Origin of the sequence: Amycolatopsis sp. MtRt-6 (genome assembly GCF_017308975.1) — a bacterium.
GTDB lineage: Bacteria > Actinomycetota > Actinomycetes > Mycobacteriales > Pseudonocardiaceae > Amycolatopsis.
Genome location: NZ_JADWPD010000016.1, coordinates 174,687 through 224,383, shown reverse-complemented (window position 1 = coordinate 224,383; position 49,697 = coordinate 174,687). Strand labels below are relative to the sequence as shown.

Here is a 49,697-nt window from a genome sequence, read left to right as displayed (position 1 = left end):
TCCTGGTCACCGGGATCCACGGCGCGCAACGGCGTCCGGGCGGTTAGCGGCCGAACGGGTGCGCGTCGCTGATCACGACGTCTTCGAGCTGTGTCTGTGTGGGGGACGCAACGGCGGTGCCGTGGCCGAGCCGCAGCATGACTTGCGGCCAGAGCCCGCCGCCGAGCAGCTGCCGCAGTTCACGCCGGGCCGCCGGTACGGCCATCACCTGCGAGGAGAGCGCCGCCGAAAGCCCTGCGGCGGCGGCCGTGAGCAGAACCCGCTGCAGGGCTTGACCGGCCTGGAGCCGGCCGAGAGCGGTGTCGTGCAGCGAGCCGATCACCACGACCAGCCGACCGGGCTCGATGTCGAGGTCGCTCCCACCACCGGGGCCGGGCGTGGCCGGCGGGAGTTCCGTGCGGTGCATGATGTCGCGCAGCTGGGGCACCTGGTCGTCGGTGATGGTGGCCAGCCAGGCGCGTTCCACCTCGGCCGCCCGCCGGAGCTGGCGCTGCACGGCGTCGGGGATGACGGCGGCGGTGAACGGGCGGCGGTTGCTCTGCCGGTCGGCGATGGCCGCCACGAGCTCCCGGTCCACCGGGGCGATCGTCTCGTAGCCGTTCGGCCGCACGACGGCGAGCAGGTCGGGCCGGTCCGCGGTGGGGAACAGGCGCGTATCGGCGTGGCTGCTCTGCGCCTTGATCGCCAGCCGGAGGTTCAGCAGAGCGGCCCCGCAGTCCAGCATGCGTTCCCGCTGGTCGCTGTCGGTACCGGTGGAGAGCGAATCCGCGTACAGCTCGACGGCGTCCGGCGTGCACTGGAACCGCCACGGCCGCCCGCGGCGCAGCGGCGGCGGAGCCGTGGCCGCGAGAAGCACGGATCGCATCTGGCTCTCGCTGAGGTGCCCGACGGGCATGACACCGGTCTTCATGGACGGCTCCGAACTCCTGGAATCATGGCTGTCCCTCACCGTCCGCCGGGCTCCGGCGCGGGCCAAGGGCCGAACGGCACCCGTGGCCGGGCGAAGGTCGCCGGTTGCGAACGTGGTTCGGTTCCCCCGGAACCCGCCACGGGCCGCACCGCCGTGCCACTGTGGTGGCATGCCCGCGGAAACGACGTCGGGCCGGGACCGGATGGACGCGCTGCCCGCGGCCGTCCTCGCCTTCTCCGCCGGTCTGGAGCTCGAGACCACGCTGCACCGGATCGTCACCGCCGCCACCGGCCTGATCGGCGCCCGCTGCGGCGCGCTGACCCTGCTCGACGAGAACGGCCGGACCACCGGGTTCGCCGCCACGGGCGTCGACGACGCGACCGGCGCCGACGACGTCACCCCGGTGCCGGCCGTTCTCGACGTCCCGCTCCTGGTCCGGGGCGCGGTCCTCGGCCGGCTGTGCCTCGGCGGCGAGCGGCCGTTCACCGCCGACGACGAACGGGCGATCGACGCGCTGGCGGCGGCGGCCGGGATCGCCGTGGACAACGCACGGCTCTACGAGGAGAGCCGGAGCAGGCAGCGGTGGCTGGAAGCCACCGGGGAGATCTCCGCCGAACTCCTCGGCGGCACCGACGTCCACGAGGTGTTGCGCCTGGTGGCGACCCGGGCGGCCGAGCTGACCGGCGCCGACGACGCCCTCATCGCGCTGCCCGTGTCGCCGGGTGGGGCGCTGGCCGTCACGGTGTGCGCCGGCCCCGACGCCGAGGCGCTGACCGGCCGCCGGATCCCGCTCGACGGATCGACCTCCGGCGCGGTGCTGCGCGACCACGTCCCGCGCAGCGTGCCGAACCTGGCCTACGGCCTGGGCATGGACCTCGGGCCGGCGCTGGTGGTGCGGTTGCGCTCCGGCGAGTCCACCGCGGGCGTGCTCGTGGCGGTCCGCGCTCCCGGCGCGGCGCTGTTCGACGAGCACGAACTGCAGCTCGTATCCGCCTTCGCCGACCAGGCCGCGCTGGCGCTGCGGGACGCCGAAAGCCAGGCCGCCCGCCGCGAGCTGGACGTGGCGGTGGACCGGGACCGGATCGCCCGCGACCTGCACGACCACGTCATCCAGCGGCTGTTCGCGGTCGGCATGGGCATCGAGGGCACCCGCCGCCGGACGGACTCACCCGCGGTCACCGCCCGGCTCACCCAGCACATCGACCAGCTCCAGGACGTCATCGAAGAGATCCGCAGCGCGATCTTCGCCCTGCACAGCCGGCCGGGAGCCGGTCGTGGCCTGCGGGCGCGCCTGCAGAACGCGATCACCGACGGATGCGCCGACTCCGCCATCCACACGACGGTCCGGCTGTCGGGAGCGTTCGACCGGGTGCCCGCCGGGCTGGCCGAACACGCCGAGGCGGTGGTGCGCGAAGCGGTCAGCAACGTCCTGCGGCACGCGCGTGCGGCGGAGCTGGCGGTCACCGTATCCCTGGACGAAGACCTGGTCGTCGAGGTTTCCGACACCGGGATCGGGATGCCGGAAGCCGTGGCCCGCAGCGGGCTGCGCAACCTCGAGCAGCGTGCCGCGGAAGCGGGCGGGTCGTTGCGGCTCGAACGCCCCGCCGACGGTGGCACCTGTCTCAGGTGGACGGTTCCGGTGCCTTGAGCCGCAGCGTGTGCGGGTATTCCGTGGCGCGCTTCTGGAAAGAGAGGATCGCGGGGTTGCGGATCGTACCGTCCCGGATCTCGACGGCCCGTCCCACCGTTTCGGTCTCCTCCCAAGTGGACTGTCCGGAAAGGACTGTCCGCAGGTGCGGCAGCAGCGCTTCGCTGATCTCCCAGGTCGCCGAGTTCCACAGGTAGGAGGGACTGTGGTCGACGGCGTAGTAGGTGACGCCGTGGCCGACCGGAAAGGCCGGCCGGGCGAACGTGGTGGGCCGCGCCCAGCTGAAGCCCATGCCTTCGTCACAGGAGACGTCGACGATCAGGCTGCCCGGGGCGAACGCGGCGAGGTCGTCCTCGATGAGGAAGGTCAGCGGCGCGTCGGTGTCCTGGAGCACGCAGTTGACGACGATGTCGTGCTCGGCGAGGAAGCCGGCCAGCGGCACCCGGCCGCGGTCGGTGTGCGCGTGGCTGCGCCGGGGGTCGCCGGGGTGGTTCTTGTCGTGGTCGAAGTGGACCATCGTCGCGGAGTGGATCGGCGAGGCGACCGCGCTGAGACCGCGGGCCGTGAGGACTTCGACGTCGTGGATGCCGTGGGCGTTCAGCGCGGTCACCGCGCCGCGGGCGGTCGCGCCGAAGCCGATCACCACCGCCCGCAGCCGGCGGCCGTAGTCCCCGGTCGAACCGATCAGCTGCAGCGCGTGCAGGACCGAGCAGTAGCCGGCCAGTTCGTTGTTCTTGTGGAAGACGTGCAGCCCGAACGAGCCGTCGCGCCGCCAGTGGTTCATGGCTTCGAACGCGATCACGGTCAGCCGCCGGTCGATGGCCAGCTGGGTCAGCTCGGCGTCCTGCACGCAGTGCGGCCAGCCCCACAGCACCTGGCCGGGCCGCAGTTCAGCGACGTCGTCCGTCAGCGGTTTGGCCAGCAGGACCACGTCGGACTCGGCGATGAGCTGCTCGCGCGTGCGCAGCCCCGCGACCGCGCGCGCGAGCTGCTCGTCGGGCACGCCGAAAGGTTCGCCGTAGCCGTGTTCGAGGTAGATGCGGTCCCGGAGATCGGCGTCGATCCGGTCGAGGTGGTGCGGGTGGATCGGCAACCGCCGTTCGTTCTCTTTCCGAGAGTGCGCGACGACGCCGAGACTGAGCTGGTCCACGAGGGCCCCTTTGCTAGAACCCAGTCTTAACACACCCGGCGCAGCCGTCGTGTACGCTGGGTGTTGACCGAGAGCATTTCGCGCGCAAGTGGTCGAACCTGCGCCGTCCTCGGCCCCAATCCGGCGCTGCCAGCGGCCGGGGACGGGAGCACCGACGTGCCGTCGGACCCGAAAGCCACCCTCGCCGAACTACGGCCGCGCTGAAGCCCGGGCACGTCGCTCGGTGACCTGTTCCGCGGCCCGGCCCGCCGCTTGCACTTCCGACGCCGCCCTCCGGCGGCGTACCCGAAAGGATTTCCTGATCAGTACTCCCACCATGGACAGCTCGTTGTTCAGCCATCCCATCGCGGAACAACCCCGCCCCGGAACGCTCACCACACCCCAGGACAGCCGCTACGGGAGCTTGTTCCGCCAGCCCGTGTACACCCCGGCCCCCGCTTCCGGAGACGAGGCCGAACGCTTCCCGCATCGCCGGTCTGCTGCGCCCGGCAAGCGGGCGTACGACCCGTCCGGCCGCACCCGGCGGTGACATCGGTCCTTCGGGACAAAGTGCTCTCCCCGATCCGATGGAGCCGGACATCCCCACCACCGGATGTCATCAAGAGAAAAGAAGGTCAGACATGGACTCCGTGACCCGTTACGAGCAGCGAGTGAACCTCGTCGAGAACACGGTGAAGGAGAATTCGCCGCTGTCCGCCGAAGAAGCCCGCACACTGGCGATCCGGTTGCTGCGGACGCTCGAAGAGATCCCCGAGAAGATCCGGTGAACGCACCCGTTCGTGGTGGCGACTGATGACCACCGCGAATCCAGGGGTACCGGCGCCCCAGCGTCTGTTGCCAGACCGATGAGGCGCGTCGCGATGCCACCCGAAGAGACCGGCGCCATGGCGCTCACGCCCGAACAGCGGTATCGCAGTGCCCGGCTGGTCGCCTCAGCCGCAAGCGACGCCGAAGATTGCGCTTCGCTGCTCGCCGCGCTCGGCCTGGAAGCCGCCGACGGCGTGTCGGCGAGACCATCGGTCCCGGCCGATGACCGCGGCCGGTGTCGCGGGAGTGAGGCAAGTACATGACCGGTGAAACCGGGTTGCACCTGGTGCCGCACTACCGGGCGGAGTCGACCGTGGCGACCTTGACCGGCGCCTTGACCGAGGCCGGCTATCGGGAGCTGCGCGACGGTGTGCTCAAGCTGGCCACGGACGCGCCGGAGAGCGTCATCGCCGACATCCACGGTCTCGACGTCGACGACGACAACCTCATGAGTGTGTTCACCGTCATCGCGCTGCGAATCGGCGACTGGCCCGGGCTTCCGTTCGCGGTGGTCACCGACCGCGCGGATCACGTGGCCCAGCTGGCGACGCGCGGAGCGAATCTGCCGGTCCACGCCGACGTCCTCGCGGCCGAACAGGCACGCGAGCGCCCGTCCCGCCTGCGGGCGGCGCAGCTGCTGGCCGCGTCGCCGCACGCCTCCGCGACCGCCCGGGCGTTCGTCGGCCGGACCTGCGCGCAGTGGAACGTGCGCGAGCACGTCGACGATGCCCTTATGGTCGCGACCGAGCTGGTGGAGAACGCGATCCTGCACACGACATCGCACCCCCGGCTGCGGCTCGAACTGCGCCCGGACACTTTCACGATCTCGGTCGCCGACGACGACCCGCGACAGGCCGTCCTGCGCGAGCGCCCCAAAGAGAACGGTCTCGGACTCCGGCTGGTCGCCCAGACCGCACACCGCTGGGGATGCAGCCCGTCTTGGGGCAGCGGCAAGGTCGTCTGGGCCGTCCTGCTGCCGAACCGGCGGGGACACCCGATCGCCGAAGTGCCCGATCCCCGAGCGTCCGGGCCGGTACGGCGGCGCCACCGTGACAGGTGATCGGAAGCGGTGGGGGCGCGCCGCCGAACCGGTGCCGTGATCGCCGGCGGCATCACCCTGGCGCCTGCTGCCCGGCTCGCCAGCACCCTGGTCACCGTCACCGGGGAGCTCGACCTCTCCGGTTACCGGTTTCTGCGTGACGGCCTGCTGAAGGTGGCCGCCGACGGTCCGCCCGGGCTGATCGCCGACGTCGACGGGCTGGTCATCGACGCACTGTCCCCCGCCACCGTCTTCCCCCTGGTCGCCCGCCGGATCGGGCACTGGCCCGGCATCCCGTTCACCCTGGTCACCCGTCAGCGGGTGCATCTGCACGCCTTCCACGGCCACGGCACCGACCGCCTTGTTGCGGTCTGTGACGACGTCGAGACCGCCGAAAACAGCCAGGAGATTCCCGCGCGCCGATGGGCCCAGCGGAAGTTCCCCCGCACCGAGGACGCGCCGGAGCTCGCTCGCACGTTCCTCCGGGAGCGCACCGCGGATTGGGGCGTGCCCGAGCTGGCCTACGACGGGCTCCTGGTCGTGGGCGAGCTCGTCGACAACACGCTCCAGCACACCAGGTCCGCACCTGACGTCCGCCTCGATCTGCGCCGGGGCCTGTTCACCATCGCCGTCGCCGACGAGCACTCCGGTCCGGCACGCCTTCTGGAGCGATCCGGCCTGCGCGACCCGGGCATCGGCCTGCGGATCGTCACCCAAACCGCGACGTCGTGGGGAAGCAGCCGGCGCTGGTCGGGTGGAAAGGTGGTGTGGGCGACGCTCGCCTCCGCAAGCGGCAGCTGACCCTCGCGCCGGGCGCCGAATCGCGTGCCCGTGACGGGCCTGCACGTCCTGCTCGATACCCGGCGAACGCGTCACCGGATCAGTGTGCGGCAAGGTGCCGGCGCAACGTGGTGAGGGCGCGGTGCTGGCTCACGCGGACCGCGCCCGAACTGGCGACGCCGAGCGCGGCAGCTGTTTCCCGGGCGGACAGGCCGAGCATGACCCGCAGCACCACGACATCGCGCTGTTCCGGCCCCAACAGGGCCAGCAGGAAGCCGACCCGCTGACACAGCTCGAGCCGTTCGACTTGGCGCAACGGCCCCGGCCGGTCGGAAGTCAGCGGGGCGAACTGCGAAACCGGGCGGCTCGCATCGCTTTCCCGGCGGCGGTGAGCGTCGACGACCTTGTGCGACGCGACGCCGTAGACGAAGCTCATGAACTGGGCAGCACCGTAGCGATAACCCGGCAGCGCACCGAGCACGCCGAGCAGCACCTCCTGCGCGCAGTCGTCCGCGTCGCTGTCGCGGTAGCACCGGTTTCCCAGGCGCGCCTGGCAGTACCGCAGCACGCCCGGGCGCAACCAGCCCAGCAGCGCCTCGGTCGCGGCGCGATCCCCTGACATCGCCGAAGCGAGAAGCGCGCCGTCGACCATCGCCATGATGAGCCTTTCGGTCGGTCAGGTCCGGGTGGTCAGGTACGGAGCGGGATCACCGCCGGCCCGGGCGCCATCGGCCAGCCAGCGGAGGAACCCGCTGCGGTCCCGTCGTTCGATTTCGTCGAGGAAGTCCTGCCGGCGCTCGACGACGAGCCGACGCGCCTGCAGATCGGCGGCGAGGAGCAGGAGGAAGTAGCTGCGCCGCCACGCCAGGCACAGCTCCTCGGTCGCCATGCCGGCCACCGGGACGGGCGGTGGTACCGAAGACCCGGGCGGCTCGGCCGCGGCGGGTGCCGGGCCCACCGGTGGCTCGGGCCCGGCCGTCCCGGCGTCGCCGCGCGCCAGCAACGGGACAAGGAAAGCCACGAGCAGCCCGGCGCTGCCGCCGAGCAGCAGCCAGCCGACCCGCGGCAGGGCCGGCGCACCGATCGTGGTCAAGACGCAAGCGGGACCGAGCAGACCGGCCAGCACCACGCGCCCCACCATCGTGTCCTCACGTCCGGTTCGGTTGCCGGCTGACGCGGCCGGCAACGGGAAACAGGATCGCCGGGGTCTGGGGCGTTACGGGCAGTCTAGTCCTCGGAAGAGGAAACGGGGTTGGTCTCTTCGGTTGCCGCCGGGCCCGGATTGCCGACGTCTTCCGCTCGCCCCCAGACCCAGCGTGAGCCCACCCGGTGGTCTGCTCACCGAGCTGACCGGTCGTGGCCGATGACGAGGACACAGTCACCAGTTGTCGCTGCGTGGGGCGGCTGGACGGGGCAGATGGCCGCCGGTCGGCCTCGTTGTCGGAAAGGGACGCCCGGGGCGCGTACATCGGTCCGCAGAACAAGCTCCACTGTGGACGTCTGCAATGGACCAAAGGACCGCAAGCCTGCGCAAGGATCGTCGGCCTCGAGGGAAGTGCACGCCGCTAGGGTGGCCCGCCGGTGCTGCCGGAGGATGCCGCCGGACAGGCGATGCCGGACTTCGCGCAGCCGAGCACGCCCCACACGACCTTGCCGTCGTCGTGGTGACTGACTCCCCAGGCCGAGCAGATCCGGTCGACCAGCAGCAGCCCGCGGCCGCCTTCGCTGTCCGGATCACGCAACCGTGCGATGCCGCCCCCCTCATCCGCTACGGCCACCGTGGTTTCGCACGGGTCCGCGTCCAGCCGCAGCCGTAACCGGACCCGGCCGCCGACGTGCAGGAAAGCGTTGTCCAGCAGTTCGGCGACCACCAGCATGGTGTCGATCCGGTGCTCTTCACCGAGGTCGGCGAGCTGATCCTCGGCCCAGCGCCGGGCAGGCGCCAAGTCGTCCAGGCCGATGCTGTCGAAGTCCAGCACAAGCCAGCCGTCCTGGTCGTCTCCGGCCCAGGTCACTGGCACGGCAGATCCCTCCCGACGATCAACGGCGACAGATCCGGCCGCGTCCGATCGTCTCCGGCGGAGGGTACCCGGGGCGACGCTCCTTACACGGGCCTGCCGTCACCTCCCGCCGGCGGGTCCTGAAGCGACCATCGACCAGCTCGATGATCTCGACCTCGACTTCGGCGAGCACCGGCTGCCGGCCGGGGCGAGCAGCAGTGCGAGGTTGAGGACGTTGCCGAAGCCGAAGAGGAAGGTGAGTCCAACGACGACGCCCATGATCACGGTGACGGCCTGCACGACGGAGGCCCCGTCCGAAGCAGATCGCGTCGACACAGCTGCACGCCTGGTCATCGAGCAACACCTGCTTCGACGCGCGGGTGGCCGTGGGTGTCGCGCGTGGGGATGCCGCGTTCGCGCAGTTTGTTCAGCACGGTGGTGTGGTTTACGCCGAGGTGTTCGCCGACGCGGGCCAGGGACCAGCCGAGGTTGTAGAGGTGGATTGCCTCGTCGACCTGGTCGGGCGATAGGCCGCGGCGACGCATCGGCACGCCGTGCCGGTGGAGGATGGTGCTGACCGTTCGCCGTTCGATGCCGAACCGGTCACCGAGCTCGTACACCGTCGCGCCGGACCGGTAGCCGGCGATCAGCTGCTCGACTTGCCCGGGACCGAGTTGCCGGACGCGGCGAGGTCGGTCGCGCTTGATCGAGGTCGGCTCGGGTGCATCGAGGCTGGGAAGCTTCTCGCGGAGCTCTTCCAGGGCTCTGACCTGGGCTTTTATGTTCGAGTAAGGTCCCCTAACCTCCACAGTGACGAAACACCGCCCACCGGATCCGAAGATCCAGGTAGGGCGGTTTTTCGTTAGAGCAAATCTTGAGTTTTGGCATTCCAGGCCGGACACCTACTCCCGCGCCCGACTCCACGGTTCCGGCCGCGCGGACCGGCCCGCGATCCACTCATGCACCCTGGCCAGCTGATCCATCACGACATCGACCGCCACAACGGAGATCTTCCACAACACCACCAACTGCCGTTGCCGTACCAGGCGCCAGAGCGTTCGCCCCCGAGCCGCAACTACCTTATGAGCCGGCGGCGCTGCCCGGCCACGGCAAAAAGGCGGTCCGGGCGCGTCAGTCCGCTTTCATGACTTCGAACACGCTGCCGTGCCCTCCGGCGATCGCGGCGTCGTAGAGTTCCTTGACCGCGGCGGGCAGACCTGGGTGGACGCCTGCCGCGGCGGTGGCGATCGCGACGTGGTCGGCGGTCGCGCCCATCATGATCACGCTGCGCGGGTCACCGAAGGTGCCGTTGTCCAGCTGAGCCGCGAAATCGGTCGCCGAACCGAGGATGGCCGGGATGGTGCCGATGTGCTCGACCAGATCCGGGACCACCGCCTCGGCCGGGACCCCGAAGGCGCGGGCCAGTGCCGCGGCGTGCAGGAGGCTCGCGGTGGTGGCGAGGAAGACGTCCAGGTTGGCCAGGTAGAGCAGTTGTGCCAGGCGCGGATCTTCGCCCAGGTAGCGGGGTGCGCCGATCAACCGCAGAACGTGTTCCCACCGGGTGAAGGCGGTTCGGTCGCCGCTGTAGTAGGCGTAGGCCGCTCCGGTGCCGAGCATCGGTGGCGGCACCATGATGCCGCCCGCGACGAACCGGGCGCCGTGCCGGGTGGCCCACTCGGCGGCCTCGGCGGTGCGGTCCGGGGTGTCGGAACTGATGTTGACCAGCGTCCGGCCGGCGAGCGCCGAGGTGGCGTCGCCGAGGATGTCGTACATGGCCTGGTACTCGGTCAGGCTGAGCAGGACCAGTTCCGCCGCGGCGAGTGCCGAGGCCGGGTCTGGCGCCCGGGTCGCCCCGGCCTCGACCAGGGCGTCCGCGCGGGCCGCGGTCCGGTTCCAGACCGTGACCGGGTGCCCGGCGTCGTGCAGGATCCTGCTGATCGCCTGCCCCATCGGACCGAGGCCGATCACGGTGACCGGGTCGCCGGGTTCGGTCGTGGACATGTGCTTCCTGCTCTCTTCGATCACGGGTGGCGGATGCTTTCGTAGATGCGGGCGAAGCTGTGCCCGCCGTAGCCGGCGTCGCGCTGCTGGTCGATCAGCTTCTGCACCATCGCGATGGGCTGCCCACCGACCCCGGCTTCGGCGGCGGCGTCCAGCAGCTTGGTGAGGTCGGAGAAGTCGAGGCTCTGCTGGCCGGCAACGGTGTAGTCACCGCCGTCGACGACCTCGCCCAAAGCGGTGAAGGTCTCGGTCATCGCGGCCAGCCAGGCCTTCGCCCGGATGGCGAACGCGCTCGCCGGGACACCGGCGGTGCGCACCATCGCGGCACCCTGCAGGTAGCCCGCGAACATCACGTACATGCCCGCCAGCAACGCCAGGTCGTACAGCGAGGCGAGGCCGGCGTCGGCACCGAAGTAGGTGCTGGTGCCCCAGACGTCGAGGATCTCCCGGTGGCGCCGGAAAACCTGCTCGTCGCCGCTGTAGAGGATTTCGGCCGCCGGAGTGGCGATCATGCCCGGTACGGCCATGATCCCGCCGTCCAGGTAACCGATGCCGGCCTCGGCGGCCCAGCCGTGCAGGTCCCTGGCCTGTTCCGGCGAGGTGGTGGTCAGGTTGACCACCACCCGGCCCCGGAGCCGGTCGACCAGCGGGTCGAGGGTCTCGTGCACGGAGGCGTGGTCGAACAGGCAGACGACGACCACGTCGGCGGCGGCGACCGCCGCGTCGGCCGACTCGGCCTCGGTGGCGCCCGCGGCGGTCACCCCGTCGGCCTTGCCGGGGGTGCGGTTCCAGACCGTGGCCGGGATGCCGGCCTTCAGCAGGGCGGTGACCAGTGCCTGGCCCATCTCGCCGAGGCCCAGAACGCTGATCGGTGGTGCAGCGGACAATTGAATCCCCTTCTCGGTTTTGCTCGATCGCGGCTCGCACCATGCTTCCCACGTACTGTGGAACCGACAAGTACGTACTTCAGAGTTCAATACTCACTTTTCGGTAAGTGTGGAAAGGGTTGCCATGAGCGGAGCACCTCGGACCGGCCCCTACGTCTGCGGGCTCGACGCGGCGATGGACGTGGTGACCGGCAAGTGGAAGTCGCTGATCCTGTGGGAACTCGCGCAGGCGACCCGCAGGTTCGGCCAGCTGCGCCGAGGACTGCCCGGGGTCAGCGAGAAGATGCTGATCCAGCAGCTGCGGGAGATGGAAGAAGACGGACTCGTGCACCGTGAGGTCTACCGCGAGGTGCCACCACGCGTCGAGTACTCACTCACCGAGCAGGGGTGGTCGTTGCACGAGGCCCTCGCGCCCCTCGGCGCCTGGGGCGTCGCGCGGATCGCCCGGACCGGGGCAGCGCGCGTCGAAGTTCCGGGAGCGGAGGTCCATTCAGGACAGTGAGGTCCGGCACCGGTGCCGGCGCGGACTCCTCCGCCGCTGTCCGAGCGCATCCGTGATGACCGGCGCCTCGGCGGAAGTCGTACGGCCCGCACCCCGGATCACGCAATGGCAGGCCACCGGGAAACGACCACCAGTTGCGGTCTGGACCGTCGGCCAGACCCGCGCATTCCCGGCAAGCAGCAGATATGGCCTATTCCGGCCGGTGGATCGTCACGAAACGCCCGATATGACAGCCTGTAACGGACGTAACGGTTCGGCCAGGGGGTGCGTGGTGGTTCAGGTGCTGGTTGTCGAAGACGACGACGATCTCCGTCTTGCCATCAGCACGTTCCTGCGCGGGGAGGGGATCTCGGTCGATGTCGCACCCGACCTTCCGGACGCCGACCGGCTGCTCGCCGCGACGATCTACGAGTGCGTCGTGTTCGAACGATTCCTGCCCAGTGGCGACGCCTTGACCTACGTGCGGTCCCGGCGGCGGGCGGGATGGTCAGCGCCGGTGCTGTTCCTGACCAGCCTCGGCCGCGCCGAAAATCGGCTTGCAGACCTGTCGCAGCAAGGCGATTACCTGGTCAAACCGTTCGGCATGACGAAGCTGGTCGCGTGGGTGCGCAGTGTTGTCCGCCGCGCGATGACCGACGCGCCGCCGGTGTTGCGTGTCGGGGAACTCGAAATCGACCGGGAACGTCACGAGGTGCGCCGCAGTGGTGTGCTGCTGACGTTGACCAGCCGGGAGTTCGCAGTGCTCGAACTGTTGGCAGAGGCGCAAGGTCGGGTGGTCACGACCGCGGAGTTGTACACCCACGCCTGGGGTGAGCAGGCCGTCACCGCGTCGAACGCTCTGGGCGCGGTGATCATGAGTCTACGCCGGAAACTGGGTCCGCTCGCGATGATGCGGCCGGTACAGGGTGTCGGCTACCGGCTGGTCGTCGAAACCTTGGAATTCCCGGTAACGATCTACCTGGGAGACGAATCGGCCCACAGGCAGGTCCAGTCCGCCGTGGAGGACCTGGTCCAGGCAGCCGGATTGCAGATCGTCGACCAGGACGACCCTGTGCTGGGTTCGTGGTTCCGGCGGATGCGGGCACGGGCACACCATGCCGCCACATCCGGCTTGGCGAGGGAGGCCGCCACCGCAGCGGCGCACGCAGTGGACAGCCGCTTCGTCTTGGCGCAGGACGCCACTGTCACCGCGACGATGATGCAGAACCTCGGGCCGGTCCTCGGAGCACTGCAACCCACCAAGGACGCGGTGATCCGCGCGGGCGCGTTGCTGATCGTGAAGGTGGAGTGGACCGTCGCCGTGCACCAGCTCACCGCAACCCAGCAGCTCCTGCTTGACCACCATCCGCAGCTGCTCACCTCACCTCACGAAATCCTGACCGCCCTGAACCTGACCGCGACCAAGACGGCCTCCGGATCCGCGTCAACCGCGCCTTCCGGGCCATCAGCGACACCGCCGGGCACAGCGCAGAACACGCAACCGCCGATGCTGACACACAACGCCGAACGCCCCGACAAGGCAGACCACCCCAACGGTCCGGGGACTTAGCAACGTCGATCAGCGGTCTTCCCGCCGTCGTCTACCACCAATTCGGGTCGACCGACGAGTGGGCTGCTGGTCAGGGCTGGATGTTCTCCAGGTCCTCCAGCAGGCTCGGGTGCTTCGGCTCCCAGCCGAGCGCCTGCCGGGTATGGGTGCTGGACGACGGCTGGTCGGCCGCGAAGATGACGCCGAGGGGGCCGTAGGTTTCCACCGGCACGGACTCGACAGGCAGGCCCAGTCGCCGGCCGATGACCGCGGCGATGTCACGCACCTGGTCGCCCTCGTCTCCCACGGCATGCCAGGAGGTGCCGGCTTCCGCCTGCTCCAGGGCGAGCCGGAAGAGGGCCGCGGCGTCGAGCGCGTGCACGGCCGGCCAGCGCTGGGTTCCGTTGCCCGGATAGCCGGACACTCCGCTCCGGCGCGCGATCCCGGTCAACACGCCGGCGAACCCGCCCGTACCCTCATTGTGGACGGTCCGCGGCAGGCGGACGGCTGAGCTCCGGACTCTGCGCGAAGCCAGGCCCAGCACTCCCATGACCGCACGACCGCGACCACCGACCGGCCCTTCGGTCGGAATCGGGTCGGCCTCGGTGGCGGCGCGGCCCGGCACGGCGGGCGTGCCCGAGCAGGTGACGAAGGGGCGGTCGCTGCCGACGAGTGCCTCGCCGAGGGCGGCGAGGGCGGCGCTTTCCTCAGCGACCGCGTTCGCCAGGGCTTCGGGGCTGCTGAAGTCGTTGGCGAAGGCCAGGTGGATCACCCCGTCAGCCTGGGCGGCGCCGGCACGCAGGACGTCCAGATCGGACAGACCTCCCCGGATCGGCTCGGCGCCGGCCGCCTCGGCGGCCCGCGCCGAGGCGTCGGAGCGGGCGAGGGCGAGGACGGTGTGGCCGTTGCCGAGGAGCTCGGCGACGACGGCGGACCCGATCAGACCGGTGCCGCCGGTGATGAATACGTGCATGGAACTCTCCCGCGAGCGATGGGACTCTTGTCCCATCAAAGTACCAGAGTCATGGGACAAGAGTCCCATCACATATGATGGGCCCCATGGGTCGGTGGGAACCGGGAGCGCGCGAACGCCTCGTCATGGCGGCCGTCGACCTGTTTACCGAGCAGGGCTACGACGCCACGACGGTCGCGCAGATCTCCGAGCGCGCCGGGGTCACCAAGAGCACCTTCTTCCGGCACTTCCCCGACAAACGCGAGCTGCTGGTCGCCGGGCAGGAGACGCTGAGTCAGCTGCTGACCGAGGGCATCGCCGAGGCGCCCGCCGAGGCCAGCCCGCTCGAGGCGGTCGCCGCCGGTCTCGTCCGCGCATCGACCGCGATGGGCCCGATGAGCCGGGAGATCGCCCCGCGCCTGAAGGCCGCCGTCGCCGCCAGCGCCGAACTTCAGGAGCGCGACGCCCTCAAGAGCGTCAGCCTCGCGGCCGCTATGACCGCTGCCCTGGTCGTCCGCGGCGTGCCCGATCCGACCGCCGCCCTCGCCAGTGAGTTCGGTGTCCTCGCCTTCAAACGGGGGTACGCCGAATGGTCCGACGGCGACCGCGCCCCCGAGGACGGGTTCGCCGCCTACCTCCTGAAGGCCCTCGACGAACTGCGCGCCGCAAGTGCATCGCTGAGCTGACCGGACGACTTCACCCGCTCGTCCGGCTACCTGCAGAGTCAGTGAGCGCCGGGCACAGCTGCCTGTGACGACTCCCCGAACAGGGTCGACGAAAAGCGGATCTGGCTCAAGAGGAACTCGCTGCTGGATGATCGGTCGAGCGGCGACGACTGGTGATGGCACCCTCGGTCGCCATGATGAGGGTGCCGTTACCGCTCAGCGCACCGACTGGGGGAACCGCAGCACAAGATCCGGGTCGTAGCGGCGCGCCACGGCACGCAGCCGGCGCAGGTTGTGCCGGTAGGACGTCTGCGCCCAGTCTTGCTGGAGAGGGTCCAGGTAGTTGATGTACGTGCCGGTGCCGACCAGGCGCGCCAACGCCTTCTGCGCCTGGTCCACCTCACGGGTGACCTGGTCGGGCGGCAGGGTGCCGACGGAGCCGAAGGGCTCGATGGACGTCGGTGCGCCGCGGTGCGGATAGGCCGTGTCCGTCGGCGTCCGCCGGTCGATCGCTCCACCGAGCGCGCTCAGGATCAAGAGCGCGCTGTCCATGCCGCGCACCGTGTCCGCCACCGCCTGTGGGTCGTGCCACCTGTCCACGATCCGTGACGACGCGCGGAACGCGTTGCGGGTCGGCTGACCACCGGTCATGATCGCCGTCGCGGTCGGGTAGCCGACCTCGGCGTGTTCGACCGGTGCGTCCACGCCGGTCGCGTCGAGCAAGCGAGCGAGTTCCGCGAGCACCACGCCCTCGCGTCCGACGCCGCAGCCGAACACGTCCACCGCGCCGTCCGGCGTGGCCACGCAGGAGGTGGACACCTCGTCGGGCAGCGCCACGCTCCACGGCTGCCAGCCGCCGAGGACGTCCGCCGCCGACCCGGCCGGGAACCGGACGCGGAACACGGTCAGCACCTCGGGCATCGGCGCGGTGGCGAACTCGAACGAGGTGACGACTCCGAAGTTGCCACCGCCACCGCCGCGCAACGCCCAGAACAGTTCGGGCTCGCAGTCTTCCGACGCGGTGACCACCCGGCTGTCCACCGTGACCATCCTGGCGGCACGCAGCCTGTCGCAGACGAGGCCGTACGTGCGCTGCGTCCAGCCGAGTCCGCCGCCGAGGGTGAACCCGGCGATGCCGACGGACTGGCAGTTGCCCAGCGGCAGGCACCTGCCGGCGGCGGTGAGCGCCGAGTAGACCTGGCCGAGGCGTGCACCCGCGCCGACCACGGCAGTGCCGTCGGACCGCACCTCTACCGCGGACATCCGCGTGAGGTCGACCACCAGGCCGTTGTGCGGGGTGGAGTAGGCGGCGTAGCTGTGCCCGCCGCCACGCGCAGCCACGCGGACGCGAGACAGGCGCGCTTCCTCCAGGCAGCGCTGCACGTCAGATGGCCGCACGCACCGGGCGATCGCGGCAGGCCGATGATGGTCGAACAGCGAGTTGAACGGCAGCCGTGCGGTGCCATAGCCGTCATCACCGGGCAGCAGCAGCTCACCGTCCAGGCGAGCGCGCAACCGCTCCCACCGCGAGGGGAGCGCATCCGCGACCCCCTCCCCGCCCACACCCACCGCACCCGAGGCCACCGCCGCGCCCGCCCACCGCAACACGCCTCGCCGCGAAATCGTCACATCGTCTCCGTCCCTCGGTTCTGCGTGCAATCCCAACAAGGGATCCGGTCAAGGCCAATCCGCTGTTCGGTGCCGCAACCCCGGCATCCGGCGCCGGAACCTCGCTAACCAGTTGATACCGGCCGCCCAGGGCCGTCTGGATGATGGCGTCGACCGGCGACCGCGGCAGGGCCGCTGGTCATGGCAGTCCGTCGGCTTCGGGTGGTGCGAAGAAGTCGTGCGGTGAGGGTGGGGGCAGCGTGGTCGGCGACGGGCGCAGTCCGTCGATGAGCAGGGCGAGGTAGCGCCTGCGGTCTTCGCCGTGCGGGTCGCCGGGGTGTACCACTGCCAGGTTCATGAACGTGATCGCGTTCAGATCGCGAGGCAGCAGTTCCGGTCGCACCACGCCCGCGTCGATGGCGCGGCGGAGCACGGGTTCGACGGCGTTCAGGAAGCGATGCGTGCTGTCGTTCGCGAACGCCTCGAACTCGTGGGCGAGCGAGATGATGGCCCGCCGCCGGGCGAGTACCTCAGTGATGGCCTCGAGCACTGCGACCAGGTCCTGCCACGGGTCGTCGGTCTGCACCGCGGTGACCGGTTCGAGTTCGGTGGTGAGGACATGCTCGAAGACCGCCCGGACGAGCTGGCCGCGTGCGCGGAACCGGCGGTAGACCGTCATCACGCTCACGTCCGCACGCGCGGCGATCTCCTCGAGCGTCACCTCCGGCCCGGCCTCCTCGAACGCCAGGACCGCGGCGCTGACGATCCGCTCATGGTTGCGGGCTGCGTCGGCTCTCACCAGGTCACCCGCAGCGAGTTCACCCCGTAGACGGCGCTGAAGGCTCGGAAGTCGGCCTCCTCGTCCGCGAGTGCGAGGTTCGGAAAGCGTCGCAGCAGGGCCGGGAACGCGATGCGCATCTCCATGCGTGCCAGTGGCGCCCCCAGACAGTGGTGCACGCCGTGGCCGAAGGCGATGTGTTTGGCGGCTCCCCGGGTGATGTCGAGCGCGTCGGGATTCTCGATGAATTCACCGTCGCGGTTGGCGGCGGGAATCGAAAGGACCACCAGAGATCCCGCGGGAATGGCGTGGCCGGCGATTTCCACGTCGGTCGTGGTCGTGCGTGGTGGCAGTGAGTGCACAACGGACAGCCAGCGCAGCAGTTCCTCGATGGCGGGCTCGACCCGCGCCGGATCCTCGCGGATCATGGCGAGCTGGTCCGGGTGCCGCAGCAGGGCCAGGGTGCCCAGACCGAGCATGTTCGAGGTCGTCTCGTGCCCGGCGAGCAGCAACAGGCCCGCGATACCGATGAGCTCGTCGGTGCCGAGATCGTCGCCGTGCTCGCGCACCAGCATGCCCAGCATGTCCTCGCCCGCGTCTGCCTGCGCCCGAGCGACCAGGTCGGCCATGTAGACGCGGTTCTCCCGCATCGCTGCGGCCTGTTCCGCCATCGGCAGCGAGATGTCCAGCAGGCGAACGGACCGTTGGTGGAACTCGGCGCGGTCGGCGTACGGCACGCCCAGCAACTCGCAGATCACCAGCGACGGCACCGGCAACGCGAAGTTCGACACCAGATCGGCCGGCCGGCCGGCGCGCTCCACGTCGTCCAGCGCCGCCTCGACGATCTCCGCGATCCGTGGCTCGAGCCGGCGCATCCGGCGGATCGTGAACTCCGCGGTGAGCATACGCCGTAACCTTGTGTGTTCCGGCGGGTCGAACGTGAGCAGGAACCCGGCCCGCATCTTCTCCTGCTCGTCCTCGCTCATGTCACCGGCTGCGGCGAATGGTGTGAGGGCATTGCTGAACCGGGCCGAATCCGCCAGCACCTCGCGAACATCCTCGTGGCGGAGGATCAGGTACGCGGGCTGGCCGAACGGCGTCACCACCCGCACGACGCCCTGGCCATCCCGGGCCCTGGCCAGCTCCTCGACCGGGTCGAACCCGTCCCGCCGCATCTCCAGCGGCAACTCCGGCGCCTCTGTCATCGCCCGCCCCTCCCGTGATCGTGTCGTCTTCCGCAACGTACCAGATAAGTGAAAGGCGACTAACAGTTCCGGCCGGAAGGCACTGGTCGACGCCGGTGGCCCGGCCGAGCAGTTCGGCGAGCAGTGCGTGCGACGGGAGCCCGGCGGCCGGATCCCTCTGGCGAGGGAAGAAGACTGTTCTGGCGGGGGAAGTACGGCAGCACCGGGGCCGCCAGGGTTGCCGGTATGGCTACCACTGATCCGCATCCCTCGATGGGAGCACGGCTTCCGATCGCGGCAGCTTCCGTCACGAGCTTCGCGTTGAGCGTGCTGGGTGTGTACTGGCTGGTGTGGGATGTCCCCAATCCGCTGGACCGGCCCGATCGGAAATTCAGCTCCGCCCTGTCCGCCTACCCGGACGGCTGGGCCAACGGAATCTTCGCCGCCTGCGCCGTCATCGCACTGGCCGGAGCGCTGTGGCTGCTGACGCGCCATCGGACGACGGCCGCAGCGCCATGGGTGGCCGGCGCATCAATCGCCGCCTTGCTGATGCTGATGGACGGCTCCGGCCTCGTCCTCGCCGGCTACGTCCCCGCCATCGTGGTCGGTTCGATCCTGGGTTTCGACGAGGTGAACCCGGCGGTCCTGCAGTCCCCGGGTCTGGCGCTCCAGCTGGTTCTCCTGGTCACCGTGGCCGCCTTCGGCACGGTCGTCAGCGGGTGGCTGCGCCGAGAGCTCGGCGACGGACCGGCGTCGCCGCAGCGGCTCGCCCGGGTGACGGCGCGGACCCGGTTCTGGACGAAGATAGCGCTGGAGGCACCGGCGCTCTACGCGCTGACCCGCGTGCTGATGTTCTTCCGCGTACCAGGGTTCGACATGTTCGGCTTCGGTGAACCGATCCTGTGGGCGGGTCTCGGGCTGGCCCTGTCGGCCGCCGCGGGCGCCTGGCTCACCAGCGGGCTGATCCGGCCGTGGGGCGAACGGTTTCCCCGCTGGATCCCCCTGCTCCGCGGCAGGCGCGTTCCCATCCGGCTGGCGGTGGTGCCCGGCTTGGTGGTCGCGCTGATGGTGGCGACCACCGCCAAAGACCTCCTGCTCACCTTCGCCACCGAAGACTCGGCCCTCGCCGCCGTGACCGACTGGCCATTGGTCACGCTGCCGATGCTGCTGTGGCCGTTGTGGGCCTTCGCCTTGGCAATGGCCACGGCCGGCTACGGCATCCGCCGACGGCTGAGCGAAGCGGAACCGGCCTCGGCCGACCGCAACAGCGGCGCGAAGCCTCCGGTGTGAAGCGGGCAGAGCTCAATCACCACCATCGACTGGTGTACCCGCCCGAGCCCTCAGCGCTGTCCGCCTCGACGCCGGCCGCGGCCCTTGGCGGTTCAGTCTCCTGAACGACCTGTGGCGTGCCGTCGCCGATGGCCTTCCGCTCGCCGCCAGCAACCGACCGAATCGCTTGCAGCTGTCACGAAAACAATCTCGTCATTCAGCCCGTCGGTGCCCGGCTCGCCGGCGCTCGCCTCCTCGACGATCTCCGCGATGTTTCCCGCGCAGGAACACGGTGTCGGCCGCGATCGCCGCAGCGGCCGTGCCCGCACCGGGTGCCGCGGCCTTGCGGCCCAGCGTCGCTTCGCCGGCTTTGTTCACCAAGGTCAGCTGTCGGCGATCGCAGCCACGGCCGCTTTCACCTGCGAAGGTCGAGCCCGCGATGCCCGCGGCCGCGGCCAGTCGTTCGACGCCGGCCTCAGTGTCCAGTCAGGGTCTGTCCGCATCGAAGCCGACGACACCAGACAACTTGTCCGGACACAGTGTCTTGACAAAGTGTCCGAACAAGCTCACCCTGATCGGGACCGAGAGGGATGACAGCTATGAATTCTGTGATGTCTCGTCGTACGACAGGAAAAGCCCGGTGACCGCGGCGCTGTGGGTGGTGCTCGGCCTGGCCTGGGTCGCGTTCGCCGGCACCGCCACGCTCTGGCTGTACCTGGCGCGACGAAGCCGGCGCGGGGATACGGGAGCTGACATGGTCATGCTCGGCCTGGCGCCCTTGCTGACCGTCGACTTCCTGCTCTCCGTGCTCGGCGCAGTCGCGGGCGGTTGGCTCGCCGTCCGGCTCGACGGGCTCGGCCCCCGGCTGATCGCCGGCATCGGGGCCGCGGTGCTGCTGGCCCGCCTCGTGCTCGGGGTGGCGCAGACGTGGTGGTCCCGGTCGGCCGAATGACTCGCCTCGCGGGCGGCGCCGGGCAAATGTCACCGCGACAACGTCAGCTTCTGCCGACGAGCGGACGCTCGGCATTGCAGCTTCGTACCGCCGCCGCACCTGTCCCGGCTCGCTCGGTCCAGCCGGTCCCGTCTTGGCCGGTTTGGACCGCGTCTTGGACCGGATGAGCGGCGAGGCGAACGCCCACTTGTGGACCGGCCGAGCTCTGAAGTCGGGCCGGTGTCACCCGGCCGCGCCACGGCCCCAGGCGGCCGTGGCGTAGTCGGCGAAGTCCACCGGGTCGCGGCCGAGCACGGCAGCGACGTCCGGGCTCACCGGCTCGTGCTCGCCGCGCCGGATCCTGCCGAACACCATCGCCAGGAGTTTCGCCCAGCTCTCCGGGACCCCGGCGGCTTCCTGCTCTTCGAGGAACTCGTCTTCGGTGACGTCGGTGAACGTCACCTTCCGCCCGGAGGCCCGGGCGATCTCCGCTGCCGCGTCACCGAAGCTCAACGACCGTGGGCCGGTGAGCTCATAGGTCTGCCCGGTGTGGCGGGGATCGGTGAACGCCGCCACCGCGACCGCGGCGATGTCGGTGGCGTCGATGAAAGGCTCTCGCCCGTCGCCGGTCGGCACGCGCAGGTCGCCGGCGAGCACGTAGTCGCGGAACTGGCCGAGGTCGAAGTTCTGGTTGAACCAGCTCGGCCGGAGGATCGTCCAGTCCACACCGGACTCGCGGACCGCGTGCTCCACGTCCAGCAGCTCCGGCAGCCCGTACTCCTCGATGCCCCGCCCGGACAGCGCGACCAGACGGCGTACGCCGTGCTCGACGGCGAACCGGATGAACGGCCGGGCCCCGGTGACGTCGTCGTCCGGCAACGCCAGGTAGATCGCGTCGGCGCCGGTCACCGCGGCGGCCCAGGTGGATTCGTCGGTCCAGTCGAAGCGCACCTCACCGGAGCGGGACGCGGGCCGCACCCGGTGCCCCGCCGCACGCAGGCCGGAAACCACGTGGCGGCCGGTCTTGCCGGTGCCGCCGAGAACCAAGGTCGTTGTTGTCATGCGATCCAGTCTCCCGGCCGGCCGGGAGACAGAACATCATCGATCTGCTCGATTGCATGTCCATTCGTCTACGCTGTCGTCATGGACCCTTTCGCCGACCTGGTTCGCGGCGTCCGTGCCGACGGTGCCCTGCTGGGCCACTCGGTACTCACGCCACCCTGGTCGGTGCGGTATGTGCACGAGGCCCCGCTGACCCTCTGCGCGGCGCTGGAGGGCTCCGGCTGGGTGGTGCCCGCCGACGGCGAGCCGGTGCGGCTGACCCCCGACGCGATGGCCGTGGTCCGCGGGCCGGAGCCGTTCGTCGTCGCCGACGAACCTGGCCGTCGGCCCGTCGCGACCGTGCACCGGGGTGAGCTGTGCACGGTCGCTCCGTCCGGCGAGTTCCTGGTGAACAGCCCTGCCCCCGGCCCCCTGGTCACCGGTGGCGGCGCCACGCTCGTGGTCGGCGCGTACCGGGCACCGGGCGAGGTGGGCAGGCGGCTGCTGGACGCGCTTCCCCCGGCGCTGGTGGTATCGGGCGAGTCCGTGCCGTTTCCGGAACTGAAGCTGTTCGTCGACGAGGTGTGCTCGCTCGAACCCGGGCAGCAGGTCGTCCTGGACCGGCTGCTGGATCTTCTTCTGGTGTGCACGTTGCGGGCTTGGTTCGCGCACGAGGACACCGAGCCGCCGGCGTGGTTCTCCGCGCTCGGCGACCCGATGATCGGACCGGTACTGCGGGCCATGCACGCCGAGCCGAGCCGCCCGTGGACGGTGGTCACCCTGGCCAAGATCGCCGGCGCGTCCAGGGCGGCGTTCGCCCGGCGGTTCACCGCGCTGGTCGGCGAGCCACCCCTGGCCTACTTGACCGGCTGGCGGATGACGCTGGCCGCCGACCTGCTGCGCAGGCAGGGTACGCCGGTGGCGTCGGTGGCGAGCCAGGTCGGCTACGCGGACAGCTTCGCCTTCAGCGCGGCGTTCAAACGAGTCCGCGGTGTGAGCCCGAGCGTCTACCGCGCGGGCTGAGCCGGTGGGGTCCGACGGCAGCCGACCTGTCGCCGATTGAACAATCCCGGGAGGGCGGAGATGATCTCGGCCCTCCCAGGACGATTCGGTACGAGGATCAGATCCTGCCCGCGGCCACGTCGGCGAGGGTCACGCGGAAGGCCTTGTAGTTCACCACATAGCGCTTGGACGATTCCGCCGAGGTGATCTCCTCACGGATCGGCAGGCCGTTGCCGGCGTTGATGGTGAGGACGTCCGCACCGCCGCCCAGGATGGCGGGGGGCGCGGTGAGGGTCAGCGCGGCCTGGCCGTCGACGGTGGTCTTGCCGACGGTCATGTCCGGGATGGTCGCGTACAGCTTCAGCACGCCCGCGCGGACCTCCGCATCGGCGGCGTTGGCGAACAGCGCGTGTTCGGCGTTGCTCCACAGGTGGTTGTTGATGAGGTTCTCCAGCTCCTTGCCCGTCGGACGCGGTTTGGGGGCCGGAACCGGCTTACCGGTCTTGCGGAACATCTCCGCGGTCTCCGCCTGGGCGGCCGCCCAGGCCTTTTCGGCCTCCGCGGGGCTCAGGCCGACTCCCAGAGCGTTGTTGGACGCGGTGATCATGGCGATCCTGGCCTTGTCCACGTCGCCGTTCGCGGCGAGACGGGCCGCCGCCATCACCTTCCCGTCATACGGCGTCGCAGGCTCGGCGTGGCCTCCGGCGACCGCGTCCGCCAGGGTCTTCGCGGAGTCGCCCGTGAAGTGCTGGCCCTTGTCGGTGTAGAGGGTGTAGGAGTAGTTCGGTTTGTTGTCCAGCCCGAACTTCGTGTTGATGATCAGCGACGCGTCTCCTGGCTGCGTGCCGGCCGCCTTCACCGCCGAGGCCAGCTTCACCAGCGGCGCCTCGACCGCCGGCGGGGCCGCGTCGGACGGGCCGGCCGGGACGCCGCCGCCCGACGTACCCATCACCACAGCCGCCGCGACGGCTGCCGCGCCCGCGGCGGCGACGCCGGCCTTGGGCCAGGAGAACCAGCGCTTCGGTCGCACGACCGTGGCCACGGGTTCCGCCATCGCCGTCTGCAGTGCCGTGCGGGCACGGTCATAGGCCTCGGGACTGAGGGACGGCGCGTCACGCAGGTTCTTCATGAGATCCATTTCATCCATGGGCTGTCTTTCACGTTGTCGGGACTTGCAGCAGCGCGATCACTTCGGGGGCTTCACGCAATGCCTTGCGCGCCTGGTGCAACAGGCGGCGGGCCGTGCCGGCCGGCACGTCGAGCACTCGCCCGGCCTCGGCGACGGTCAGGTCCTCCCAGGCGACCAGGCCCAGCACTTCCCGCTCTTCCGGTTTGAGCCGGCCCAGTGCCCTTCCCAGCAGTACCTGCGTGTCCACGCGGGCATCCACCGCCGGCCAGGGATCCCAGTCACTCGCCACGCCGGCCAGGTCCGACGCCGGCTCCTCGGCCGGCGCGGACCGCCAGTACCGACGCAGCCTGTTCAGCGCGACGCCGTACAACCAAGGCCTGGCTTCGGGATACGAACGGTCATAGTTCGCGCGGGACTCGTAAGCCGCCACCCACACATCGCCGAGCACGTCCTCGGCGGCCTGCCGCCCCACTCTGCGCGCCAGATAGTTGCCGAGCGCGGTCTCGTGCCGGCTGATCACTTCCGCGAAGGCATCGGTGTCTCCGCGCAGCGACCTACCGATCAGTTCCGCGTCTGACGACATGAAGCTCCTCGGGTTTCGCTTCGCCCTGACACCCCGTCTTTGCCAACGCGCGCCCAAAGCGTTCAAGGTACGTCACCCCGGGACGAACATCGCTGGTCAGGCTACGTGCGCGATAAGGAGCGCCGGCCGTGGCCGCCCGGGCGAGCCAGTCGCGGAAAGACAGTCGTCATGACCCCGGGATTCGCTGATCGGGTGCGAAACTGCCGGGGTGAACTTCGAAGAAGCTGGTGCCCGGTTGGTGAGCCGGTTCGGAGGATGGCGCTGACTGTTCGCCGTTCGATGCCGGACTGGTCACCGAGTTCGTACACAGTCGCGCCGGACCGGTAGCCGGCGACACCCGCGCCATGGCCGCGGCTCCGGCCTCCCGGCCCACGAACGACGGTCAAAGCTCGTGAGTGGTCCGGGCGGTCAAGAACCGCCCGGACCACTCACTGGTCAGTCAGGGGTCACACGCGGCAGGGGCTTCCGCCGGGGTGGCCCGCGGTGGCTTCGACGTTGGCCTTGGCCTCGCCGATCACCACGTCGGTGAGCAGGGTGTCCAGCACAACCGCTTGCTGGGTCACGCTTGTCGCGGTCGTCACGGTGCTGTTGAGCCGCAGCGAGCCGACCGCCAGCGGGATCGTCAGTGGCGCACTGCCGACCGCCACCGAAAGCCCGTTGATCTTCAGGCTGGCGATGCTCGACGAACCGGCCAGCGACGGCACCAGCCCACCCGGTCCGGCGACACAGGTCGCCGTCGCCGTGGACCTGATCACGCCCAGTTCGATCGTCACCAGCGGGACGATCGCACCGGCGGTGATCTTCGAGGACTCCACTCTCGCCTCCGCGAAGGCGTTGTCACCGGCGGCGGGTGGCGATGCGGCGAGACTGTCGGGTGTCTGGTCAGTCCTGGCCTCGAGCACGTTCAGCCGGACACCGACGATACCGGCGTTCAGGTTCACGTTTGCCAGGTTCTGCTGATCGTCGGCACACGGCACGTCCGCCGGGTTCGCCCTGGCCACAATCAACCCGGCGAGGTTGAGAACCGTTGCCTGGCAAGAGAAAACGCCGGTCCGATCCGAGGTCTGGATCCGCAGGTCGGACAGGATCGGGCTGGCCCCGCTGGGACTCGCCTTCAACGTCGCACGTGCCTCGATGTAGCGCCCGGTCATGGTGAACTGGGCGCCATTGCCGACCGCCGCGAACGGCTGGGCGGCCAGCCCGGCTTCGGTGTCCGAGGTACGCGCCTCGACGGTGATGCCCGTTCCCGCCGGGACACTGCCCTGCGGCTCGGTGTTCCAGGTGATCTTGCCCCACGTCTGGCCCGCGACGCCGCCGTCCTGGACGACGGACCAGGTGCCCTGCGGCGCGGTGATCTCACCGAGCACGGACCCGGTCATGTCGCTGTAGTTGTACGGACCCGCGCCCGCACCGAGGTCGACGGTCAGGTCGACCGCGCCGACCGGGAACCCGCCACCGCCGATCGGCCCGGCGGCCGGGTCGATACGCTGGGCGTTGTCGGTGTTGAGGTTCGTGACCCACACCTTGCCGTTGCTGTCCACCGCGACGCCGGTCGGGCCGGCACCGCCGGGCAGCGTCACGTTGCCCACAAAAGTACCGTCGGTGCGCAGATGCCCGACCGTGGTCTGCGCCCCGAGTATCGAATGCGCGACCCACACGTTCCCGGCCTTGTCCACGGCGACACCCTGTGCGTACTGGTTGCCGTGCGGGAAAGTACCCAGCACGGTGCCCGCCGGCGACATCTTGACCACTGCGGACCGGTCGACGGTGGAGTGCCAGATCTCGCCGGTGTTCGGGTCCATGCCGAGCCCGTAGTCACCGTGCGAGGTGCCGAGACAGGCACCGGCGCCGGTACCCGGTTCGTAGCGCAGCAGGTTGTTGCCGAAGCGCGCGGACCACAGCGTGCCCGCCTTGTCGATCAGTCCGCCGTACCCGCCGCAGCCGAAGTTGATCTGGGAACCCGCCACGGGATCCCCGGACGTTCCCATCAGCTTTTCGTGATCGTTGTCGGCGCCGCCGGTCCACAGGTCGTTGTTGGCGTCGACGGCGACCGTCCTGGTGTTCGTGCCGGTGACCCGGGTGTAGTTGATGATGCATTCGTCGGCCGCCGTGCTGACGCCGCCGTTGTCGTCGACACCACCGGCGTTGGTCCATGGCCGGATGTCGCCGAGACCACGGGTGGTGGCGTACAAGCCGTCCAGGTCCCGGTCCTCACAGGTGTTGTACCCGAATGGGCCCTTGAGGTAGTCGCCGACCGGATTCGGCGTGCCGTCGGCATTGCTGCGCGTGCCGCCCTGAATCACGCCGATCCTGGTCACGGAGCCTTTTCCGCCGGCGCTTTCGTTGCGGTTCGACAACCAGGTATTGCCGAACTTGTCGACCGTCGTGCGGGACGGGTTGAGCCCGCGGCCACTGGGCGCCGATGTCCATTCCCCGACGATCGCGCCGGTGTTGACGTCGATGCGAACCATTGTCCCCCTGGCCGAAGCCGCGACATTGACGTACGGGAAGAACACCGTCGACTTGTTGAGCTGCAACTGGTTGTTGTTGGGGGCGTCGTGATTGACGTCCTGCAGGACCCCGTTGTCGAAATCGGCGTCCGTCGTATAGAGCACGTTCTTTCCCGCGACCGGCGCAGCTGCGGCGATACCGGGCAGTTGCGTCACCACAAGCGCGGCGGTCAGCGCCAGAACGTTGACCGCACGAACAGATCTTCGAGGTCGTTGACTCATCGCTAAGTCCCTCCCGAATAATACAGACGCCCACGTCGTCGTGGATGCCCATCAGGAGTCGCGGCACGCATCGGACATGTTACCAAATGCGATCTACGAATATTTCTTTCAAAATAGGGCACATACGCAAACCAGGTCAACCGAATGGCATTCGGGTGACGCACTACGGCAAACTGATGAAGGGGCTCGTGAATTTGCCGGCGGTTCTGACGCAATGCCACGTAGCAAGCCGCGGCGTCCGCCGTCGGCGACCATAACGGCAGGGACGTCCGGCGGGTGCGTGGTGGCCCCTTCGGTTCCGCTCTGGCGGTACTGCTCGGAGTCATCGCGCCCTGGCTGATCCGGCTCGGTCTGCGGCCGTCGACCCGGATCGAGCACACGCCGGAGGTGATCGCGGGCGGTGATTTCGACTGCCGCCGCCGGCTCGAGCGCGACGGCATCGACGGTTCCGGCGTCGCCACGCTTCCGCACGCCCGCGCGGTGCCGGACTCCGTGCCGGACCGGTGACCAGCCCTCACGCCCGGCGGACCGAAAGCGCGTGCCGGAACACGTCCCGCGGGTCCCAGTGCGCCTTGACCGCCTGCAGCCGGGCATAGCGGTCGCCGTAGTAGAGGGCGGACCACGGCCGGCCGGACCGGTTCCAGGCCGGGTCGGCGAGGTCGACGTCCGGGTAGTTGATGTAGGCGCCGCCCGCCGGCACGCCGTGGGTGTCCGCGTACATGTCGCGGTAGAACTCGCGAAGCCGGCCCAAGTGCCGGTCGTCCTCGGCGGGGTCGGTCCAGCCGGTGAGGTAGAAGAGCAGCATCGTCGCGTCACGCCGGGCGGTCGCGGTGGCGGCGGGCGGCACGGAGTTGATCGCGCCACCGTAGGTGTTGAGGCTCATTGACCTGGCCGGCGCGTCATCGCCGACGAGGGCGAGGTGGTGGTACGCGGCCGCCAGCTGCCGGCCGGTCAGGCCCGTGCGGTGGAAGGCGGACTTGACCTTCAGCCGCCAGCCTTTGCCGTCGTCGCTGTCCTTCCCCAGCGTCGCGGCCAGCCAGGGCAGCGTCTCCTGGGACCGGACCGGGGTGACGCCGACGCCTGCGCCGACGGCGGTGACGTGCTCGTCCAGCAGCGGTCCGGCGTCGCCGGGGACCTGGCCGGTCAGCAGGTGGGCGCCCGCGGACCGCGAGGTGAGCACGAGTTCGCTGTAAAGCCGCGCTTGCGGCGCGCCGGGCGCGCTGTGGCGCTCGCACCAGGTGCCGAAGTTGCCGGCGAGCCGGTGGAAATCCCGCTCGTCCATGCCCGCCCACGGCCAGGTGACCGTGAAGTTCACCACCCGGGCGGGCGGCTGGGGCAGCGACCGGAACCAGTACCGGGTGACCACGCCGAAGTTGCCCCCGCCGCCTCCGGTGTGCGCCCACCACAGCTCCCGGTGCGGGTCCGCGGGCTCCCGCGAGGCGACCACCGCGCGCACGTCACCGGCCGCGGTGACCACGACGATCTCGATCGCGTGCAGGAAGTCGGCCGCCAGCCCGTGCAGCCGCGACAACCGCCCGTAGCCGCCGCCCGCGATGTGCCCGCCGACGCCGACGCCGGGGCACGAACCACCCGGGATCGTGACGCCCCAGCCGAGGTACAGCCGGCGGTACACCTCACCGAGCGTGGCACCCGCTTCGACCGCGAACGCCGAACGCCGCGGGTCGAAGTACACCCCGGTCAGGCCGGACAGGTCGATCACCACGCGGACCCCGGGGTCGTCGACGAACCCCTCGAACCCGTGCCCGCCCGAGCGCACCGCCACCCGGCGCCGGGAGCGGACCGCCTCCCGGACGGCCTCGACGACCTGCTGGGTCGAGCCGACCACGCGGACCTCGTCGGGGGTGCCCACGAAGCGGCGGTTGCCGCGGCGCACCAGGTCCTCGTACCGCGGATCGCCGGGATGCACGCGGACCGGACCGAGCGGTGGCGCGCAGCCGACGCGCGCGGCGTGCGCCAGTGCCGGTGCCGGCTGGAGGGCGGCGACGGACGCCACCGCGCCGGCCCGGAACAGGTTCCTGCGGCTGTGCTCGCTCATGCCCGCAGCATGCGGGTCGCGCCCGGCCGCCGACGAGTAGATTCGTCACACGAGATGTCGTGACGAAAAGGGAGCCGGGCGATGCCGTGTGTCGAGTGCGGGCACCCCTTGCCGCCCGGCCGGCGGCCGGGACGGCCCCGGCGGTACTGCTCGCGTGCCTGCCAGGCGCGGGCGTACCGGCGGCGGCGCGACCACGGCCCGGCGGCGGCGCACGTCCGGCCGACCGGCTCCCCCACCGTGGCCGACGCCGACCCACGCGACCGGCTGGTCCGCCTCGCGGTCGAAACAGCGGACGCCGCGGGCCTCGACGCCGTCTCCATGCGCGCCCTCGCCGAACGCGCCGGAATGCCCGCCCACGCCCTCTACCGCGCCGTCCGCAACCGGAGCGACCTGCTCGCCGCGATGGCCGAACACGTCGTCGGCCGTCGGATGCCGGACCACCCCGCGCCGGCCGACCCGCGCGACCGGCTCGACCGGCTCGCCCGCGACGAGTGGGCGATGTACCGCGGGCACCCGTGGCTGCTGGCGATCCTCGCCACCAACCGGCCACCGACCGGCCCCGCGGTGCTGGCGATGGCCGACCGCACCATCGAGGCGCTGACCGACGCGGGGTACGACCCCGGCGACGCGTTCGCGGCGTACCTCACCCTCAGCGCCTACATCCAGGGCATGGCCCTCCTCATCGACCGCGGGAGCGCCGAAACCCCGTACCGCACCTGGTGGTCCGCGACCGTCAAACGCCTGGAAAGCACCGGCCGCGCCCGGCACCACCCGTGGCTGGCCGCGGTCCGGCACGGCGATCCGGGGGACGCGGACGCGGACCTGGACGCCTGGTTCGATTTCGGGCTGCGGCACCTGCTCGACGGCCTCGCGAACCACCCGGTTCGCCGGTGAGCGCAACGGCCGGGAAGAACGCGACGATACAGAGGGCGGGGTGGCCGAGCCGGAGGTGCGTCATGATCGCGCTGGACACGTTGCTGGACGAAGCGGGGCTGCGGCCGGGGACGGCGACCTGGGCCGCGGTCCTCGGCGTGCTGGCCGGGACCGGGACGCTCATCGGCAGCGTGCCGGCCGGCGTGGTCCTGGCCGGGGCGAGCTGGTTCGTGCTCCTCGCCGGGACGGTGGTCGTCGCCCAGGTGGTGGCCGCGGTGTTGCTGATCGTGGGCGGAGTACGGCTCGGCACCGGCGCCGGCCGCGGAGCGTTGATCACCGGTGCCGCGCTGGAGCTCGGGGTCTGCGCGGGCTACCTGGTCCATGCCGTGACCGTGGTGGCGTCCGACGCCGGCGAACCGCCGGCCGCGGTTGTGGCGTTCGTGGCCGTCCCCGTGGTCGTGGCCGCCGCCGCGACGTCAAGCCTGGTGCTGGCGCTGCGCCCGGCGACCACCGAGTATTTGCTCTTCAAGCAACGACTTCGCCGGAGGGCCACATGGATGGGTTGAGCGAGCAGGTCCTGGCCAGGGTGGCGGCGCCGAACATCTGGCATCTGGCCACGGTGAACCGGGACGGTTCGCCGCACGTCTCGCCGATGTGGGTTGACGTCGAGGGCGGCTACCTCGTGTTCAATACCGCGGTCGGCCGCGTGAAGGAAGAGAACCTGCGCCGTGATCCCCGGGTGTCGCTGTCGTGCGTGGATCCGGGCAATCCCTACGACCGAGTCGTGGTTCACGGCCGGGTCGTCGAGTTCGTCGAGGGCGACGAGGCGGATCGCTGCATGGACCGGCTGGCGAAGAAGTACGTCGGGACCGACCGGTTCGAATGGCGGATCGCCGGGGAGCGGCGGGTCAAGATGCTCGTCGAGCCGACCCGCGTTCGCCACGTTGTCGGTGTCGAGCCCTTCCGGCCCGGAATCCTGCCGGAAGCGTGACTCAGCAGTGCGCGACCCACCGGTGCGACAACGGTGCGTAGGTGCCTGCCAGGTTTCCTTGCTGGTTCACGCCGGTGCAGCCCGTGCGCCGGGTGGGGCGGGAAAGGTCGTAGCCCACCGGGGTGAAGCCGGCGCCGCGGTAGTACGCCACGTCGTGGTGCTCGGTCCGCTCCTGGTTGTTGTTGAAGATCGATCGCACCGGTTGCTCCCTCGTCCACCAGCACGTCTCCTCGCCGGCGAGCCAATCGGGGTCGTCGCCGGTCCAGCTGCACATCTCGCCGGTCCCGTTGGGCTCGCTGAAGAAGCACACCGACCCGGCCGGACAGCGGTGGTACCCGTAGGCCGGACCTTCGTCCCCGGCCAGGTAAGCGCTGACCACCAGCACCGCCGTGGCGATGGCCGCGGCCACCGTGGCGGGCCGCCGCCACCGGCGCGGACGCAACCGTGGCAGGCGGGGAGCGCGGGCGCGACCCGTGATCCGTTCGATCCGCCGCAGGAGCGAAGCAGCGTCGTGGGCCGCGCGTTTCTCGTGGGTGGGGGAAAGGCAGTCGGTGACGATCGGCCGCCACACCTCGGGGAGGTCGGGGGAAAGCCGCAGCGGCTCGCGGCCGCACGCGTAGCGCACGAGCGCGTCCCGGCGCGCCGCCGCCGTGCCGCCGGGCAGCGGAAGCGACCCGGTCAGCACCAGGTGCGCGAGGACGCCGAAAGCCCAGATGTCCGTGCTCGGCCGGATGGCGCGGCCGCGCTCCCCGACTTCGGACCACACGAGCTCGGGCGGCGTGTAGTCCAAGGTGCCGAAGGCGGGAGTGTAGGCGTGGGTTCCGGCCAGCTCGGCGGCGAGGTTGAAGTCCGCGAGCCGCACCGTGCCGTCCTTCATGAGCAGCACGTTGGCGGGCTTGAGGTCTCCGTGCACCCAGCCCGCGTGGTGCAGGTGGAGCAGTCCTTCGCACACCTGCGCCAGGACGTCCTCCGCGGCCGGCGGCGGCAGGCGGCGTGTCAGCAGGGTGTCCAGCGACCCCTCGGCCCGCTCCAGCACGACGGCGGTCGCACCGTCCAGCCCGGGACGGTCGGGGGCGTCGACCGTCACCACCTCGTACATCCGGATCAGGCGGGGGCTGCGCAGCTTGCCCAGCAGTTTCACCTCGCCCGTGGCGAGCTCACGCAGGTACTGCGCGTGGCGCGGCGTGTGGGTGCCGGTGGGCAGGATCTTCAGCGCGGCGACGTCGGGAAAACGGGTGTCCTCGGTCGCGCGGTGCGCGGTGTAGACGCTGCTGAACGAGCCGCTGGCCAGCACGCCGCGTACCTTCCAGCGGCCCACCCGCAGGCCGGTGGCCGTCGGCACGGGCTCCCCCGGAAGCGTGCCGCCGGTCATCGCAGAACGGCCTCGCGCGGTGCGTTCAGGCGGCCGAGATCGTGCTCGCCGACCAGGTCGAACCGCAGCGCCAGGGACACCAGCGACTCCTTCTTGCCGTTGACGCGGCGGCTGGGATCCGCCGACTCGGGCCCGGGCTTGAGGCGGGTCTTCACGGCCAGGTAGTCGACGTTCCACTGCACGGAGGCCCGGTTGACGGCCGGCCAGACCGGGCGCAACCGCTCGACGAGCTGGTCGGCGGTGGGAAGCGGCGCGTGGGGCGCGCCGCGCAGGCGGGGCTCGCACAGGGCGACGAGCACGAGGAAGTACCGCTTGCTCCGATCGAGCGGGAAGGCCGCGACGGTCGGGTCGCCGGTGGGCTCGACGCGTTCGTCGAGGTACTCGTGACGCGGCGCCCACACGTCGATGGCGAGCAGGTCACCGGCGGCGGGGAGCACGATGCGGGAGAACTCGAACGGCACCGGTGCCTCGATCCGGCCCGGGCCGACCTTGATGTGCTCGCCCGCCCCTTCGGGGTTTTCGACGACGTACGTCTGGGTCCTGCTGCGGTTGGTCAAGGTCCAGTGCGTGCTCACCGCCGAGATCGTGCCCGCACGTCTCGACACCCCGTGGTGGGCGATTGTCAGGCAGCGACCGCGGCCTGCTCGCGGTTCCGCGTGCCCGCGGCCGAATTCCACGGATTCGTCCGGAGCGAGCCGGACCTGTCCCCCGACATCATCCGCGGGCACCACAATAATACTGAACACAATTATCCCCCCACTGCCTCATCATGTCGATTCCGACCGCTCGCGAAAGATCGGATTCCCGGGTTGAATACTACCCCCGCGACCCGGTGTGCGCGGCCGAACCGACGCGGATCGGCTGCCGGCGCAACCTCGAATGTCCGAGGTTCCGCAGGCCACCCGCCTCGGCCAAACTGGCGCAATATCATCACCAGCTTTCCGCGAAACAGGAGTCCGACAGTGAGGATATCGCCGATTCGCCTGCCCTTGTTCGCCGCCGTGCTCGCCGTGGCGTCGGTCGCCGTGCCGCCGGTGGCGCACGCCGCCGTGAGCTTCCAGGTCGGCACGTTCAACATGGCCGGCGGCAACCCGGAGCACGGCCCGAAAGGGGACGAGGCGCCGGAGGCGCTGGTGCGCAGTGTCAACGACCGGAATCCCGCGTTCGTCACCTTGCAGGAGGCGTGTCGCGACTGGGCGGCCTACCTGGACGACCACCTGCCGAACCACACCGTCAAGTTCGACCCCGTGGTCGACGGTGACGGATCCGTCGCGCGGTGCAGGCACGACAGCGATTTCGGCAATGCCGTTCTGTACCGCAACGACCTCGGGCCGGATGTGGCCCAGGCCGAGGGCCACAGCCTGGACTCGCCAGCCAGGACCGAGCAGCGCGAAATGCTGTGCGTACGTTTCGAGTCCACTTCCGTGACCGCCTGCTCGGTCCATTTGACCGCCGGCGGCGGCGACACGAACGCCGCCGCGCGGCGAACCGAGGCGGAGCGCGCCCGGGAGTTCCTTTCCACCACATACGCGGGCAGCACGCACTTCGTCGGGGGCGACCTCAACGAATCGCCGTTGTCCGGCGCGACCGGCGTCTTCTACGACACCGGCTACGACTTCGGCGCCACCGGCGGCTACAAGGAAGTGGACAGCCCGTGCGGCAATGACATCGACGACGGTTTCCCGGTCGGCGGGCCGCCGTACTTCGTCTTCTGCCGCGACGGGGAAAGGACACACGACGACTGGATCTTCGAGGAGGGCAGCCCGGTCGGCCAGAAAATCGACTTCGTCTTCGTGACACCGACGGTCACGGTCCAGTCGGCCGACGCCACCTTCGCCATCCACTCCGACCACGACCCGCTCTGGGCGGACGTCTCGTTCTGACCACGCTCGGCACAGCCAAGGAAATCCGTCCGAAATCCACCGAAGGGGAGTCACCATGCTGAAACGAATCCTGGTCGCGGCGAGCATCGGGGTCGCGTCGCTGACGACGACCGTCGTCGCGGCCGGCCCGGCCGGCGCCACGACGCAAAGCGAGGTCTCGGTCGCCGCACCGTGCCCGTACTCCGGCTCGCACCCGTCGCTGGCCATCAACAGCAACGGCGAGCCGGTCCGGCACCTGCAGTGCCTGCTGAACCGGGTCTGGGGTTACACGAACGTCGCCATGGACGCGCAGTTCGGGCCCATCACCCAGTCCGCGGTCATCGCCCACCAGCGGGACTGCGGGATCACGGCGGACGGCATCGTCGGGCCGGTGACGTGGAGCCGCCTGCACCCGGACACGACGACGCAGCAGTGCATCGACTGAATCCACCGGGGGAAACCATGAATCGGTTGGCACACCGCATCGTCACCTGCCTCGGCATGGCCGTGGTCCTGGTGACCGCCGGCCTGCTGTCCGCCACGCCGGCCCAGGCCCGTGACGTCAACTTGTGGTTCAACCACCAGTTCTACGGCGGGGGCGACGCCTTCGACACGTACGACTACTCGCAGAAGACACGATCGGAGGACTACGTCGACTGGCCGGTGTCGCTGATCTTCTTCAACAACGCCACCGTCCCGAAGGTCAAGGCGCCGCTCAGCTCGGTGATGCCGCACACGGGCAGCCTCAAGTACGCCTGGGTCCGCGGCAGCTGGGACCAGGACCGGGGCATCAAGCAGTACCCGGGGCAGTGTGAAGAGTGGGCACCCGTCAACTACCACATGCGGGTGTACGCGCCGTCGAACACCGACCGGATGTACAACACGTACTACGGCTACTTCGTGGTGGCCACGACGCACATGGACTACCGCGAGGGCTGCTCGGGCCAGTGGTTCGGCGAGAGCGAGGCGGCCGAGGACTTCGTGCTCAGGGAATTCGTCAACCGCGGTTACCACTACTGGTCGGACTGGACGTACCTGGGCAACGCCGAGAACAACGGCCACCTCCAGAGCAACGGCCGCGCCAGCGAGGTATCCATTCCATGAAACGCGCGTTCGTTCGGCCGGCCGTGATCGTCCTGCTGAGCGTGGCGTCGCTGACGGCGGTGCCCGGGCACGCGGGTGCCCGGGCACCGGCCGGCGGCGGGGCCTGCCAGTCGCTGACCCGGCTCGGCGCGGGGACGGTCGAGCGGGGGCCGTTCAGCGCCACGGTCCCCGAGGTGGCCGCGGCCGACTTCACCCTGCCGGCCGGTGCCGCGCAGGGGCCCGCCACCTGGTACCTCTTCCACCTGCACACCGGTGTCGACTTCGCCGCCGGGTCGGCCGGCACCGCCGTGGTTTCGGCGGCGATCAACGGGCGGACGGCCGCGCAGGTGCAGCTCACGTCGTCCGGAACCGACGTCGAGTGGAGCACGGTGTCGGCCGCCGAGCCGGCGCGCGTCGAGCAGGTGCCCGGCCGCTCGGCCGAGGTGACGATGACGAACTTCCCGCAGCAGGCGGCTATCCGGGGTGGGCGGAACCGGCTCACCTTCACCGTCGAGGTCGCCGAGGGTGCCGTCGTCGAGCGGGTGCGGTTCTTCGGCGACACGTGCCTCGAGCCGACCACCCGGTCACCGGAGTCGCTGGAGGTCAGCAGCCGGTACGCCCCGGCGGCGGTCCGCGCCGGCGAGGAGTTCACCGTCTTCGTCCGCGTCCGCAACGCCGGGACGACGCCGATCGGGACGGTCCGCGTCACAGCTCGTCCGCCCGCGGACGGGCTCCAGGCGGTCGACAGCGCGGCACAGGTCAGGAGCGACCTGAGCGGCGAGTGGGTCGCCGAACTGCGCTACCGCGCCGGGGCAGCCGGGAAGTACACGGTGCACGTGGACATCGGCACGGCGATCTCACCGTTCGTCGGGGACAACAAGGTCGCCGTCGAGGTGCGCGAAGCGGCGTCACCGGTGGTGCCGTGGCTGATCGGTGCGGCGGTCGTGCTGGTCCTGGCGCTGCTCGCCGGGGCCGGGTTCCTCCGGCGCCGCTGACTTCGGCGCCACTGACTCCGGCGGCGCCCGGAAGCCACCGAGCTGCTCCGCCAGCAGTTCGGCCAGCCGCAGCGGGGTGCGGTCCTCGTACATCGGGCCGATGAGCTGCACGCCGACCGGCAGGCCCGCCGGGGAGTGGCCCGCGGGGATCGCCGTGGCCGGCAGGCCGGGCATCGTCGCCAGGCCGGCCCAGACGACCTGATCGAAGTACGGGTGCTCGGCGCCGTCGACGTCGATGCGCCGCGCCATCGGGTTGGGGGTGTGGTCGTGGGGGAACGCCGGGGTCGGGGTGATCGGGCACACCACCGCGTCGAACTCCGCGAACAGCTGCCGCCAGGCGTGCCGGTGGCGTTCGCGGCCGTTGTGCGCCGCCAGCCAGTCACGGTGGCTGAACTGCAGGGCGCGCAGCCGTACCGCGTCCAGGCTTCGGTCGTCCGGGCTCAGCCCGGCCGCGCGGGTGCGCAGCTGCTCGTCCGATTCGAGGGGGAACCGCGCCACCGAACCCGAGATCAGCAGCTGCATGTACAGCGTCGCCGCTTCGGTCAGGTCGGGCAGCAGGGGGCTGTGCCGTTCGACGCGGGCGCCGCCGCCGGTGAGCGCGGTCGCCACCCGGTGCACGGCCGCCCGTACGGCCGCCGCCGTCGGGATGAGCGGGTGCTCGTCGAGGACCAGGACCCGGAAGCCGCCGAGCCGCTCGTGGCGGGCCGGTGGCAGCGCCAGCCGGTGCGCCACGCCGTACGTCAACGGGTCCGGGCCGGCCATGACGTCGAGCAGGAGCGTGAGGTCGCGGGCACTGCGGGCCATCGGGCCGACGACGGCGAGGTCGTGGTCGACCGGCAGGGCCGGGTCGGACGGCGGGACCATGCCGCGGGCGGCCGCCAGACCGAGCGTCGGCTTGTGCGCGTAGACCCCGCAGAAATGCGCGGGGGTGCGCAAAGAACCCGCGATGTCGGAGGCGATGGACAGCGCGCCGAACCCGGACGCCAGCGCCGCCGCCGAGCCGCCGGACGATCCGCCCGGCGTGCGATCGTGCGCCCACGGGTTCTTGGTGGTGCCGTAGATTTCGTTGAAGCTCTGGATGTCCTGCAGCCCCAACGGCACGTTGGTCTTGCCGAGCACCACCGCGCCCGCGGCCTTGAGCCGGGTCACCTGGACAGCGTCCTCGGCCGGCACGTGGTCCCGGTACGGCGGCATGCCCCAGGTCGTGGGCAGGCCGGCGACGTCGTAGGACTCCTTGACCGTCACCGGAACACCGAGCAGCGGCCGGTCTTCACCACGCGCGCGTGCCTCGTCGGCGCGCCGTGCGGCGGCCCGCGCGCGGTCGAAGTCCGGCACGCAGATCGCGTTGATCACCTCGTCGTCGCGTTCGACGCGGACGATGGCGTCGTCGGTCAGTTCCACCGACGTGACCACACCGGCGCGCAACGCGGCAATCGACTCTTCGGCCGTTGTGAAACTCCATTCCATGAATTCGACGCTAACGGCATGCCTTGGGGGGCACAAAATTCGTATTCGCGCAAACGAAACCGACGCAGGGCACAAAAATTCTCGAATGGCAATGACCGCGGCACCGCGCCGGCAGGTCGGCTCCCGGCGCCGGGGCGGCCGCACGGGGTGCGCGAGCGCCGTCTCCCCCGCGCTCGCGGCCCGGGCGCGTGCGCTGGGGCAGCCTCGGTACCGGTGACCGGAGGGGTCGCGGCCTGCCCGCCGCGGCCCCTCCGGTCCGCTCGGTCAGCCGCGCGGGCCGACCACGCCGGCGATCGTGCCGATGATCGCCTGCGTCTCCGCGGGTCGCAGGATGAAGGCGAGCGCTCCCAGGGCGGCGAGCGCGATCGTGAAGACGCCGCCCGCGATGGTGAACCGCATGGCCTCGCGGGAGGTCTTCGGTTCGCGGAGGACGGCCAGCAGGAAGGACCAGAAGTTCACAGGTCCCCGACGCGGCGAGTTCGCCGGGTCGAACGAGCCGCGCCTCCGGGATCTTCGGGTAACGGTAGGCAAAGAGATCCTCTCTCCGATTCGAGGGCATTGAACGTGCCGGTGCTGCCACTTCGCGCCGTTGCCAGGCAGCCACCGCGCACGTTTGGAGTATCGCGCTTTCCCTGAGTAAGTGCCAACACTGCGACACTCAGATGATTCGCGCCCTCATTCGAGTGAAGATCACGATATTCCGACCACGAAAAGTGAGTTACCTCGACGACTTCCCTCTCTCGGTGTGTAACGCTCAGCCCCTTCGACGATTAATCACCAACGCGCCGACGCCGCAGCGTGAAGACGATCTTGCGTTTCCGTTGGCAAAATTCCGGCGCGGCTCACCCACGCGCGGGTTCAGGCGACGGCGCCGGCCAGTGACCACGGGCCTCAGAGTTCCCTGACGTGCAGCAACGAGCGGACATCCAGCTCACGGCGCACCCGGCTGCTCGGCAACGCGTCGACCACCACCGCTGCGCCGAGCCAGGTGGCCTCGGCTTCCTGGGTGAGGAGGTGGGCGCTGTGGGCCTGGCCGCCGGTTTCGATCCAGTCGTCGACGAACAGCACACGGTCGGCGCCGGTGATCAGGTGCTTGCGGAAGCCGAGGCTGAGGTGGCGGTCCTGGTAGTCGGGCGGTGTCGTCCGGCGCAGCCAGGCGTCGCTGTCGCCGGATGCCGCCCGGTTCTTGCGCACTTCGACGAAGCCGACGTGGAGGTGCAGGGCCACCAACGGCCCCAGGAGACAGCCGCGGGATTCCGGGCCGAGGACGACTGTGGGCTCCCGGTCGGCGAACAGCCGGCCGAGCGCGGGGCCGAGCTTCGCGAGCAGGTCGGGCCGGCGCCACCACCCCGTCACGTCGGCGTAGCTGTGCCGGTCCGTGCGGTCGCCGCGCCACCGGAAAGCACTGCGGAGCTCCGACTTCACCTCCTCACGCGCCACGTCCGCGGTCATCGCTCCATGGTCGCTCCGGCCGCAGCCAGGGGCAATCGGATTACCTGACCCGGTGCTGTCCGAAAAGGACGGCCCGCGTCGGCGCCGGTCAAGCCGGTTCGAGGGCTTCGGTGAAGCGCAGCGGCAGGAGGTGGATGACGCGCAGTGCGCGGCCGGTGGCGTCGACGCGCACGGTGCAGGCGATGCCCCGCCCGGTGGCGAGCAGGTAGCCGTGCTCGACGGCCGCGAGGCCCGTCGCGCTGAGGAAGCGCACGCCGCGCAGGTCGATCACGAGGTGGGTCAGTGTGCTGGTCGCCCTGGCGGTGAGCAGCTCGCGCAAGCGCGGGGCGGTCGCGAGGTCCAGGTCGCCGGCGACTTCGACAATCGCCGTGTCCGGTGCGGGCCGGTGGGTGGTGAGCCGCAGGGCGTCGGGCAGTTCGACGGCCGGGGGGCTGGTGGACAGCGTGCGTTGGCTGGCGGTCATGGTGGCCTGCTTCCGTCGGCCACACCCTAGGTACAACGCTGAAGTGAAATCGCGGCGAGGGCCGCGCGACAACGGATGCCCCGAGCGCAGGGGGGATCTCGTGCCGGCCGTGGTCTCGACCGCGTCACCCCAGCATAAGTCATCCCGGCGCCGGGCGCGGGTCGATCTCCCACATGCTTGAACAAGCAACTAGATGGGGGTAGTAGTGGCATGAGGACCGGCAGGGTCCGTTCACTCTTCAGGGGAGAAGCAATGCCACTTGGTTTCAGCCTTCCGGTGTTCGGCAAGGCGGCGGCCACACCGGGCGGGATCGCGCGGTACGCGCGCGAGGCGGAGCAGGCAGGCGCGGCCGGCCTCTGGGTCGGCGACCGGCTGCTGTCGCCGGTCGCCCCGGTGGTGTCCTACCCGGGCTACGACACGATGCCCGAGGAGTTCCACACCGCCTACGACCCGTTCACCGCGCTGGCGATCGCCGCGGCCGTCACCGAGACCGTGGTCCTCGGCTCCAGCACCATCAACGCGACGCAGTACCAGCCCGCGAACTTCGCCCGGCTGCTGACCAGCATCGACGTCGCGAGCAACGGCCGGCTGCTCCCCGGCCTCGGCATCGGCTGGTCACCCGACGAGTACGCGGCCGTCGGCGTGCCGATGTCCGAGCGCGGCAAGCGGCTCGACGACCTGCTCGACCTGCTCGAGACCTGGTGGACGAAGGACACCGTGTCGCACGAAGGCGTCGGCTACACGGTCGCCGAGTCCCACGTCGCCCTGAAGCCGGTGCGCAAGCCGCCGATCCACCTGGCCGGCTTCGGCGAGAAGTCGCTGCGCCGGGTCGCCGAGCGGGCGGACGGCTGGCTCCCGGTCTGGTCGGTGCCCGAGCAGTTCCCCGCGGACGTGATCACCTCCACGCTGGCGAAGCTCCGCGCCGACGCCGAGCAGGCCGGCCGCGACCCGCGGGCGCTCGGCGTCGCCCTGCGGGTGAACGCCGCCCCCGGCACGGACGCGGAGACCATCGCCGCGTCGGTCACCAAGATCGTGGAGCTCGTCGATCCGGACCACACGTTCGTCGACCTCACGTACCTGACGAGCAGTGTGGACGAGCACCTCGACCTCACCGGCCGGCTGCTGGAGCTGACCGCGAAGGGCTGACCCCGAACCGGTCGTGTCCGAAGTGGACTGACGGTGGGCCGCCGGCCGGATCGGCGGCCCACCGCTAGGAAAGCTCGACCAGGTCCAGCAGCGTCCGCGCGTCACCGATGGCGGCAGCCTCCGCCTGTTCCGTTCCTTCGTCCGGCGCGGACGTGCGGTCCAGTACCAGGACCACATTGGACTTCCGGGCGACGAGCACGACCAGGCTCCCGTGCGCGCTGATCCTGGCCTCGTCGCCGACTCCGCTCAGCGGCGTGTCCGCGCCGAGCGTGTACCCGGCGGACGGCCCGGCGTACCGGGTGACCCGGGAGGCGGCTTCCCGCTGGGCTTCCCCGGTGCCGCTGCTGGTTCCCGTTCGCCGGTACAGCCAGTACCGCGCCTCGACCTCGGGCGATCCGGCCCAGACGCAGTCGGCTCCCTCGACGCCGCCGGGGCCGGTGAGGCGCGCCGGGCTGCCCGGGGGCAGGCCGGGTAACCGCGGGCAGGCGCTCGGCAGCGTCGCCGCCTCGTGCCGGCCCGGCCACCACGCTTCCAGCCACGGCCGGTGGGCCACCGCGAGCGCGGCGACGAGGACCACGACGGCCGGCGCCACACCCCACACGAACCACCGCCGCCACCGGCCCGGCACGGCTGCTGTCATCGGCCCCTCCCGATGTTCCCGGTCACCGGCAGCTTAACCGAACGGGGCAGGCGCGCTGGTCCATCCGGGTGGAAGGGACGCAGCGGAGTTGACCGCCGGCGCACGCGCGCGTTGCCTGGTACTGCCGGACGAGGGGCCCGGCAGGGGGCGCATGGGGGATCAAGCACGCATTCGACTGTCGTGCGCTAACTGAATAACAGCCACTAGGGGGTAGTGGAATTGTTTCATCGGAAACGCTTTTCCCTGGCCATCTTCCTGGCCGCATTACTGGCATTTTCCGGACTCACCACGGTGCAGCCGGCCGCGGCGGCGGACTTCGGCACCAGCGCGATCGGGGATTCGGTGGTCGCCACCATCGTGAACCGCGAAAACCACAATTGCCTGGACAGCGACTACAACGGCAACGTCTACCTCAACCCGTGCGGTGCGCAGAACTACTACCAGCACTGGCAGGCGGTGGGCCACACGCTGGTGAACGTCCAGACCGGCCGCTGCCTCGACAGCAACGACGCCGGTGACGTCTACACCCTGATCTGCAACAACGGCGAGTACCAGCAGTGGGGTGGCGGCGGCGAGCACGTCGTCGGCAACCGGAAGACGCTGCTGGCCGTCACCGCCGTCGACCAGCACGCGGTGCACGCCTACGCCCCGATCGGGCTGGACGAGCAGCTCTGGGACACGCACCTGACCGACGGCGTCTGCGATCCCGACCCGCTGACGATGGTGGTCGACCAGGTCCTCGAAGACGACTGGACGAAGATCCAGGACACGCAGCAGAGCACCGAAGGCATCGCCGGGCCGTGGGACTGGAAGGTGACGACGGGCGTCGGCACGCACGTCACGGCGACGACGTCCGCCTCGGTCGGCGCGGAATTCGCCGTCGGGCAGTTCAAGGCGACGGCGTCGGGCACCATCACCGAAGGCGTCACGCACGACATGATCTACACCGTCGAACGGCCCTTCCACGCCATCATTCCCAAGGGCCAGGTCATGTACGCCAACTACGGCGCGCACCGGCACAACATCCTGTTCCACTGGCACCGCAGCGCGAAGGACTGCACGGATCTGGAAAGCGGGCAGTACAAACTGACGGTTCCGTTCGCGCAGGGTTTCTACTGGCGTTGTGAAACGCGCCTGGATCCCGACTGCCGGCAGAAGATCGAAGCGGCGAACAGCGGGACGCCCAACGCGGCCCGGCTCGCGGCGTCGTTCTACCCGTACTACGAACTGCTCGAACTGGGCCCGCCGACCGAGCCCCCGCCGCCGGTCCGGAAAGCGACCAGCGTCGCCTACACCGGCCCGGTGACGGCGGCCTACCACGACACCGTCGTCGCGTCGGCGAAGGTCACCAGCGAAGGCAGGCCGGTGGGCGCCGGCCTGGTCACCTTCACCCTCGGCCGCGGCAGCTGCGTCGCCGGCGTGAGCCCCTCCGGCACCGCGTCCTGCTCGATCGACATCACGGACACGCCGGGCGCGGCGACGATGCGGGTCGCCTACGGGGGCACGGCGGACTTCTTCCCGAGCTCCACGAGCGCGGCCTTCACCATCACCAAGGCCCCGACGAAGCTCGCCTACACGGGCACCAAGCACATCGCCAACGGTGAGCCCGCCCGCCTGGCCGCCGTGCTGACCGAGAACGGGCGCCGCACCGGCCCGATCGCGGGCCGCCCGGTGCACCTGACCATGGGCCAGGGTGCGACGCAGCAGGCGTGCGACGCGACGACGGACGCCGCCGGGGCCGCGCAGTGCGAGATCCCGTCGCCGGACCAGCCGCTGAACGACACCGCGACCGTGCCGGTCGGGGCGAGCTTCGCCGGCGACGAGTTCTACCTGCCGTCCAGCGACTCGGCGCAGGCCCGGCTGCAGTACTACACCGGGCGGGCCGTCGGGCTCGAGGCCGCGGTGAACCTGCCGCTGCTGCCGCTGAAACTGGGGCCGGCACCGGACACCGGGCCGGTCCGCACGGCCACCGCGTCGCGGACCAGCACGCCGTGCGCCGCGTCGCTCGGTGTGCTGGTGCTCAACGCCCGCGCGCTGTGCCCGCAGGTCACCACCACCCTGAAGCCGGGCACGATCGCGTCCACCGTGCGCGTCGACGACGTCCACGTGGGGCTGCCGGGCCTGCCGGTGATCGACATCGCCGGGCTGACCGCGACGTCCACCAGCACCTGTACCGGGGCGAGCGGTTCGGCGACGATGACACTGAAGATCGCCGGCGCGCAGGTGACCGTGCCGACGCAGCCGAACAGCACGATCCCGCTCGCCGGTGGCGGACGGATCGTCGTCAACGAGCAGAAACCGGTGCCGGGCAGCGACTTCGGGCTGGCCGAAACCGCCGTGCACATCGTGCAGCCGGGGCTGACGGGCAACCTGGTCGACATCGCCATCGGCACCGCGGTGAGCGCGTCGCACCACTGCACCTGACCGGATCGCCCCTCGGACCCGCCCGGTCCGAGGGGCGTCACCCGGTCGGCAGACCGGCCCGCTCGTCCTCCATGTGCTTGCGCAGGACGGCGACGGCCGACGCCAGCTGCTCGAGCGCCTTCCCGGTCAGGGGCCCGGCGAGCCACGTGCCCAGCGCGTCCTCGAAGGCCGGTGTGGCGGCGTCCAGCAACCGGCGGCCCGCTTCGGTGAGGACGAGCAACGAGGAGCGCCGGTTCTCCGGGTTCGGGCGCCGGGCCACCCAGCCGGCGGCTTCCAGCCGGTCGACGCCCTTGCTGGTCGCGCCGACGGTGATCGCCACCTCGTGGGCGAGGTCGCCGACCCGGCAGTGGTCGCGGCCGCCGATGATCCGCAGGAACTCGAACTGGGAGGCGGTGAGGCCGTGCTCGGCCCGCAACCGCTCGCCGACGACGTTGTAGAGCCGCGTCTCGTAGCGGACGAGGTCCGAGAACACCCGCATGACGTCGCTCACACCACTGATCCTTCCCGCAAAGGTCATTCCATGGAATAAACTAGAGCCGAGACCGGCACCCGCGCCGGTCCACGCGCACGGAGGCCTGACCGAAGATGACCGACTCCCCTCTGGTGAACACCGCCGCGGGTGCGCTCCGCGGGACGTCGCTGCCCGGCGGCGGTGCCCTGTTCGCGGGCGTCCCGTTCGCCGCCCCGCCGGTCGGGCCGCTGCGCCTGCGTCCGCCGCGGCCGTGCCCGCCGTGGTCCGGGGTGCGCGACGCTACCCGGTTCGGGCCCGCCGCCGCGCAACGGGTCAGCGCCCTGGTCGCCGGGACACCGGAGTTTCCGGGCAGCGACCTGTGGGCCACGCCCGCGGACAACGGCGAGGACTGCCTGTACCTCAACGTGTGGACGCCGGACACGGGCGGCTGCCGCCCGGTGCTCGTCTGGATCCACGGCGGCGGCTTCGACAGCGGCTCGGCCGGGCTCCCGAACACCGACGGCGCGGCGCTGTCCCGGCTGACCGGTGCCGTGGTGGTAGCCGCGAACTACCGCCTCGGCGCGCTCGGCTACCTGCACGTCCCCGAGCTCGGCGCCACCAACCTCGGCCTCCAGGACCAGGCCGCGGCGCTGCGCTGGGTCCGCGACCACATCGCGGCCTTCGGCGGCGACCCCGGCAACGTCACCGTGGCCGGGCAGTCCGCCGGGGCGTCGTCGATCGGCGCGCTGCTCGCGACGCCCGCCGCGGCGGGCACGTTCCGCCGGGCGATCCTGCAGAGCGGGCACACCGAGCGGGTCGGCACCACCGCCACGGCCGCCGCGATCGCCGCCGACCTGCTCGCCGCGCTCGGGCTCACCGAGGCCGGACAGCTGCTCGACGTGCCGGCCGGGGACATCATCCGGGCGCAGAACGGCGTGGTCGACGCGGACGTCGGCCGGCGCAGCCTGCCCGGCGGACGCGCCTGGGGCCCGGTACTGGACGGCACCGTCCTCCCCCGCCACCCGTACCGGGCCGTCGCCGACGGCGCGGCCGCCGGGATCGACCTGCTCGTCGGCGTCAACCGGGACGAGATGCGGCTTTTCCAGGCCATGCAAGGCCCTCGCTACGCTCCCGCGGACGAGCGGGCACTGCTCGCCGAGATGGGCCGCGCCGGCGTCGCGGCTCCTGAGCGGCTGCTGGCCGCGTACCGGACACCCGGCGCCGGCTTGGCGGCGTCGCGCACGCTGTTCCTCAACGACGCCGCTTACCGGCGCCCGGCGGCCCGGCTCGCCGCGGCCCAGACCGCCGCGGGCGGCCGGGCCCACCTGTACCTGTTTTCCGCCGAACCACAGGGCCCGGTCCTCGGGGCGGGCCACGGCGTCGAGCTCCCGTTGCTGTTCGACCGCGTCGACCCGGCCGACGCGCCGTCGTGCCGCACGCGCGACGAGCTGGTCACGGCCTGGGCGCGGTTCGCCGCCGACGGCGATCCCGGCTGGCCGCGCTACGAACCGGGCTCCCACCCGAACACCCGCCAGTTCGGCGGCACCGCCGAACTGGTCACCGAGCCACCCGCCGGCGACGCCGGGGCCGCGTGGGGGTGTAACGCGGGCTGACCCGTTCGACGACTCCCCGCGGTAACGGGTCCTCGAAGGGTTGTGACTTGCTGGCCGAAGACGCGCACCGGCGGATGACCGAGACGCTGCGACGGGCGGCAGGCGAACCCGAGCCGGACTCGTTCCCCGCGCGGGTGCGGTGGGACCCGGCCGCGCCCGGCGACGAACGCTCCGCCCTGCTCGGGCGATATGCCCGGTGGTGCGGGCGCGGAGCGCGGCTGAAGTCGCGACTCGATCTTTTCGAAGAGGTGCCGGCGGCCGTCTTCGTGGTTTCGGCCGTCGGTGCGCCCCGTTGCCGGTGGGGTGCGGGGAACCTGGGCCCGGTCGTGCTCGCCGGCGGGCTGGCGATGGTCTTCGCGACCGTGATCATCTCGTCCATCGGCGTCTTCGGCGGCGCAGGCCGTGCGGGAGAAGGCTCTCTGGGTCGCGCCCAGCGTGAGCGCGCCGACCTCGTCCGGAGCGTCACCGGTTTGCGCTCCGGAGCCAAGCCGGAGAAGTGAGGAGTGCGGAATGCACCGGATCATGCCGATGTACCTGGTGGTGAACACTTCGCGGTCGATGGCCGGGCGGCTGGTCGAGATCGGGCACGTGCTTACCGCGCTGTCCGACGAACTCCTGGAATCGCCGGTCCTGGGCGATCGGGTGCGGGTCAGCCTGGTGACCTTCGCCGAACACGCCCGGTGCGTTCTCCCGCTTTCCGACCTGACCGAGCTGGCCGAGCCCCCTGTCCTGTCGCCCGGACGGGAAACCCGGTTCGCGCCCGCCTTCCAGTTGCTCGCCCGGCTGACCAGCGCGGACTCGGCCGCCCACCTGGCCGCCGGGGTGTTGTTCGATCGGCCGCTGGTGCTGCTGGTGACCGACGGGGTGCCCGCGGACCGCGGCTGGCGAGAAGCGTTCGACCACTTCTACCGGCAGGCCCACCCCCGCATCATCCTCATCACCGTGGGCGTGGAGCAGTCCCAAGCGCGGGAGATCCTCGATTCCGTGCGGATCTCCGGGATCCGGATGCTCAGCGACTCCCCGGACCAGCCGCTGGCCAGGCAGATCCTGGCCGACCTGATGGCCTACACCGACGAACTCGTGACGTCCCGGGCGATCACCATCAGGAACCCGGGCAACCGGGGCGTGCCGATCGAGGAAATCGAGTGAGCGACGAAGCCTGGCCGCCCGTACCGGCCCGCATCGCGGAAGCCGAAGTCGGGGTCGGCGAACAACTGGCCCGCGGTGGCGCGTCGACCGTCTTCTCGATCGCCGGCCCGCGGAAGACACTGCTGTACAAGAAGTACAGCCGGCCGCGGGACGCCGGGGAACTGGCCGAACTGGTCGGCACGCACGCCGGTTGGGACGCGAAGACCCTCGCCCGGGTCCGGCACACGCTGGCCTGGCCGGTCGCGACGGTGGGCGAGGACGGCCAGGCCGTCGGGGCGCTGGTCGTGCGGGCCGCGGCCGGCTTCCAGTTCACCCTGCCCTCGGGCCGGACGCGGGTCCGCGACTTCAACTTCCTGCTGTACGAAAAGCGGTCCGAGAAACTCGGCGTGCCGCGGGCCACCGATCGCGAGAAGGTCGATCTCCTCCGCGCTCTGGTGGACGTCCTGTCGTGGCTGGACGACCACGGCTTCGTGCACGAGGACCTCGCGTCGCACAACCTCCTGTGGAAACTCGGCCCCGCCGAGGTGTTCGTGCTCGACTGCGACTCGCTGCGGCCGCTCGGCAGCGAAAGCTCCTCGCCGCTCTACACCACGGTCGACTGGACGGACCCCCGCGTGCTCACCGACGAGGTCACACGTCCGGACCGGGCGTCGACGTCGTACGTCCTCGGTCTCCTGGTGCCCCGCGTGCTGATCTCGCCCTCCTGGTACCCGAACGACGCGCTGCCGCCCGAGCGGCTTCCCGCCGCGCTCACCGAGCTGGTCGTCCGGGCGTCCGGGCCCGCGGCGTCCCGGCCGTCGCTGACCGAGTGGGCGCGCGGCCTGGACAAGGCGTCGGCCCAGACCACCGGCACCGTGGTGGAGCCGGCGCCGGTCGGCGACCCGGCCGCCGTGCGGACGGTGGACCGGTGGATCTTCGCGGGCGGGCTGCTGCTCGGCGCGCTCCTGGCGATATTCGTCCTGGCAAGGTTCGTATGAGCACGTCGAAACTGGCCGGGATCTCGGAATGGGCGGCGCAGGCGGCCCAGATCACCACCGGTGTAGCGGGCCTGTCCTACGCCTTCGGCTGGATCCTGATGGCCCGCTTCTACGGTGCACTCGGTGTCGATCCCGAAGACGCCGGGATCACGTTCTCCTGGCTGGTCGCCCGGGCGTTCCTGGTCGGCTTGGTGGCGCTGGCCGCGTTCCTCGCCGTCCGGTGGCTGCAGAACCGGGCGACGTCGGCGCAGCCGACCTGGGTCACCCTCTCCATCGGCACCGGCGTGCGGTCACTGGCGGAGGTGCACCTGTCGCTGCCCGGCCGTCACCTGCTCCGCGGCCTGGCCGGCGCGCTGACCGGATTCGTGGTGGTTTTCCTGGTGGTCCTGCCTTTCCGGCTGGGTGACCGGTTCGCCGGCGACGCGCTGGCCGGCCGCCCGGTGGACTTCGGCGTCCTCGGCACGACGGTGATCAGGGCGCCGGAAGTCCGGCTGTCTTCGGCCGACCCGGCGAAACCGTCACCGGCGACCGGCTGCGTACTGCGGCTGGGCGGGAACGCGGGCACTTCGCTCTTCGTCGCGGGCGGTCGCGTGCTCCGCGTGTCCGACCAGAACGTGACGGTTTCTTCGTCCTGCTGAGCAGGCAGCCGAGTCCCGAAACTTTCGGCGCGAATCCCGTTCTTTTCGAAACCACCCCGGCGGGAAATAACCACAATGCCTTTCCGGCGTTTGGTTGAAGTATGTCCGGATCGGGGTTAAGCTGCTGCCACCCTGGGAGCGCTCCCACATGAACCCACCACCGCTCGTTCTTCCGAGAATGGAGGATCATCCATGCGCAGGCGCACCTTCTCCGGGTCCGGCACCGCACGACGAGGTCTCATCGCCCTCGTCATCGCCGGGCTGTCCTGCCTGTTCGTCGGGGTGCCGACCGCCTCGGCACACGGCACCATCGTCGGCCCCGCGACCCGGGCCTACCAGTGCTGGAAAGACTGGGGCAGCCAGCACACCAACCCCGCCATGCAGCAGCAGGACCCCATGTGCTGGCAGGCTTTCCAGGCCAACGCCGACACCATGTGGAACTGGATGAGCGCGCTGCGGGACGGGCTGCGGGGCAACTTCCAGGGCTCGACGCCCGACGGGCAGCTCTGCAGCAACGGCCTGGCGCGCAACAACTCCCTGAACACCCCCGGCCAGTGGCGGACCACCAGCGTCGGCGCCAACTTCTCGATGCACCTGTACGACCAGGCCAGCCACGGCGCCGACTACTTCCGGGTCTACGTCAGCAAGAACGGGTTCAACCCCGCCACCCAGCGCCTCGGCTGGGGCAACCTGGACTTCATCACGCAGACCGGCCGCTACGCCCCGGCGAAGGACATCACGTTCAACGTCCAGACCTCCGGCTACCGCGGCCACCACATCGTCTTCACGATCTGGCAGGCTTCGCACCTCGACCAGACGTACATGTGGTGCAGTGACGTGAACTTCGGTTGACGCATTCCGGTGGGGGGGCCCGGGGGGAGGGCGAGCCCCCAAACAGGAGGCCCCCCCCCGAGTAGAC

General features: G+C 70.7%; 52 protein-coding genes. 26 read left to right on the top strand and 26 right to left on the bottom strand.

Going from position 1 to position 49,697, the window contains the following annotated elements; translation table 11 throughout:
- Positions 1-43 precede the first annotated feature (43 nt).
- Positions 44-910, bottom strand: a complete 867-nt coding sequence (locus I4Q55_RS26535) for a hypothetical protein (protein WP_242546748.1) — start codon at positions 908-910, stop codon at positions 44-46.
- A gap of 169 nt (positions 911-1,079) precedes the next feature.
- Here I4Q55_RS26535 and I4Q55_RS26530 point away from each other — a divergent pair, with 169 nt between their 5' ends.
- Positions 1,080-2,558 carry a GAF domain-containing protein gene (locus I4Q55_RS26530; protein WP_206791345.1) on the top strand — a complete coding sequence of 493 codons (1,479 nt, stop codon included), beginning with the start codon at positions 1,080-1,082 and terminating at the stop codon, positions 2,556-2,558.
- Here the strand turns inward: I4Q55_RS26530 and I4Q55_RS26525 are convergent.
- Complete coding sequence (locus I4Q55_RS26525; protein ID WP_206791344.1) at positions 2,533-3,708, bottom strand: N(5)-(carboxyethyl)ornithine synthase; 1,176 nt, start codon at positions 3,706-3,708, stop codon at positions 2,533-2,535. The two genes, I4Q55_RS26530 and I4Q55_RS26525, sit on opposite strands and share 26 nt — an antisense overlap.
- 620 nt (positions 3,709-4,328) lie before the next feature.
- On the opposite strand from I4Q55_RS26525, the gene I4Q55_RS26520 reads away from it, so the two are divergent.
- From I4Q55_RS26520 to I4Q55_RS26510, 3 genes are all read left to right on the top strand, one after another.
- A complete protein-coding gene (locus I4Q55_RS26520) occupies positions 4,329-4,475 on the top strand; it encodes a DUF6307 family protein (RefSeq protein ID WP_206791343.1) in 147 nt (48 codons plus the stop codon).
- A 299-nt stretch (positions 4,476-4,774) separates the two neighbouring features.
- A complete protein-coding gene (locus I4Q55_RS26515; protein ID WP_242546746.1) occupies positions 4,775-5,575 on the top strand; it encodes an ATP-binding protein in 801 nt (266 codons plus the stop codon).
- A gap of 9 nt (positions 5,576-5,584) precedes the next feature.
- On the top strand, positions 5,585-6,355 hold the full coding sequence (locus I4Q55_RS26510; protein WP_307793312.1) for an ATP-binding protein: 771 nt from the start codon (positions 5,585-5,587) through the stop codon (positions 6,353-6,355).
- Between the two features lie 79 nt (positions 6,356-6,434).
- Here the strand turns inward: I4Q55_RS26510 and I4Q55_RS26505 are convergent, their stop codons facing one another.
- The 7 genes from I4Q55_RS26505 to I4Q55_RS26475 all read right to left on the bottom strand — a co-directional run bounded on the left by I4Q55_RS26505 (position 6,435) and on the right by I4Q55_RS26475 (position 11,222).
- The gene (locus I4Q55_RS26505; RefSeq protein ID WP_091315912.1) at positions 6,435-6,992 is read right to left on the bottom strand and encodes a sigma-70 family RNA polymerase sigma factor; all 558 of its coding nucleotides are present in this window, start codon (positions 6,990-6,992) and stop codon (positions 6,435-6,437) included.
- Positions 6,993-7,010: 18 nt separating this feature from the next.
- Positions 7,011-7,427 carry a hypothetical protein gene (locus I4Q55_RS26500; protein ID WP_242546745.1) on the bottom strand — a complete coding sequence of 139 codons (417 nt, stop codon included), beginning with the start codon at positions 7,425-7,427 and terminating at the stop codon, positions 7,011-7,013.
- A 472-nt stretch (positions 7,428-7,899) separates the two neighbouring features.
- Positions 7,900-8,355 carry an ATP-binding protein gene (locus tag I4Q55_RS26495; protein WP_307793311.1) on the bottom strand — a complete coding sequence of 152 codons (456 nt, stop codon included), beginning with the start codon at positions 8,353-8,355 and terminating at the stop codon, positions 7,900-7,902.
- A gap of 99 nt (positions 8,356-8,454) precedes the next feature.
- Complete coding sequence (locus I4Q55_RS26490; RefSeq protein WP_206791379.1) at positions 8,455-8,688, bottom strand: hypothetical protein; 234 nt, start codon at positions 8,686-8,688, stop codon at positions 8,455-8,457.
- Complete coding sequence (locus tag I4Q55_RS26485; RefSeq protein WP_307793310.1) at positions 8,685-9,236, bottom strand: hypothetical protein; 552 nt, start codon at positions 9,234-9,236, stop codon at positions 8,685-8,687. Before I4Q55_RS26485 ends, I4Q55_RS26490 begins: the two co-directional genes overlap by 4 nt.
- A gap of 229 nt (positions 9,237-9,465) precedes the next feature.
- Positions 9,466-10,359: an NAD(P)-dependent oxidoreductase gene (locus I4Q55_RS26480; protein WP_374194491.1), complete on the bottom strand. Its 894-nt coding sequence runs from the start codon at positions 10,357-10,359 to the stop codon at positions 9,466-9,468.
- Positions 10,356-11,222 carry an NAD(P)-dependent oxidoreductase gene (locus I4Q55_RS26475; protein ID WP_242546744.1) on the bottom strand — a complete coding sequence of 289 codons (867 nt, stop codon included), beginning with the start codon at positions 11,220-11,222 and terminating at the stop codon, positions 10,356-10,358. Before I4Q55_RS26475 ends, I4Q55_RS26480 begins: the two co-directional genes overlap by 4 nt.
- 124 nt (positions 11,223-11,346) lie before the next feature.
- Between I4Q55_RS26475 and I4Q55_RS26470 the strand changes: the two genes are divergently transcribed.
- A complete protein-coding gene (locus tag I4Q55_RS26470; protein ID WP_206791338.1) occupies positions 11,347-11,724 on the top strand; it encodes a helix-turn-helix domain-containing protein in 378 nt (125 codons plus the stop codon).
- Positions 11,725-11,995: 271 nt separating this feature from the next.
- Positions 11,996-13,273 carry a response regulator transcription factor gene (locus tag I4Q55_RS50635; RefSeq protein ID WP_307793309.1) on the top strand — a complete coding sequence of 426 codons (1,278 nt, stop codon included), beginning with the start codon at positions 11,996-11,998 and terminating at the stop codon, positions 13,271-13,273.
- A gap of 70 nt (positions 13,274-13,343) precedes the next feature.
- On the opposite strand, the gene I4Q55_RS26460 is transcribed toward I4Q55_RS50635, so the two are convergent.
- Entirely contained in the window at positions 13,344-14,225 is an 882-nt protein-coding gene (locus I4Q55_RS26460) for an SDR family oxidoreductase (protein WP_206791336.1), read from the bottom strand.
- Positions 14,226-14,311: 86 nt separating this feature from the next.
- Between I4Q55_RS26460 and I4Q55_RS26455 the strand changes: the two genes are divergently transcribed.
- A complete protein-coding gene (locus I4Q55_RS26455; RefSeq protein ID WP_206791334.1) occupies positions 14,312-14,890 on the top strand; it encodes a TetR/AcrR family transcriptional regulator in 579 nt (192 codons plus the stop codon).
- A gap of 195 nt (positions 14,891-15,085) precedes the next feature.
- Here the strand turns inward: I4Q55_RS26455 and I4Q55_RS26450 are convergent, their stop codons facing one another.
- The 3 genes from I4Q55_RS26450 to I4Q55_RS26440 form a co-directional block, all read right to left on the bottom strand.
- Positions 15,086-16,384, bottom strand: coding sequence for an FAD-dependent oxidoreductase (locus tag I4Q55_RS26450; RefSeq protein WP_206791332.1), 1,299 nt, complete (start codon positions 16,382-16,384; stop codon positions 15,086-15,088).
- 292 nt (positions 16,385-16,676) lie between these two features.
- Positions 16,677-17,276, bottom strand: a complete 600-nt coding sequence (locus I4Q55_RS26445; RefSeq protein ID WP_206791331.1) for a TetR/AcrR family transcriptional regulator — start codon at positions 17,274-17,276, stop codon at positions 16,677-16,679.
- A complete protein-coding gene (locus I4Q55_RS26440) occupies positions 17,273-18,460 on the bottom strand; it encodes a cytochrome P450 (protein ID WP_206791330.1) in 1,188 nt (395 codons plus the stop codon). The genes I4Q55_RS26445 and I4Q55_RS26440 overlap by 4 nt, the downstream gene beginning before the upstream one ends.
- Positions 18,461-18,712: 252 nt before the next feature.
- On the opposite strand from I4Q55_RS26440, the gene I4Q55_RS26435 reads away from it, so the two are divergent.
- Entirely contained in the window at positions 18,713-19,729 is a 1,017-nt protein-coding gene (locus tag I4Q55_RS26435; RefSeq protein WP_206791329.1) for a hypothetical protein, read from the top strand.
- A gap of 619 nt (positions 19,730-20,348) precedes the next feature.
- Positions 20,349-20,660 carry a hypothetical protein gene (locus tag I4Q55_RS26430; RefSeq protein ID WP_206791328.1) on the top strand — a complete coding sequence of 104 codons (312 nt, stop codon included), beginning with the start codon at positions 20,349-20,351 and terminating at the stop codon, positions 20,658-20,660.
- A 222-nt stretch (positions 20,661-20,882) separates the two neighbouring features.
- Here I4Q55_RS26430 and I4Q55_RS26425 read toward each other — a convergent pair whose 3' ends face one another.
- Positions 20,883-21,701 (bottom strand): NAD(P)H-binding protein, encoded by an 819-nt coding sequence (locus I4Q55_RS26425; protein WP_206791327.1) that lies wholly within the window; start codon positions 21,699-21,701, stop codon positions 20,883-20,885.
- Between the two features lie 81 nt (positions 21,702-21,782).
- On the opposite strand from I4Q55_RS26425, the gene I4Q55_RS26420 reads away from it, so the two are divergent.
- Positions 21,783-22,703, top strand: a complete 921-nt coding sequence (locus I4Q55_RS26420; RefSeq protein WP_206791326.1) for an AraC family transcriptional regulator — start codon at positions 21,783-21,785, stop codon at positions 22,701-22,703.
- 97 nt (positions 22,704-22,800) lie between these two features.
- Here I4Q55_RS26420 and I4Q55_RS26415 read toward each other — a convergent pair whose 3' ends face one another.
- The 3 genes from I4Q55_RS26415 to I4Q55_RS26405 all read right to left on the bottom strand — a co-directional run bounded on the left by I4Q55_RS26415 (position 22,801) and on the right by I4Q55_RS26405 (position 27,009).
- A complete protein-coding gene (locus tag I4Q55_RS26415; RefSeq protein WP_242546743.1) occupies positions 22,801-23,811 on the bottom strand; it encodes a hypothetical protein in 1,011 nt (336 codons plus the stop codon).
- Positions 23,812-23,839: 28 nt separating this feature from the next.
- Positions 23,840-24,394, bottom strand: coding sequence for an RNA polymerase sigma factor (locus tag I4Q55_RS26410; RefSeq protein ID WP_206791324.1), 555 nt, complete (start codon positions 24,392-24,394; stop codon positions 23,840-23,842).
- A gap of 446 nt (positions 24,395-24,840) precedes the next feature.
- Positions 24,841-27,009, bottom strand: a complete 2,169-nt coding sequence (locus tag I4Q55_RS26405; protein WP_206791323.1) for a hypothetical protein — start codon at positions 27,007-27,009, stop codon at positions 24,841-24,843.
- A gap of 393 nt (positions 27,010-27,402) precedes the next feature.
- On the opposite strand from I4Q55_RS26405, the gene I4Q55_RS26400 reads away from it, so the two are divergent.
- Positions 27,403-27,633 carry a hypothetical protein gene (locus I4Q55_RS26400; protein WP_206791321.1) on the top strand — a complete coding sequence of 77 codons (231 nt, stop codon included), beginning with the start codon at positions 27,403-27,405 and terminating at the stop codon, positions 27,631-27,633.
- 7 nt (positions 27,634-27,640) lie between these two features.
- On the opposite strand, the gene I4Q55_RS26395 is transcribed toward I4Q55_RS26400, so the two are convergent.
- On the bottom strand, positions 27,641-29,182 hold the full coding sequence (locus I4Q55_RS26395) for an FAD-binding oxidoreductase (RefSeq protein ID WP_206791319.1): 1,542 nt from the start codon (positions 29,180-29,182) through the stop codon (positions 27,641-27,643).
- Positions 29,183-29,263: 81 nt separating this feature from the next.
- Here I4Q55_RS26395 and I4Q55_RS26390 point away from each other — a divergent pair, with 81 nt between their 5' ends.
- The 3 genes from I4Q55_RS26390 (at position 29,264) to I4Q55_RS26380 (ending at position 31,046) form a co-directional block, all read left to right on the top strand.
- Positions 29,264-30,076, top strand: coding sequence for a TetR/AcrR family transcriptional regulator (locus I4Q55_RS26390; protein WP_206791317.1), 813 nt, complete (start codon positions 29,264-29,266; stop codon positions 30,074-30,076).
- Between the two features lie 62 nt (positions 30,077-30,138).
- On the top strand, positions 30,139-30,621 hold the full coding sequence (locus I4Q55_RS26385) for a hypothetical protein (protein ID WP_206791316.1): 483 nt from the start codon (positions 30,139-30,141) through the stop codon (positions 30,619-30,621).
- Complete coding sequence (locus I4Q55_RS26380) at positions 30,609-31,046, top strand: PPOX class F420-dependent oxidoreductase (protein ID WP_206791314.1); 438 nt, start codon at positions 30,609-30,611, stop codon at positions 31,044-31,046. Before I4Q55_RS26385 ends, I4Q55_RS26380 begins: the two co-directional genes overlap by 13 nt.
- Before the next feature lies 1 nt (position 31,047).
- Here the strand turns inward: I4Q55_RS26380 and I4Q55_RS26375 are convergent, their stop codons facing one another.
- Together I4Q55_RS26375 and I4Q55_RS26370 are read right to left on the bottom strand one after the other, a co-directional pair.
- Positions 31,048-32,388: a serine/threonine-protein kinase gene (locus I4Q55_RS26375; RefSeq protein WP_206791312.1), complete on the bottom strand. Its 1,341-nt coding sequence runs from the start codon at positions 32,386-32,388 to the stop codon at positions 31,048-31,050.
- 26 nt (positions 32,389-32,414) lie between these two features.
- Entirely contained in the window at positions 32,415-32,993 is a 579-nt protein-coding gene (locus I4Q55_RS26370; protein WP_206791310.1) for a hypothetical protein, read from the bottom strand.
- A gap of 387 nt (positions 32,994-33,380) precedes the next feature.
- On the opposite strand from I4Q55_RS26370, the gene I4Q55_RS26365 reads away from it, so the two are divergent.
- Genes I4Q55_RS26365 through I4Q55_RS26350 form a run of 4 tightly spaced genes read left to right on the top strand, consistent with a single transcriptional unit; the run spans position 33,381 to position 36,358 of the window.
- Positions 33,381-34,301, top strand: a complete 921-nt coding sequence (locus tag I4Q55_RS26365) for an endonuclease/exonuclease/phosphatase family protein (RefSeq protein ID WP_206791308.1) — start codon at positions 33,381-33,383, stop codon at positions 34,299-34,301.
- A 55-nt stretch (positions 34,302-34,356) separates the two neighbouring features.
- On the top strand, positions 34,357-34,725 hold the full coding sequence (locus tag I4Q55_RS26360; RefSeq protein ID WP_206791306.1) for a peptidoglycan-binding protein: 369 nt from the start codon (positions 34,357-34,359) through the stop codon (positions 34,723-34,725).
- Positions 34,726-34,751: 26 nt separating this feature from the next.
- On the top strand, positions 34,752-35,384 hold the full coding sequence (locus I4Q55_RS26355; protein ID WP_206791304.1) for a hypothetical protein: 633 nt from the start codon (positions 34,752-34,754) through the stop codon (positions 35,382-35,384).
- Positions 35,381-36,358, top strand: coding sequence for a hypothetical protein (locus tag I4Q55_RS26350; protein ID WP_206791303.1), 978 nt, complete (start codon positions 35,381-35,383; stop codon positions 36,356-36,358). Before I4Q55_RS26355 ends, I4Q55_RS26350 begins: the two co-directional genes overlap by 4 nt.
- On the opposite strand, the gene I4Q55_RS26345 is transcribed toward I4Q55_RS26350, so the two are convergent.
- From I4Q55_RS26345 to I4Q55_RS26330, 4 genes are all read right to left on the bottom strand, one after another.
- The gene (locus I4Q55_RS26345) at positions 36,272-37,825 is read right to left on the bottom strand and encodes an amidase (RefSeq protein WP_206791302.1); all 1,554 of its coding nucleotides are present in this window, start codon (positions 37,823-37,825) and stop codon (positions 36,272-36,274) included. The genes I4Q55_RS26350 and I4Q55_RS26345 overlap by 87 nt on opposite strands.
- Positions 37,826-38,089: 264 nt before the next feature.
- On the bottom strand, positions 38,090-38,284 hold the full coding sequence (locus I4Q55_RS26340; protein WP_206791301.1) for a hypothetical protein: 195 nt from the start codon (positions 38,282-38,284) through the stop codon (positions 38,090-38,092).
- Between the two features lie 432 nt (positions 38,285-38,716).
- Positions 38,717-39,277 (bottom strand): phosphoribosyltransferase family protein, encoded by a 561-nt coding sequence (locus tag I4Q55_RS26335; RefSeq protein WP_242546741.1) that lies wholly within the window; start codon positions 39,275-39,277, stop codon positions 38,717-38,719.
- A gap of 88 nt (positions 39,278-39,365) precedes the next feature.
- A complete protein-coding gene (locus I4Q55_RS26330; protein WP_206791300.1) occupies positions 39,366-39,740 on the bottom strand; it encodes an STAS domain-containing protein in 375 nt (124 codons plus the stop codon).
- A 252-nt stretch (positions 39,741-39,992) separates the two neighbouring features.
- Here I4Q55_RS26330 and I4Q55_RS26325 point away from each other — a divergent pair, with 252 nt between their 5' ends.
- The gene (locus I4Q55_RS26325) at positions 39,993-40,886 is read left to right on the top strand and encodes a TIGR03619 family F420-dependent LLM class oxidoreductase (RefSeq protein ID WP_206791299.1); all 894 of its coding nucleotides are present in this window, start codon (positions 39,993-39,995) and stop codon (positions 40,884-40,886) included.
- A gap of 64 nt (positions 40,887-40,950) precedes the next feature.
- On the opposite strand, the gene I4Q55_RS26320 is transcribed toward I4Q55_RS26325, so the two are convergent.
- A complete protein-coding gene (locus I4Q55_RS26320) occupies positions 40,951-41,526 on the bottom strand; it encodes a hypothetical protein (protein ID WP_206791298.1) in 576 nt (191 codons plus the stop codon).
- 219 nt (positions 41,527-41,745) lie between these two features.
- Here I4Q55_RS26320 and I4Q55_RS26315 point away from each other — a divergent pair, with 219 nt between their 5' ends.
- Positions 41,746-43,950, top strand: coding sequence for a choice-of-anchor P family protein (locus I4Q55_RS26315; RefSeq protein ID WP_206791297.1), 2,205 nt, complete (start codon positions 41,746-41,748; stop codon positions 43,948-43,950).
- Between the two features lie 37 nt (positions 43,951-43,987).
- Here I4Q55_RS26315 and I4Q55_RS26310 read toward each other — a convergent pair whose 3' ends face one another.
- Complete coding sequence (locus I4Q55_RS26310; RefSeq protein WP_307793307.1) at positions 43,988-44,440, bottom strand: MarR family transcriptional regulator; 453 nt, start codon at positions 44,438-44,440, stop codon at positions 43,988-43,990.
- Between the two features lie 95 nt (positions 44,441-44,535).
- Between I4Q55_RS26310 and I4Q55_RS26305 the strand changes: the two genes are divergently transcribed.
- From I4Q55_RS26305 to I4Q55_RS26280, 6 genes are all read left to right on the top strand, one after another.
- A complete protein-coding gene (locus I4Q55_RS26305; protein WP_206791296.1) occupies positions 44,536-46,014 on the top strand; it encodes a carboxylesterase/lipase family protein in 1,479 nt (492 codons plus the stop codon).
- 47 nt (positions 46,015-46,061) lie between these two features.
- On the top strand, positions 46,062-46,514 hold the full coding sequence (locus tag I4Q55_RS26300) for a hypothetical protein (protein WP_206791295.1): 453 nt from the start codon (positions 46,062-46,064) through the stop codon (positions 46,512-46,514).
- Positions 46,515-46,524: 10 nt separating this feature from the next.
- Positions 46,525-47,163: a hypothetical protein gene (locus I4Q55_RS26295; protein ID WP_206791293.1), complete on the top strand. Its 639-nt coding sequence runs from the start codon at positions 46,525-46,527 to the stop codon at positions 47,161-47,163.
- A complete protein-coding gene (locus tag I4Q55_RS26290) occupies positions 47,160-48,140 on the top strand; it encodes a hypothetical protein (protein WP_206791291.1) in 981 nt (326 codons plus the stop codon). The genes I4Q55_RS26295 and I4Q55_RS26290 overlap by 4 nt, the downstream gene beginning before the upstream one ends.
- Positions 48,137-48,778: a hypothetical protein gene (locus tag I4Q55_RS26285; protein WP_206791289.1), complete on the top strand. Its 642-nt coding sequence runs from the start codon at positions 48,137-48,139 to the stop codon at positions 48,776-48,778. The genes I4Q55_RS26290 and I4Q55_RS26285 overlap by 4 nt, the downstream gene beginning before the upstream one ends.
- Positions 48,779-48,970: 192 nt before the next feature.
- Positions 48,971-49,630, top strand: coding sequence for a lytic polysaccharide monooxygenase (locus I4Q55_RS26280; RefSeq protein ID WP_206791288.1), 660 nt, complete (start codon positions 48,971-48,973; stop codon positions 49,628-49,630).
- Positions 49,631-49,697: the final 67 nt, after the last annotated feature.

What these genes read in the sequence shown, in the direction of transcription:
- I4Q55_RS26410 (WP_206791324.1), bottom strand. Translation starts at nt 24,394, where the DNA reads ATGTCGTCAGACGCGGAACTGATCGGTAGGTCGCTGCGCGGAGACACC.
- I4Q55_RS26505 (WP_091315912.1), bottom strand. Translation starts at nt 6,992, where the DNA reads ATGGCGATGGTCGACGGCGCGCTTCTCGCTTCGGCGATGTCAGGGGAT.
- I4Q55_RS26280 (WP_206791288.1), top strand. Translation starts at nt 48,971, where the DNA reads ATGCGCAGGCGCACCTTCTCCGGGTCCGGCACCGCACGACGAGGTCTC.
- I4Q55_RS26385 (WP_206791316.1), top strand. Translation starts at nt 30,139, where the DNA reads ATGATCGCGCTGGACACGTTGCTGGACGAAGCGGGGCTGCGGCCGGGG.
- I4Q55_RS26420 (WP_206791326.1), top strand. Translation starts at nt 21,783, where the DNA reads ATGGACCCTTTCGCCGACCTGGTTCGCGGCGTCCGTGCCGACGGTGCC.
- I4Q55_RS26380 (WP_206791314.1), top strand. Translation starts at nt 30,609, where the DNA reads ATGGATGGGTTGAGCGAGCAGGTCCTGGCCAGGGTGGCGGCGCCGAAC.
- I4Q55_RS26470 (WP_206791338.1), top strand. Translation starts at nt 11,347, where the DNA reads ATGAGCGGAGCACCTCGGACCGGCCCCTACGTCTGCGGGCTCGACGCG.
- I4Q55_RS26425 (WP_206791327.1), bottom strand. Translation starts at nt 21,701, where the DNA reads ATGACAACAACGACCTTGGTTCTCGGCGGCACCGGCAAGACCGGCCGC.
- I4Q55_RS26285 (WP_206791289.1), top strand. Translation starts at nt 48,137, where the DNA reads ATGAGCACGTCGAAACTGGCCGGGATCTCGGAATGGGCGGCGCAGGCG.
- I4Q55_RS26335 (WP_242546741.1), bottom strand. Translation starts at nt 39,277, where the DNA reads ATGACCGCGGACGTGGCGCGTGAGGAGGTGAAGTCGGAGCTCCGCAGT.
- I4Q55_RS26295 (WP_206791293.1), top strand. Translation starts at nt 46,525, where the DNA reads ATGCACCGGATCATGCCGATGTACCTGGTGGTGAACACTTCGCGGTCG.
- I4Q55_RS26325 (WP_206791299.1), top strand. Translation starts at nt 39,993, where the DNA reads ATGCCACTTGGTTTCAGCCTTCCGGTGTTCGGCAAGGCGGCGGCCACA.
- I4Q55_RS26395 (WP_206791319.1), bottom strand. Translation starts at nt 29,182, where the DNA reads ATGAGCGAGCACAGCCGCAGGAACCTGTTCCGGGCCGGCGCGGTGGCG.
- I4Q55_RS26320 (WP_206791298.1), bottom strand. Translation starts at nt 41,526, where the DNA reads ATGACAGCAGCCGTGCCGGGCCGGTGGCGGCGGTGGTTCGTGTGGGGT.
- I4Q55_RS26515 (WP_242546746.1), top strand. Translation starts at nt 4,775, where the DNA reads ATGACCGGTGAAACCGGGTTGCACCTGGTGCCGCACTACCGGGCGGAG.
- I4Q55_RS26455 (WP_206791334.1), top strand. Translation starts at nt 14,312, where the DNA reads ATGGGTCGGTGGGAACCGGGAGCGCGCGAACGCCTCGTCATGGCGGCC.
- I4Q55_RS26350 (WP_206791303.1), top strand. Translation starts at nt 35,381, where the DNA reads ATGAAACGCGCGTTCGTTCGGCCGGCCGTGATCGTCCTGCTGAGCGTG.
- I4Q55_RS26390 (WP_206791317.1), top strand. Translation starts at nt 29,264, where the DNA reads ATGCCGTGTGTCGAGTGCGGGCACCCCTTGCCGCCCGGCCGGCGGCCG.
- I4Q55_RS26520 (WP_206791343.1), top strand. Translation starts at nt 4,329, where the DNA reads ATGGACTCCGTGACCCGTTACGAGCAGCGAGTGAACCTCGTCGAGAAC.
- I4Q55_RS26435 (WP_206791329.1), top strand. Translation starts at nt 18,713, where the DNA reads ATGGGAGCACGGCTTCCGATCGCGGCAGCTTCCGTCACGAGCTTCGCG.
- I4Q55_RS26415 (WP_242546743.1), bottom strand. Translation starts at nt 23,811, where the DNA reads ATGAAGAACCTGCGTGACGCGCCGTCCCTCAGTCCCGAGGCCTATGAC.
- I4Q55_RS26530 (WP_206791345.1), top strand. Translation starts at nt 1,080, where the DNA reads ATGCCCGCGGAAACGACGTCGGGCCGGGACCGGATGGACGCGCTGCCC.
- I4Q55_RS26440 (WP_206791330.1), bottom strand. Translation starts at nt 18,460, where the DNA reads ATGACAGAGGCGCCGGAGTTGCCGCTGGAGATGCGGCGGGACGGGTTC.
- I4Q55_RS26305 (WP_206791296.1), top strand. Translation starts at nt 44,536, where the DNA reads ATGACCGACTCCCCTCTGGTGAACACCGCCGCGGGTGCGCTCCGCGGG.
- I4Q55_RS26330 (WP_206791300.1), bottom strand. Translation starts at nt 39,740, where the DNA reads ATGACCGCCAGCCAACGCACGCTGTCCACCAGCCCCCCGGCCGTCGAA.
- I4Q55_RS26535 (WP_242546748.1), bottom strand. Translation starts at nt 910, where the DNA reads ATGAAGACCGGTGTCATGCCCGTCGGGCACCTCAGCGAGAGCCAGATG.
- I4Q55_RS26460 (WP_206791336.1), bottom strand. Translation starts at nt 14,225, where the DNA reads ATGCACGTATTCATCACCGGCGGCACCGGTCTGATCGGGTCCGCCGTC.
- I4Q55_RS26360 (WP_206791306.1), top strand. Translation starts at nt 34,357, where the DNA reads ATGCTGAAACGAATCCTGGTCGCGGCGAGCATCGGGGTCGCGTCGCTG.
- I4Q55_RS26345 (WP_206791302.1), bottom strand. Translation starts at nt 37,825, where the DNA reads ATGGAATGGAGTTTCACAACGGCCGAAGAGTCGATTGCCGCGTTGCGC.
- I4Q55_RS26490 (WP_206791379.1), bottom strand. Translation starts at nt 8,688, where the DNA reads ATGACCAGGCGTGCAGCTGTGTCGACGCGATCTGCTTCGGACGGGGCC.